The organism is Glutamicibacter uratoxydans, assembly GCF_006539925.1.
Taxonomy (GTDB): Bacteria; Actinomycetota; Actinomycetes; order Actinomycetales; family Micrococcaceae; genus Glutamicibacter; species Glutamicibacter uratoxydans.
The window spans coordinates 1-57671 of sequence record NZ_BJNY01000008.1 but is presented as its reverse complement, the minus strand read 5'-3'; the positions used below and the strand labels follow the sequence as shown (position 1 = coordinate 57671).

51 protein-coding genes, 4 tRNA genes and 1 riboswitch (1 of these 56 running past the window's edge) are annotated in these 57671 nt (G+C 57.9%); of the genes, 33 read left to right on the top strand and 22 right to left on the bottom strand.

Annotation, left to right across the window (positions count from 1 at the left end):
• From AUR04nite_RS07920 to AUR04nite_RS07905, 4 genes are all read left to right on the top strand, one after another.
• On the top strand, positions 1–900 hold the 3' portion of the coding sequence (locus AUR04nite_RS07920) for a polysialyltransferase family glycosyltransferase (RefSeq protein ID WP_141363714.1). It extends 444 nt beyond the left edge of the window; the window shows 900 of its 1344 coding nt (coding positions 445–1344); its start codon lies beyond the left edge, outside the window; its stop codon occupies positions 898–900.
• Positions 897–1952 (top strand): hypothetical protein, encoded by a 1056-nt coding sequence (locus AUR04nite_RS07915; RefSeq protein ID WP_246055443.1) that lies wholly within the window; start codon positions 897–899, stop codon positions 1950–1952. The genes AUR04nite_RS07920 and AUR04nite_RS07915 overlap by 4 nt, the downstream gene beginning before the upstream one ends.
• Before the next feature lie 7 nt (positions 1953–1959).
• Positions 1960–3189 carry a DUF6716 putative glycosyltransferase gene (locus AUR04nite_RS07910; RefSeq protein ID WP_141363712.1) on the top strand — a complete coding sequence of 410 codons (1230 nt, stop codon included), beginning with the start codon at positions 1960–1962 and terminating at the stop codon, positions 3187–3189.
• 296 nt (positions 3190–3485) lie between these two features.
• A complete protein-coding gene (locus AUR04nite_RS07905; protein WP_141363710.1) occupies positions 3486–4571 on the top strand; it encodes an inositol-3-phosphate synthase in 1086 nt (361 codons plus the stop codon).
• A 226-nt stretch (positions 4572–4797) separates the two neighbouring features.
• Here the strand turns inward: AUR04nite_RS07905 and AUR04nite_RS18415 are convergent, their stop codons facing one another.
• Together AUR04nite_RS18415 and AUR04nite_RS07900 are read right to left on the bottom strand one after the other, a co-directional pair.
• Positions 4798–4920 carry a hypothetical protein gene (locus AUR04nite_RS18415; RefSeq protein ID WP_281285115.1) on the bottom strand — a complete coding sequence of 41 codons (123 nt, stop codon included), beginning with the start codon at positions 4918–4920 and terminating at the stop codon, positions 4798–4800.
• Positions 4921–5506: 586 nt separating this feature from the next.
• Positions 5507–6955 (bottom strand): CCA tRNA nucleotidyltransferase, encoded by a 1449-nt coding sequence (locus AUR04nite_RS07900; protein ID WP_141363708.1) that lies wholly within the window; start codon positions 6953–6955, stop codon positions 5507–5509.
• A gap of 124 nt (positions 6956–7079) precedes the next feature.
• Between AUR04nite_RS07900 and AUR04nite_RS07895 the strand changes: the two genes are divergently transcribed.
• From AUR04nite_RS07895 to AUR04nite_RS07865, 8 genes are all read left to right on the top strand, one after another.
• Positions 7080–7619 (top strand): NUDIX domain-containing protein, encoded by a 540-nt coding sequence (locus tag AUR04nite_RS07895; RefSeq protein WP_141363706.1) that lies wholly within the window; start codon positions 7080–7082, stop codon positions 7617–7619.
• Complete coding sequence (murJ, locus tag AUR04nite_RS07890) at positions 7603–9387, top strand: murein biosynthesis integral membrane protein MurJ (protein ID WP_246055441.1); 1785 nt, start codon at positions 7603–7605, stop codon at positions 9385–9387. Before AUR04nite_RS07895 ends, murJ begins: the two co-directional genes overlap by 17 nt.
• Before the next feature lie 129 nt (positions 9388–9516).
• Positions 9517–11124, top strand: a complete 1608-nt coding sequence (locus AUR04nite_RS07885) for a hypothetical protein (protein WP_141363704.1) — start codon at positions 9517–9519, stop codon at positions 11122–11124.
• A gap of 100 nt (positions 11125–11224) precedes the next feature.
• Complete coding sequence (trxB, locus tag AUR04nite_RS07880) at positions 11225–12193, top strand: thioredoxin-disulfide reductase (protein ID WP_141363702.1); 969 nt, start codon at positions 11225–11227, stop codon at positions 12191–12193.
• A 23-nt stretch (positions 12194–12216) separates the two neighbouring features.
• Positions 12217–12540 (top strand): thioredoxin, encoded by a 324-nt coding sequence (gene trxA, locus AUR04nite_RS07875; RefSeq protein ID WP_141363700.1) that lies wholly within the window; start codon positions 12217–12219, stop codon positions 12538–12540.
• A 5055-nt stretch (positions 12541–17595) separates the two neighbouring features.
• Positions 17596–17967 carry a hypothetical protein gene (locus AUR04nite_RS18150; RefSeq protein ID WP_218024658.1) on the top strand — a complete coding sequence of 124 codons (372 nt, stop codon included), beginning with the start codon at positions 17596–17598 and terminating at the stop codon, positions 17965–17967.
• Positions 17968–18330: 363 nt separating this feature from the next.
• Positions 18331–18606: a hypothetical protein gene (locus tag AUR04nite_RS18140; protein ID WP_218024656.1), complete on the top strand. Its 276-nt coding sequence runs from the start codon at positions 18331–18333 to the stop codon at positions 18604–18606.
• A gap of 973 nt (positions 18607–19579) precedes the next feature.
• Positions 19580–20353 (top strand): ISAs1 family transposase, encoded by a 774-nt coding sequence (locus AUR04nite_RS07865; RefSeq protein ID WP_141363698.1) that lies wholly within the window; start codon positions 19580–19582, stop codon positions 20351–20353.
• Positions 20354–20701: 348 nt separating this feature from the next.
• On the opposite strand, the gene AUR04nite_RS07860 is transcribed toward AUR04nite_RS07865, so the two are convergent.
• From AUR04nite_RS07860 to AUR04nite_RS07820, 9 genes are all read right to left on the bottom strand, one after another.
• Complete coding sequence (locus AUR04nite_RS07860) at positions 20702–21883, bottom strand: ParB/RepB/Spo0J family partition protein (protein WP_141363696.1); 1182 nt, start codon at positions 21881–21883, stop codon at positions 20702–20704.
• Between the two features lie 190 nt (positions 21884–22073).
• Entirely contained in the window at positions 22074–23003 is a 930-nt protein-coding gene (locus AUR04nite_RS07855) for a ParA family protein (RefSeq protein ID WP_281285114.1), read from the bottom strand.
• Between the two features lie 177 nt (positions 23004–23180).
• Positions 23181–23822 carry a 16S rRNA (guanine(527)-N(7))-methyltransferase RsmG gene (gene rsmG, locus AUR04nite_RS07850; RefSeq protein ID WP_141363694.1) on the bottom strand — a complete coding sequence of 214 codons (642 nt, stop codon included), beginning with the start codon at positions 23820–23822 and terminating at the stop codon, positions 23181–23183.
• A gap of 44 nt (positions 23823–23866) precedes the next feature.
• Positions 23867–24394, bottom strand: a complete 528-nt coding sequence (locus AUR04nite_RS07845; protein WP_141363692.1) for a Jag family protein — start codon at positions 24392–24394, stop codon at positions 23867–23869.
• Positions 24395–24396: 2 nt separating this feature from the next.
• Positions 24397–25362 carry a membrane protein insertase YidC gene (gene yidC / locus AUR04nite_RS07840; protein WP_141363690.1) on the bottom strand — a complete coding sequence of 322 codons (966 nt, stop codon included), beginning with the start codon at positions 25360–25362 and terminating at the stop codon, positions 24397–24399.
• Positions 25362–25739: a membrane protein insertion efficiency factor YidD gene (yidD, locus tag AUR04nite_RS07835; RefSeq protein WP_141363688.1), complete on the bottom strand. Its 378-nt coding sequence runs from the start codon at positions 25737–25739 to the stop codon at positions 25362–25364. The genes yidC and yidD overlap by 1 nt, the downstream gene beginning before the upstream one ends.
• Entirely contained in the window at positions 25739–26089 is a 351-nt protein-coding gene (gene rnpA, locus AUR04nite_RS07830) for a ribonuclease P protein component (protein ID WP_141363687.1), read from the bottom strand. The genes yidD and rnpA overlap by 1 nt, the downstream gene beginning before the upstream one ends.
• A gap of 65 nt (positions 26090–26154) precedes the next feature.
• The gene (gene rpmH, locus AUR04nite_RS07825; RefSeq protein ID WP_082124037.1) at positions 26155–26292 is read right to left on the bottom strand and encodes a 50S ribosomal protein L34; all 138 of its coding nucleotides are present in this window, start codon (positions 26290–26292) and stop codon (positions 26155–26157) included.
• A gap of 282 nt (positions 26293–26574) precedes the next feature.
• Complete coding sequence (locus AUR04nite_RS07820; protein ID WP_141363685.1) at positions 26575–26781, bottom strand: hypothetical protein; 207 nt, start codon at positions 26779–26781, stop codon at positions 26575–26577.
• A 27-nt stretch (positions 26782–26808) separates the two neighbouring features.
• On the opposite strand from AUR04nite_RS07820, the gene dnaA reads away from it, so the two are divergent.
• From dnaA to AUR04nite_RS07765, 12 genes are all read left to right on the top strand, one after another.
• Positions 26809–28248, top strand: coding sequence for a chromosomal replication initiator protein DnaA (dnaA, locus tag AUR04nite_RS07815; protein ID WP_407646675.1), 1440 nt, complete (start codon positions 26809–26811; stop codon positions 28246–28248).
• Positions 28249–28749: 501 nt separating this feature from the next.
• The gene (dnaN, locus tag AUR04nite_RS07810) at positions 28750–29877 is read left to right on the top strand and encodes a DNA polymerase III subunit beta (protein ID WP_141363681.1); all 1128 of its coding nucleotides are present in this window, start codon (positions 28750–28752) and stop codon (positions 29875–29877) included.
• Positions 29878–29938: 61 nt separating this feature from the next.
• Positions 29939–31102: a DNA replication/repair protein RecF gene (gene recF / locus AUR04nite_RS07805; protein ID WP_141363679.1), complete on the top strand. Its 1164-nt coding sequence runs from the start codon at positions 29939–29941 to the stop codon at positions 31100–31102.
• Positions 31095–31652, top strand: coding sequence for a DUF721 domain-containing protein (locus tag AUR04nite_RS07800; protein WP_141363677.1), 558 nt, complete (start codon positions 31095–31097; stop codon positions 31650–31652). The genes recF and AUR04nite_RS07800 overlap by 8 nt, the downstream gene beginning before the upstream one ends.
• Before the next feature lie 345 nt (positions 31653–31997).
• On the top strand, positions 31998–34001 hold the full coding sequence (gyrB, locus tag AUR04nite_RS07795) for a DNA topoisomerase (ATP-hydrolyzing) subunit B (RefSeq protein ID WP_218024663.1): 2004 nt from the start codon (positions 31998–32000) through the stop codon (positions 33999–34001).
• A gap of 47 nt (positions 34002–34048) precedes the next feature.
• Positions 34049–36673, top strand: a complete 2625-nt coding sequence (gene gyrA, locus AUR04nite_RS07790; protein ID WP_141363673.1) for a DNA gyrase subunit A — start codon at positions 34049–34051, stop codon at positions 36671–36673.
• A complete protein-coding gene (locus AUR04nite_RS07785) occupies positions 36670–37257 on the top strand; it encodes a DUF3566 domain-containing protein (protein ID WP_141363671.1) in 588 nt (195 codons plus the stop codon). The genes gyrA and AUR04nite_RS07785 overlap by 4 nt, the downstream gene beginning before the upstream one ends.
• Positions 37258–37377: 120 nt before the next feature.
• Positions 37378–37451, top strand: a tRNA-Ile gene (locus AUR04nite_RS07780).
• 31 nt (positions 37452–37482) lie between these two features.
• Positions 37483–37602 carry a DLW-39 family protein gene (locus AUR04nite_RS18530; protein ID WP_218024655.1) on the top strand — a complete coding sequence of 40 codons (120 nt, stop codon included), beginning with the start codon at positions 37483–37485 and terminating at the stop codon, positions 37600–37602.
• Positions 37603–37609: 7 nt separating this feature from the next.
• Positions 37610–37682: transfer RNA gene (locus tag AUR04nite_RS07775), tRNA-Ala, on the top strand.
• Positions 37683–37772: 90 nt separating this feature from the next.
• Positions 37773–37845: transfer RNA gene (locus AUR04nite_RS07770), tRNA-Ala, on the top strand.
• A 102-nt stretch (positions 37846–37947) separates the two neighbouring features.
• Positions 37948–38277 carry a hypothetical protein gene (locus AUR04nite_RS07765; RefSeq protein WP_141363669.1) on the top strand — a complete coding sequence of 110 codons (330 nt, stop codon included), beginning with the start codon at positions 37948–37950 and terminating at the stop codon, positions 38275–38277.
• A 10-nt stretch (positions 38278–38287) separates the two neighbouring features.
• Here AUR04nite_RS07765 and AUR04nite_RS07760 read toward each other — a convergent pair whose 3' ends face one another.
• Positions 38288–39436 (bottom strand): glycosyltransferase family 4 protein, encoded by a 1149-nt coding sequence (locus tag AUR04nite_RS07760; RefSeq protein WP_141363667.1) that lies wholly within the window; start codon positions 39434–39436, stop codon positions 38288–38290.
• Between the two features lie 137 nt (positions 39437–39573).
• On the opposite strand from AUR04nite_RS07760, the gene AUR04nite_RS07755 reads away from it, so the two are divergent.
• The gene (locus tag AUR04nite_RS07755) at positions 39574–40542 is read left to right on the top strand and encodes a bile acid:sodium symporter family protein (protein ID WP_141363962.1); all 969 of its coding nucleotides are present in this window, start codon (positions 39574–39576) and stop codon (positions 40540–40542) included.
• A gap of 122 nt (positions 40543–40664) precedes the next feature.
• A complete protein-coding gene (locus AUR04nite_RS07750; RefSeq protein WP_141363665.1) occupies positions 40665–41537 on the top strand; it encodes a DMT family transporter in 873 nt (290 codons plus the stop codon).
• 2 nt (positions 41538–41539) lie between these two features.
• Here the strand turns inward: AUR04nite_RS07750 and AUR04nite_RS07745 are convergent, their stop codons facing one another.
• Positions 41540–41746: a hypothetical protein gene (locus AUR04nite_RS07745; protein ID WP_141363663.1), complete on the bottom strand. Its 207-nt coding sequence runs from the start codon at positions 41744–41746 to the stop codon at positions 41540–41542.
• Positions 41747–41917: 171 nt separating this feature from the next.
• Here AUR04nite_RS07745 and AUR04nite_RS07740 point away from each other — a divergent pair, with 171 nt between their 5' ends.
• Together AUR04nite_RS07740 and AUR04nite_RS07735 are read left to right on the top strand one after the other, a co-directional pair.
• Positions 41918–42463, top strand: a complete 546-nt coding sequence (locus AUR04nite_RS07740; protein WP_141363661.1) for a peptidylprolyl isomerase — start codon at positions 41918–41920, stop codon at positions 42461–42463.
• A gap of 250 nt (positions 42464–42713) precedes the next feature.
• The gene (locus tag AUR04nite_RS07735) at positions 42714–43433 is read left to right on the top strand and encodes a rhomboid family intramembrane serine protease (RefSeq protein WP_170184135.1); all 720 of its coding nucleotides are present in this window, start codon (positions 42714–42716) and stop codon (positions 43431–43433) included.
• Positions 43434–43913: 480 nt separating this feature from the next.
• Here the strand turns inward: AUR04nite_RS07735 and AUR04nite_RS07730 are convergent, their stop codons facing one another.
• Positions 43914–44531, bottom strand: a complete 618-nt coding sequence (locus tag AUR04nite_RS07730) for a LysE/ArgO family amino acid transporter (protein WP_141363657.1) — start codon at positions 44529–44531, stop codon at positions 43914–43916.
• 71 nt (positions 44532–44602) lie between these two features.
• Here AUR04nite_RS07730 and AUR04nite_RS07725 point away from each other — a divergent pair, with 71 nt between their 5' ends.
• A complete protein-coding gene (locus AUR04nite_RS07725; RefSeq protein WP_170184134.1) occupies positions 44603–45487 on the top strand; it encodes an ArgP/LysG family DNA-binding transcriptional regulator in 885 nt (294 codons plus the stop codon).
• 2 nt (positions 45488–45489) lie between these two features.
• A riboswitch (guanidine-III (ykkC-III) riboswitch) is annotated at positions 45490–45558 on the top strand.
• A gap of 14 nt (positions 45559–45572) precedes the next feature.
• Positions 45573–45890, top strand: a complete 318-nt coding sequence (locus AUR04nite_RS07720) for a DMT family transporter (protein ID WP_141363653.1) — start codon at positions 45573–45575, stop codon at positions 45888–45890.
• Here the strand turns inward: AUR04nite_RS07720 and AUR04nite_RS07715 are convergent, their stop codons facing one another.
• A complete protein-coding gene (locus AUR04nite_RS07715) occupies positions 45891–46145 on the bottom strand; it encodes a cell division protein CrgA (RefSeq protein WP_141363650.1) in 255 nt (84 codons plus the stop codon). It abuts the gene before it with no gap.
• A gap of 220 nt (positions 46146–46365) precedes the next feature.
• On the opposite strand from AUR04nite_RS07715, the gene AUR04nite_RS07710 reads away from it, so the two are divergent.
• Positions 46366–47145, top strand: a complete 780-nt coding sequence (locus tag AUR04nite_RS07710) for a class E sortase (RefSeq protein ID WP_141363648.1) — start codon at positions 46366–46368, stop codon at positions 47143–47145.
• Between the two features lie 176 nt (positions 47146–47321).
• Positions 47322–47966 carry an anthranilate synthase component II gene (locus AUR04nite_RS07705; RefSeq protein WP_141363646.1) on the top strand — a complete coding sequence of 215 codons (645 nt, stop codon included), beginning with the start codon at positions 47322–47324 and terminating at the stop codon, positions 47964–47966.
• A gap of 57 nt (positions 47967–48023) precedes the next feature.
• Here the strand turns inward: AUR04nite_RS07705 and pknB are convergent, their stop codons facing one another.
• From pknB to AUR04nite_RS07670, 7 genes are read right to left on the bottom strand one after another with little or no spacing between them, the layout of a single operon-like run.
• Positions 48024–49940, bottom strand: a complete 1917-nt coding sequence (pknB, locus tag AUR04nite_RS07700) for a Stk1 family PASTA domain-containing Ser/Thr kinase (RefSeq protein WP_141363644.1) — start codon at positions 49938–49940, stop codon at positions 48024–48026.
• Positions 49937–51742: a protein kinase domain-containing protein gene (locus AUR04nite_RS07695; protein ID WP_141363642.1), complete on the bottom strand. Its 1806-nt coding sequence runs from the start codon at positions 51740–51742 to the stop codon at positions 49937–49939. Before AUR04nite_RS07695 ends, pknB begins: the two co-directional genes overlap by 4 nt.
• Positions 51739–53205 (bottom strand): peptidoglycan D,D-transpeptidase FtsI family protein, encoded by a 1467-nt coding sequence (locus AUR04nite_RS07690; protein ID WP_141363640.1) that lies wholly within the window; start codon positions 53203–53205, stop codon positions 51739–51741. The genes AUR04nite_RS07695 and AUR04nite_RS07690 overlap by 4 nt, the downstream gene beginning before the upstream one ends.
• On the bottom strand, positions 53202–54599 hold the full coding sequence (locus AUR04nite_RS07685; RefSeq protein WP_141363638.1) for an FtsW/RodA/SpoVE family cell cycle protein: 1398 nt from the start codon (positions 54597–54599) through the stop codon (positions 53202–53204). The genes AUR04nite_RS07690 and AUR04nite_RS07685 overlap by 4 nt, the downstream gene beginning before the upstream one ends.
• A complete protein-coding gene (locus tag AUR04nite_RS07680; RefSeq protein ID WP_141363635.1) occupies positions 54596–55993 on the bottom strand; it encodes a PP2C family protein-serine/threonine phosphatase in 1398 nt (465 codons plus the stop codon). The genes AUR04nite_RS07685 and AUR04nite_RS07680 overlap by 4 nt, the downstream gene beginning before the upstream one ends.
• A gap of 3 nt (positions 55994–55996) precedes the next feature.
• Positions 55997–56476, bottom strand: a complete 480-nt coding sequence (locus tag AUR04nite_RS07675) for an FHA domain-containing protein FhaB/FipA (protein WP_141363633.1) — start codon at positions 56474–56476, stop codon at positions 55997–55999.
• Positions 56473–57303 carry an FhaA domain-containing protein gene (locus AUR04nite_RS07670; RefSeq protein WP_141363631.1) on the bottom strand — a complete coding sequence of 277 codons (831 nt, stop codon included), beginning with the start codon at positions 57301–57303 and terminating at the stop codon, positions 56473–56475. The genes AUR04nite_RS07675 and AUR04nite_RS07670 overlap by 4 nt, the downstream gene beginning before the upstream one ends.
• A 280-nt stretch (positions 57304–57583) precedes the next feature.
• Here AUR04nite_RS07670 and AUR04nite_RS07665 point away from each other — a divergent pair.
• Positions 57584–57667, top strand: a tRNA-Leu gene (locus tag AUR04nite_RS07665).
• Positions 57668–57671 lie beyond the last annotated feature (4 nt).

Below are 57671 nucleotides of genomic sequence, written 5' to 3'. Positions count from 1 at the left end.
CTGCGCCAGCGCATTACCCGAACCATCCACGTGGACCTGGTCCCCGGGCTCGAGCCGGCCCTGCTCGCCGAGCTGGATCCGCAGCGTGAGGTGCTGCCGGCCGCGGCGCTGGCGGCGGTCTTCGAGGAGCTGGCCGCGGATGCACAGCTTGACCTTCCAGCCGGCGCCGGGCTGGTGCTGGGCCAATACCTCGGCTCGCTGGGCCTGATCGACGCCGAGCAAGAGTTCGACCTCCATGTGCAGATGCTGCGCGAAGTGCAGCAGGCCGGGCTGGACACCGTGCTGTTCAAGGCCCACCCCTCTGCGAGCCCCACCGCGGCAACGGCGCTGGAGGACGCCGCGCGCCAGCTGGGCCTGGACTTCCAGCTGCTGCGCACCGACCACCTGGCGGAGACGGTCATCGCCCAGGCCCGCCCGCAGCTGGTCGTCTCCTGCTTCTCCACCGGCCTGGCCACGGCACGCTACATCCTGAACACCGAAGTTGCCGCCGTGGGCACGGCAATGATGCTGCAGACCCTGGCTCCCTATGAGAATTCAAACCGCATTCCGCTGAGCATCATCCACGCCCTGTTCGTGCAGCAGCTTCCGGCCCCAGCCGACCCGGCAGACCAGGGCCTGCTGGCCGAACTGCTCACGGCGGTGTCCTACTGCATGCAGGCTTCACAGCTGCCGGCGCTGCGCGAACCGGCCGCCGCGTTCCTCGCCCAGCACTACGCCAACTTCTCGATGCACTTCAAGCGCCGGCGGATCACCAAGCTCGAGCTGCCCCCGGCCTGGATCCACCTGCCGCAGCGCCGGTCGCTGCCTTCCAAGGTGCGCGGCGCCTCCCGCCAGGTGCTGCGCCGCGGTTCCAAGTCGCTTGATTCGCTGTCAAAATCCCTGAGCCGGCTGGCTCAATGACCACACCGACCCGCCAACTGCACACCTCGAGCTCCTCCATCATGAAACTCACAGGCCACAACACCCGAGAGGTGCCCCGCCCGCGCTTCGGCACCGCCCAGGTGTGGGTGGAATCGCCCCTGCAGCTGCTTTCTGCCGTGGAAACCCACGCCGCAGGACTGCTGGGCCACGATGTGCGGATCATCCCGCGGCAGGGCATGCCGCTGGAAGCCACCACGCAGGCGCTGCTCGCCAATGCGCCTGCAGGCGTGAGCTTTCTGCCGCCGGCCCGCAAGCCTCCCGCTCCCAAGAACTCGGCGGACCGCTTCGTCGTCGGCGACGCCTATTCGGGCAAGGTGCAGCGCGCCCTGCTGGCCGGGATCAAGGCCAAGGAAGTCATTATCATCGACGACGGGATGGCGACCCTGGCGTTGATCAAGCAGCTGACGGCAATGGACCCCACCGCCCTGGTCCGCGCCCGGGCCAAGAACTCGGCGGCGCGCACCGCCATGGGCTTGGCGATGTGGCACAGGCTGCGCCAGCTGGCCCGGGAATCCAGGCTGTTGATCGTCTCGGCGCTGCTTGTCGACGAGCCGACCCAGCAGCGCATGGAGGAAGTCGGCATCAAATTTGCGCAGCACAAGTTCGAATGGCTGGCCACGCAGCCTGTTGCCGAACGTTTCACTGAACCGACGCTGCTCATTGGCTCCGCGATGGTCGCTGACGGGCTGATCCATGAACAGCCGTACCTGGAGTGGATCGCCTCGATTGCCGAGGATGGGCCTGTTGCCTACTTCCCCCACCGGCGGGAGAATGGCCAGCTGCTGGAAAAGATCGGACGGATTGAGAACCTCGTTGCCATGCAGCACACCGTCCCCATTGAAATGCGTCTGCGCGCACTGCGCCCGGGACAGGAAATCCGGGCGCTGCCTTCGACTGTCATCCCTTCACTGCGCCTGCTGCTGGGCCACGATGCCAAGGCCCTCTATCCGCAGCCGGTTCCCGATTCCTGGTGGACCGATTCAACACCGCACGCCCTGCGCGAGCACCTGTCCAGCTCTTTGAAAGTATGAACCTTTCGTGAAACCTTCCATCCTCGCCATTGCCGACTCGGATTCATATCTGAAGCTGGCCACCACTTTTCTCGACCGCCTAGGTTCTTCGTGGCAGCGCCGCATTGCATTGGTGCGCACGCCGGTCATGCCGACCGAAGAACAGATCGCCGCCGCCTTTGACGGCACAAGCCTCGATCCGCAGCAGCTGCAGTTCATTACGCTGCATCAGCTGAACAGCACCGTGCAGGAAGACATCGTCTTTGCAGCCGCCACCGGTCCGGTCGTCGCGGAAGCCTACTCGCGGATTCTGCGGTCAGAACCGGCCGCGGCGCGGCGCACTGCCTTGATCTCCGCGCTTCCGGGCGTCGCCTTCCCTGCCACCGCCAAGGGGTGGAACTACCGCCGGGCAGGCGATGCGTTTATCTGCCATTCCCACGCAGAAGCAAGAGACTTCTCGTTCATGACCGAAGAACGTCCGGGCCACCAGCCAACCATCATGGTCAGCAAGCTTCCATTCCTGAATTCAGGCGGCTTTCCCCCGCAGCAAAGCGAAACTATTAAGCGCGTGGTCTTCGCGCCCCAGGCGAAAGTTCCTTTTCTGCGCCGCGAGCGCGAGGAAATCCTGTTGACGCTGGAACAGACTGCGCGGCTGAACCCAGGTGTCGAAGTTGTTGTGAAGCTGCGCGCCCGCGCCGGGGAACCGCAAACCCATCTTGAACAGTTCCCCTATGACGAGCTTGCCGAAAAACTCATGCAGGACGGCAAGCTGGGGCCCCAGTCGCACCTTCGCTTCGAAACCGGAAGCATGTCCGATGTCTTGAGCGAAGGCAGCGCGCTGGTGACAGTTTCTTCGACTGCCGCTTTGGAATCTATTGACCGCGGCCTGCCGACGATGATCCTTACGGATTTTGGCGTCAGCCCTGAAATGATTAATACCGTTTTCCAGTCCTCCGGCATGCTCGGAGAGCTTTCCAGTTTGTCCGCACTGCAATTCGGCGCCCCGTCCAAGGCTTGGCTGCGGGAGAACTACTTTCACCGCATGGACAACAGCTTCACCGACGCCCTGGCAAGCATGGCATCTCAGGCGCGGGAAGGTAGGCTTCAAACAGACCAAGATGTCCTCGACTTCATCAAGAACCAGCCGATGCGCCAGAAGCTTCGCACGGCTCTCCCGACGCCGATCGTTAAGGTCCTGCAAAAGATGCGTCGAACTTTTCAGAAAAGTCGTGGACGCAACGCCAACTCGTGGTCATGAGTAAAATAAGCTTTGCTCATGAAGCGCATTTAGACCCGAGTTAACATTTACCGACATGACTAAATCTAATTTTAGTGTTGTACAAAAACGCAAGATTTTTGGTCAGTACCAAAACCCCTCATAGTGCTGGTTATTGATTCTCCCTTATATTTATTCCAGCTATATCGGTGACAACCAGCACTTATGGGAATTTTTTCTCCCCTTGAGGACTTAAGATCGATAGTAGGGCGAATCTGTGTGTCATTAAGTGACATCAACGCTGCCCGCGGATTTATACATTTCAATAAGGAGTTCATGTGTCGGCGAACCCGATTCGCGTTGCCATCGTTGGCGTGGGCAACTGCGCCACTTCACTTATCCAAGGTGTCGAGTACTACCGAAATGCCGATGCAGGGTCCACCATTCCAGGCCTGATGCACGTAAAGTTCGGCGACTACCACGTCAACGATGTGCAGTTCGTAGCAGCCTTCGACGTTGATTCGAAGAAGGTGGGTTTGGATCTATCTGATGCAATTCTCGCCAGCGAGAACAACACCATTAAGATCACCGATGTTCCAACTACCGGTGTGACGGTCCAGCGCGGCCACACCCTCGACGGCTTGGGCAAGTACTACCGCCAGACCATTGAAGAGTCTGCAGCCGAGCCAGTCGATGTTGTCCAGGCTCTGAAGGACAACAAGGTCGACGTTATGGTTTGCTACCTGCCGGTTGGTTCAGAGCAGGCAGCCAAGTTCTATGCACAGTGTGCAATCGATGCCGGCGTAGCTTTTGTCAACGCTCTGCCCGTGTTCATTGCCGGCACCCCGGAGTGGGCCCAGAAGTTCACCGATGCCGGTGTACCAATCGTTGGCGACGACATCAAGAGCCAGATTGGCGCCACCATCACCCACCGCGTCATGGCAAAGCTGTTTGAAGACCGCGGTGTGGTTCTGGACCGCACCTACCAGCTGAACGTCGGCGGCAACATGGACTTCATGAACATGCTCGAGCGCGAGCGCCTGGAATCCAAGAAAATCTCCAAGACTCAGGCTGTCACTTCGAACACCTCTGCCGACCTGACCGAGAATGACGTCCACATCGGCCCATCGGACTACGTGTCATGGCTCGATGACCGCAAGTGGGCCTTCGTACGCCTCGAGGGCCGCAATTTCGGTGACGCCCCGGTCAATCTGGAGTACAAGCTGGAGGTTTGGGATTCGCCAAACTCGGCAGGTGTCATCATTGACGCTGTGCGTGCAGCCAAGATCGCGCTGGACCGCGGCATCGGCGGCCCGATCCTGTCGGCCTCGAGCTACTTCATGAAGTCGCCACCAGAGCAGTACGACGATGAGACCGCCCGCGAGAAGGTTGAAGCCTTCATCCGCGGCGACGTTGAGCGCTAAGGCCTGAACAACAGATCAGCCGGTGTAGAGATCCTCTACACCGGCTGTTTTGCATCAAATTGCCGAACTCAAAATCTTGTTTCGATTTTGAGTTCTCGGGGAGTTTGTTCCTGGATGCGGAAAGCCCGCCGGCTTGTAGGCCGGCGGGCCTCTGAGTATTAATTGGCGAGTTCATCGGTACTCCTTGGTTCGGTCGGATGGATAACGGTAATGGCGTTATCGCACCTTATCGAATGCGGAAGTACATTTCTGGCGGAACGTGGTTCTTCAGTTCACGCTGGCGCAGGTTGCGGCTGAACTCAGCGCTGTCCATGTACTGGCTTTTGCGCTTGTCCTGACGTTTGGTCATTTGTTTTCCCTCCCTTCAGTCAGCAGTTGAGCTACGGGAAGATCTTGGCGCGTTGTAGAGATTGCGCGTGCTTTGAGGCTCTCTGGTCCAGCGAAGATTAGTTCCGAGGTCCGTACAGCCCGTTGAGCAGTCGTGATGAAAAGTGGAGCAGACATGAAAAAAGTTCCTAGGATGGAGTCGAATACTGACTTGCACCCTCAGGAACTTTATTGGGAATAACCTACAAAAAGTTTAGGAATCCACGGTTCCGGAGGATGGGGAGACGAAATGATTGCCGCCGAGCGCAATAAAGTCATTGCCGGATCGCACAGCGCGATCGGTCCAATAAGTTCGATTCATAAACATCGTTTTCCCACCTCCTAAATCTGATCCGAGTCGATCGTGTTCCCACGAGACTCCATTTGAATAACTTTTCGATTCGCAAGTCTCATTGAGACTTCCCAATCACAGTTATTAGCATACATGGACTCTTGTCCGCATGCCAGCTATTTGCACAAATTGTTTAAGAAAATTTTCACCGTCAACAGCAAAGGCCCGATTTTCCGCAGAAAATCGGGCCCGTGGCTGCGACTCAGGTCAAAAAGCCCTATTCGGCCGCTGAGTCCTCAGATTCCGGTTGCTCAGCCCACCAGGAACGAAGGCGTTCGACAGCTACCTCTTCGCCGAGGACTCCCTCATCCAGGCGCAGGTTGAGCATGAACTTATAGGCCCTGCCGACAACCGGTCCAGGTTTGATGCCAAGAATCTGCATGATCTGTTCGCCGTTCAGGTCCGGGCGCACCGCGTCCAGTTCTTCCTGGGCGCTGATTTCTTCAATGCGCGCCTCGAGGTCGTCGTAGGCGAACGACAACCTATCTGCCTTTTTGCGGTTGCGGGTTGTCACGTCCGATCGCGTGAGCCGGTGCAGCCGCTGCAAGAGGTCTCCGGCATCGGTGACGTAGCGTCGCACTGCCGAATCGGTCCATCCGGCATCCCCGTAGCCATAGAACCGCATATGCAGTTCAACCAGCCGGGCCACAGCCTTGGTGGTGTCCTTGTCGAAGCGCAGCGCGCGCATGCGGGCCTTAACCAGCTTGGAACCGACCATGTCGTGGTGGCGGAACGATACTGCGCCGCTTGGCTCGAACTTCCTGGTGGCGGGCTTTCCGATGTCATGCATCAGCGCCGCAAATCGCAAGATGAAATCTGGTCCTGGAACCGGGCCTTCGGCGTCGGTCTCCAACGCCATGGCCTGCTCGAGCACGGTCAACGAGTGCTGGTAGACATCCTTATGGCGGTGGTGCTCGTCGATTTCCAGGCGCAGCGCGGATACTTCCGGGAGCACCTTGTCGGCAAGGCCGGTAGCCACCAGCAGGTCGATGCCGGCACGCGGGTCCGCGCCGTTGATCAGCTTCACCAACTCGTCGCGGACACGCTCAGCGGAGATGATCTCGATCCGATCGGTCATTTCGCTCATCGCCTGCCGGACCTCGGAGCTGACCTCGATTTTCAGCTGGGAGGCAAAGCGGGCGGCGCGCATCATGCGCAGCGGGTCATCGGAGAAGGAAACGTCCGGGGCGCCTGGCGTGCGGATCAGGCTGTCCTTCAGGGAGCTGACGCCGTCGAAAGGGTCGACCAGCTCGAGCTGAGGTAGGCGCAATGCCATGGCATTCATGGTGAAATCGCGGCGGAAGAGGTCGTCATGCAGATTGTCGCCGAATGCTACGACGGGCTTCCGAGAGTCCTTGTCATAGGCATCAGCCCGGTAAGTCGTGACTTCCAGCGTGTAATCGCCTTTTCTGAACGCGATAGTTCCAAAGTCCCGTCCCACGTCCCAGATGCTTTCCGCCCACCCGGTAATCACCTTGATGGTTTCTTCGGGCCTTGCGCTCGTGGTGAAGTCCAAATCCGGCGACACACGGCCGAGGTACAGATCTCGAACGGGCCCGCCCACCAGGGAAAGCTCGTGACCTGCCGCAACGAAACGGTCAGCGAGTTCAAAAATGACCGAAGGCAGGATCTGACGCAGCGCGTCGATTGAGGGAAGTGCATGCATAGTTACTTAAGCGTGCCAGAAAACTAGTGAGTTTGCTTCAAAAACAGGGTTCTTTGCCTGTCAGATCACTTACTTGCCCACGTCGATAAGGCGAAGCAGGGCAGTTTCTCGATAGAGTGGTTTCATGAACCGACCGATCCCGTCTGCCCCCAAGCGCACGCCGTTGACTGCGTCAATGGCCCGTGCGCAGGCAACTGGCGGTCATACAAGTCTGCCGACCGTCGAGGAAGTCTCCTCCGGAGGCATCGTCATCGACTTCGAAAAGCCTGATTTTCCGGTGGCAATCATCGCGCGCTACAACCGCGGCGGACGTCTTGAATGGTGCCTCCCCAAGGGGCATCCAGAGGGCGTAGAAACCAATGAGGAAGCGGCCATCCGCGAAATCGAGGAAGAAACCGGCATCGCCGGCAAGATTCTCGCCCCGTTGGGTTCGGTCGACTACTGGTTCACCGTGACCAATTACCGGGTGCACAAGACCGTGCACCATTTCCTACTGGAAGCCACTGGCGGCGTGCTGACGATCGAGAACGATCCCGATCACGAGGCCGTCGACGTTGCCTGGGTACCGCTCGATGCCCTGGGCAAGCGCCTGTCCTTCCCCAATGAGCGCCGGATCGCAGAACTGGCACGCGAGGTTCTAACGAAGTATGTCTCAGGTTCCTAATCCCTTTCAGGGCTCCGACCACCCGGTGACCGGAGCCCTAGAAATGATTCCCGAACCAGTCGCCGAACAGGCGGCTCTCAAAGAATCAGCCCCTGCCGGCGCACCCGTGGAAGGCTCGAGGTCCAAGGTCTATGCGCTGATGGCTTCGGGCACCCTGGTATCCCGCGTTCTCGGCTTCGTGCGCACCGCCCTGCTGGCAGTGGCCATCGGCTCGGTGACCTCGGTGGCGGATATCTTCGAGAAGGCGAACGTCATCCCGACGATCATCTTCATGCTGCTGGCCGGCGGCATCTTCAACGTGGTACTGATCCCGCAGCTGATCAAGGCATCCAAGGCCGCCGACCGCGGCGCGTCCTACACCTCGAAGCTGATCACGCTGACCATCGTCGTCATGGGCGCGCTGTCGCTGCTGCTGACCCTGTGCGCCAAGCCGATCATCACCGCGCTGACCAACAACTGGACCGAGCCGATGATCGCGCTGGGCACTGCCTTCGCCTACTGGTCGCTGCCGCAGATCTTTTTCTACGGCGTCTACGCGGTGCTGGGCCAGGTACTCAACGCCAATGGGCGCTTCGCCGCATTCATGTGGGCTCCGGCGGCGAACAACATCATCCAGCTGATTGTCATCGGCTCCTTCATCGCCGTCTTCGGCGCCTATTCCACCGGCGACCCGATGGACACCTGGAGCACGGCAAAGACCATCTGGCTGGCCGGCGGCGCCACCTTCGGCATCGTGATGCAGGCGGTAGTGCTGCTGTGGCCGCTGAAGAAGACCGGGCTGAAGCTGAAGCTCGACTTCTCCTGGCGCGGCATGGGCCTGCGCCACGTCGGCAAGCTGGCCGCCTGGACGCTGGCGGCCATGGTGATCGGCAACCTCTCCTCGCTGCTGTACTCCAAGATCGTCTCAGCCGCCACCGCGGCCCGCGCCACGCTGCCTGCCGACCAGGCCGCCTCGGTAGCCGGCGAATACGCGCTGAACACCTCGCAGCTGATCACCGTGCTGCCGCATTCGCTGTTCGCGCTGACCGTGGCCACGGTGCTCTTCAACGACTTCACGCGCGCCTTCCATGAAAACCGCCGGGAAGACGTGGGCGGGCTGCTGGCCCGGGGCATGCGCTCCACCGCCATCCCGATCGTCTTCTGTACCGTGGTGTTCATCGTGCTGGCGGGCCCGCTGGGCCGCCTGTTTGCGGGACATTCGGAGTACGCCGCCCAGGCGTCCGGGGCGCTGGGCCAGCTGCTGGTGCTCACCGCGCTGGGCCTGCCGTTCAAGTCGCTGCAGTTCTTCATGCTGCGCGTGTTCTTCGCCGAGGAGGACACCCGCACCCCGATGCTGATCCAGACCGCCACCGCCGCGCTGGGCCTGGTCCTGGCGTTCACGGCCGCCGCCGTGGTGGACCCGATGCACATCGCCGCGGCGATCGCCTTCATCTACGGACTGAGCAACGTGCTTGCCGCCATCGGCACCCACTACCTGGTCAAGCGCCGCTACGGCGACTACGGCATCGCAGGGGTCATCGACACCTATGTGCGCATCGGCTGGATGGCCGTCCTCTCGGCCGTTGCCGGGTGCCTGGTGCTGTGGCTGCTGGGCGGCTTCAACTTCGGCTTCGCCTATGATTCGCTGGCCACCGCGATCATCACCATCTGCGTGGTCGGCGGCGTGATGGCGGCGGCGTTCATCGGCCTGCTCTACAAGACCAAGGTGCCGGAACTGGACGGGTTCCTCGGCCCGATCCTGCGCCGCATTCCAGGCCTGAAACGCTAGCCCGCCGGCCGGCGAAGAACCATGGTGATTCAGCGCAAATAGCCACCAAAGCGCAAGCTTTGGAAGGTAACATGGCATGTGGCGGTCTGTCACTGCCACCGAACAGCAACCAACCATTTGGAGATGCACGTGTCGCAGCCAATCGATGTCGGCTCAGTTCTCAGCGGCCGCTACCAGGTCACCGAGACCGTCCTGTCTTCTGCGGAAGGCGATCTAGTCCTCTCCGGCATCGACCAGGTACTCAACCGCTCGGTCAGCATCATGGTGGCATCCGTCGCGAACTCCTCGCAGCTGGCAACCAGCGCCCGCGAAATCGCCATGGGCGAGCGCACCGCCAACGTCCAGGTGCTCGACCTGGGCATCACCGACTCCAACCAGACCTACCTGGTGGCCAATGTCGCGCGCTCCTCGGACATGCTGGACCTGGTCCTCGAGACCGACGACGCCCCCTATGTGGAGCCGTTCTTCACCGACACCCTGGGCACCGAGATCTTCGGCGAGTCCCGCCAGGCAGTCCCGCAGACCTACGAGGACGACGACGCCTACTACGAGAACCTGCGCTATGACGACGAGCCGGCCGAACAGGGCAAGCTCGGCTCCGCACTGGCAGGCGGCTTCGCCGGCCTGAAGAACCGCTTCGGCAAGAAGAACCAGCAGCCCGCGGAAGAGGCCTACGAGGACGCCGACGAGCAGTATGCAGAGGCCGACTACGACGACGGCGCCTACCTCAACGAACAGACTGCCCCCAATGCCCAGGTCGCCGCTACCGCAGCTACTCCCGTGGCCCCTGCACAGCCTGAATCCAAGCCAAAGGTCACCCGCCTGGACGATGATGCGGAGCCTAGCATCACTGCCACCGCCGCGCTGGCCGCCGCAGCCCAGTCCAAGGGCCAGCAGCAGGCTAAGCCGCAGCAGTCCAAGCCCGCAGCGCAGCAGCCTGCTCCAGCCAAGCCACAGGCCAAGAAAAAGGCAGCCGGTGCGGCCGGTGCTGGCGTCGCGGCCGCCGCGAAGCCGTCGACCTTCCCTGCAGCCGCCAAGACTGCCTCCACGCAGCCGGCTCCGGTCGATGACGAGGAAAACACCTCCAAGGGCACGCGCCTTCTAGTAGGCGCCGTTCTGGTGATCGTTTTGGTCATCGGCGTGGTCTTCGCCTTCAACTTCCTCGGCGGTGCCAAGGACAACACGGCAAGCCCAAATTCGACTGCACCTGCCGCATCCTCGCCGGCCGACAACTCCAAGACCCCTGAGAAGTCTTCAGAGCCGTCGCTGCCAGCACCGGAAATTTCGGATATTTCACGCCTCGTTCCAGGCAACCAGGCGCTGAATGCGGAGACCGACAACACCCTGTCGAAGATGATCGACGGCAACGCATCAAGCACCTACCGCACCTACACGTTCACGACTCCGAACTTCGGCAAGCTGGCGTCCAACATGGTCTTCATCCTCGAGCTCAAGGATGATGCGGCCATCAAGGAAGTCAATTTGGACGGCCTGAACGCCATTGGCGGCGCCTATGAGATCCTCATTGGCGATTCCAATGACCTCGGCGATGCGAAGTCCGTTGCGAAGGGCTCCTTCTCCGGACCTTCGGTTTCCGTCAACGTCAAGGACGGCGACAAGGACTACATGGAAGGCAAATATGTCTTCCTGAACGTCACCGAACTGCCGCGCCGCACCTCGGGGTCCAACGATTCCCGTCCGTACGGTCTGCAGATCGGCGAATTCTCCGCCAAGTAACACACGCGGAATTTTTTACTAAAGCAAGGCGTTGAGGTGGATAGTGAGGGTAGACCTTGCTATCCACCTCGCATTATAAGAACGAAAGGGTTCTATCCCCGTGACTTCAGTACAGAATGACGTTATCCGCGACGTAATCGTTGTCGGTTCCGGCCCTGCCGGTTACACCGCTGCGATCTACACCGCGCGCGCCAACCTGAATCCACTAGTCATCGCCGGTTCCGTGACCGCTGGTGGCGAACTGATGAACACCACCGACGTGGAGAACTTCCCAGGCTTCCCAGAGGGCATCATGGGCCCGGACCTGATGGACAACATGCAGAAGCAGGCCGAGCGCTTCGGCGCCGAGATCCTCTTCGACGACGTCACCGAGATGAACCTCGACGGAGATATTAAGACTGTTTCCCTGGCCGACGGCACGGTGTTCCGAGCCCGTTCGATCATCGTTTCCACCGGCTCCGCGTACCGCGAGCTGGGTCTGGAAGATGAGAAGCGCCTCTCCGGCCATGGCGTCTCGTGGTGTGCAACCTGCGACGGCTTCTTCTTCCGCGAGCAGACCATCGCCGTCATCGGCGGCGGCGACTCCGCCATGGAAGAAGCACTCTTCCTGACCAAGTTCGCTTCCAAGGTATACGTCATCGTCCGCCGCAACGAGCTGCGTGCGTCCAAGATCATGGGCGACCGCGCGCTGGCCCACGAAAAGATCGAGTTCGTGTGGGATTCCGAGGTTGTCGGAATCAACGGCGACGAGAAGGTCAACGGACTGGTCGTCAAGAACCGCATCTCAGCAGAAGAAACCACCTTGGACGTCACCGGCGTCTTTGTAGCCATCGGCAACGATCCACGAGTCGATCTGGTCAAGGACCAGCTCGAGCTCACCGCAGAGGGCACCATCGCTGTGGACGGCCGTTCTTCCAAGACTTCGCTGCCTGGAGTGTTCGCTGCCGGCGACGTAATCGACTCGACCTACCGCCAGGCGATCACTGCGGCTGCTTCCGGTTGTGCCGCTGCCCAGGATGTCGAGCACTTCCTAGCTAATGTAAAAACACCGGCCGAGGCCGCAAAGTAATTTTGAGAAAGGGGTTGTCTCCTATGAGCAACGCAAAGGCAGTAACTGAAGCAACCTTCCAGGCTGAGGTTCTGGAATCCGACAAGCCAGTCATCGTTGATTTCTGGGCTGAATGGTGCGGCCCATGCCGCCAGCTCGGCCCAATCCTTGACCAGATTGCCGAAGAGCACGCTGACAAGATCAACGTTGTTAAGCTGAACATCGATGAGAACCAGGCACTGTCCGTGAAGTACGGCATTACCTCGATTCCAGCAATGTTCGTCTTCAAGAACGGCGAGCATGTGGCGTCTTCCCTCGGGGCTAAGCCAAAGGCTGTCATTGAGAAGGAATTTGCAGAGTACCTGTAAGTCGTTCTCTGACATCATTGCCTAAATGGTGCGGCAGGTTCATTACCTGTCGCACCATTTTTGCATTTACGTCCTAGTTTCGACCCTGACAAGGACCCAGGTTTGCCCGTAGCTCCGTCTGAGATGCTGTAGGTAAAAACTAATCAATACACCATCTTTTTACTTTGTTTTTACGATATCTAAACTTCTGCCCTGTCTAAACCTCCTAAATGCACTGGACTAGCGTCCAGTTTCCCATCGGCTGCGTTAATGATGGAAAGATACACGGCATTGACGAACTAGGTCTCCCATCGATGCAGGGTCTGAACCATTTCCGGGTCCGCGAAGCGCGAGCTCCTACTCTCCGATGCCATCTAGGTCTTTGCTTCGTTACAGAGCCGTCCCGTTGTCGGCTTAGGAATGTTGCTTCCTGGTAGCTAGTTGGGAAAGATATCTTCTCCTTGTCTGCCTTCCACTCGATAGACTCAACAGGTGCATTGATCGGTCGGAGGCTTATCTTAGGATGCGCTTTCTAGTTCATTGCCTCGCGGTCATGTTCAAAAGCAGAGAAGCAATTTCTTCCTTGCTGGTATCTCGTCATCGACGGCCGTTTCTGGTTCTCGTATAGTTGGCCCAGTGGCCAGCAAACCAGGCTCGTTTTCATTCAACAGCCCTATGCTGAGCCTTCCTGTGGAGTCTTCCAGCTAAGCCTGCCTGTGAGTACACGACACTTTTTGGAACCAGTAATTATCCACGTTCAAAGCAACCAATAGAATTTGGCAGTCGACTGTCGGCTCTGAACAAAACCCGGACCTAACGGCTCCGGTGTATTCCGGCCGCAAAGCAGTCTGTGAGCGTCAGATAATCCGTGAAGCGTTGACCCGCTACTCGGGGTGCAAGGAAATGATAGAACCTGTCCGGTCCACTGCCGCACTATTGCGCAAGATGTACTGGGCAGACCCGGTGACGCTGATGATCAGCCTCCGGCGCGAAGTTGGAACATCCGCTTCGCTTTGATGCTTCGTACCATTGGAAATAACTGTCCTTTCAGCGTTCAAGCTTTGAACAGTGGGAGGACTTTATACAAGGTGCACCTGTTCGAGAATAACGGTGTGTCCGATCTGCGGGTCTCGACGGGTCAAACTTCCGTCCGAATATTGTTGCGATTTACGTAGGGATTTTCCGTTGAGACAGACTGTGCAGTATCTGCGGGCAGTTTGTCATACGTTACTCGGAGACTTGCTCATCTGATGGCCTTTCAAGTCCAAGCACCATCAGGCGTCGTCTCGCATCGGATGAAAACCTTTTAGTGATGAAGAAGCTGGACGCGTAAGATGTGCGGTGCGAAGCTAGCTTCCCATGCCCTCGTCAGTTGCTTTCAGAGCACAGTTACGCATTGGCACTGTTCGTTTCTAACGATGGAGAAAGTCATAGCGCCCTCGCTCCAGCTACTATCACACAGCTGGGATAGCTTCGCAGGAACTGCCGACTAATCGATCTCCAGCTACCCCTGTACTCAGCATGGTGTACTTAGCGGATAGACCGCCCTTCGCCCATAACGTGCCTCATTTAGGGATGAGCTGTCATTGAGATGACGCGACCTTGAACTATGTAGGGCCGCGCTCTCAAGTGCAAATAGGAATGATCAATTTGCGTCAGGTTCAATGTTGGGCCAAAATGCTTTCACGAATGGAGTGCCTATAGCAGCTCAAGGGTTTAGCTAGCCGTTCGCAGGCTGGCATTCCATGGTTTAGATCCGCCTCGCATGTTTCCCGTTCATCTCGCTTGATATCTTCAGCTCTTGGGGTTGATTGCAAGCCTTAGAGACCAGTCACGGATTCCGAATAAGGCGCCACTCTGCTCACGGATTTACGTTGCAGCTATAGTCTGCAGATTTCCGCGTTCGCGGCCTGCTTGGAACTCCACGGGAGCATTTCGAAGCCTCCAGTTGGCGATCTGAATCAGTTCTTCGTTAACGGCAATATCGTTTTGATACAGGACTCAGCCAAAGCTGGGAGCAGTGCTGAAGCAGCCTTGTACCTGGTTGAATGGCACTGTCTGGGCTGGGACGCATCGAGAGTGTGCACAAGGCCTGGATAGCGTGTGTGGAATTTCCATGGGAAGGTGGCGCGCTTCGGTGCAGGATCCCCAATATTTTTGCCCACGCAGGACTCCAACTGATCCCCGCATAATTCTTGCGGCACTGCGAACTCTATTGCGACTCCCCTGGCTACGAACTGTTGGCATTGAAAGACTCCGTTTCACGTGAAACATTTCCGAGGGTGAGCGAAGATGGTGATTCGCGATCGATTCATTTCTTGCTTCTGTTTCACGTGAAACATGAACAAGAAACCCACTCGGCTCATTCATTGGTTCATGGTGTTGGGATCTATTCACTTTAGGCAGCGGAACCAGTTCCGAGACTTAGACCTGAACGGTAAGCCAATAAGACCTTTTACTCAGAATTAGCGTGCACTCGACCAGCTGAGACTCTACGCTGCAGCTTTCATGCCAGTTCCACTGCTACGCTTAGCAGCTCCCGTCCCGAGAGTTTGGAATGACAATCTAGGGCAACACTAGAAGTGATCCTACCGACCGCTAAAGCACATCTGACTTCGCACATCCAACGAAAGCAGAATGGCCTCAGTATGAATCTGATTGCGGAAGGTATGCTGTTGGGGTTTCGAGAAAGTGTCATCATGCCGCTCCTTTAATGCGCCGAAAAGTGGTTCGAAAAATCAACGTCCAGCGGCAAGGACAACGGCTATTGCTTAGTAAAAAGTTCATGCTGCAGTCAGTGACCGGGCCTGAAGGACCAGGAATCCAACTCCAAAGCGACGGCGGTCCATCTCATAGACCTCGTGAGTAAATTCTTCGACAACGACATGTTGCTTGGCGTGTCGAGTGAATACCTTCAGCCCAAGACTCTAAGACCAGCTCATGCTCGAAAATTGCGGCTAACCCGTCCTGTTTCAGGCTAATGACGGTTCAGAACACTACATCGGCCTATTCGATGAGAGCAACAATCTCCAGCAACATCATTCCTCTCCCCCGAGGTTCAATCAAGCCTCTACCAGAATCTGCTGCACCCAAAATTACTGTTCTACAGAAGCCGACCAATCTCCATATCGAAAGGCAAGGCTAGAGTCCGCTATATCTGAAGTTCCCAAGATAATAAGTCCGCATAGCATCAGCTGGCCAAATCAAGATTTACCGCCTTAGATGCCGTCGGCCGGAACTTGCTCCACCTGTTCACGCTTCGGTGCATCAGGCCAGGCAACTCTTAAAGCGGGGATCGAGAGCAGATGCAAGAGAAACCAACTTGCCAGACACCAACCTGTCATAGGTCCTCGACACTATTGTTCAAAGCCACTCTCTATTCATAATCGGCACGGGCAATCCAGATAAAGCAACCGCCATTCAAGAGTGAGGCATTGCTTATATCAAATTGGCTCTGCACTGAATCGGTCTTTCATTCCAGATATCGCTGTTTGATTCAAGACGAAGAGGCCCTGGCTGAATCTCATCGGCCCCAGAATCTTGCTGAAGTTGTCGGCTCAACTTTATTAGAATCCCTCATACCGGAAAAAGTATGCTCGGATCGTCTACAGGAACTAGGACATCGATACGGGGACGCAGATGTAGATTCACGTCTTGTTGTCCGCGATTCATATTGACCCAATGCGGTGATACACCAAAAGTGCACCTCAGCTGGAATCAACAAGCCACCACTGGTCCTCCTATAAATAGCTCCATGCGCGGACAATCGAGCGTCAGCGATATCGAGACTGATAGCTCTCGATTTCGAACGACTCGTAGTACCAGCCAGCATGTTTCCCACAGCAAACTGGGCATTATTCGCGATTTCACTGATTTCGCACATGATGATCGAGACGAGGATCCCCGTCTGCCAACTTTCACCAGTGGCCATGGGCGTTCTTGACTGGCGCTCTCAACCGCTGAGACTCTGCTCCCCCGGCACGACTGCTCTTCGGTCGTTAGACGGGCTCCTGCGGACTCTGGTGCCCATGTGGATTCAATCGTCCCTAGGAGGGAGTCGACGTTATTCAATGCATTGGTTGTCAGCGGAACTCGTCCAGGAAAGCACGTACAGAATCTAAAATCCATGAGTATTGGCCCCTTTGAGAACGACCGATACTCCGGTTCAAAACTAACGGCTTCCAACAACGCTATTCTCAGACAAGAGCCACCCTGTAGAAACTCTTCCACCGTGCAACTGTATCTGTCGTAGACGGAGCCGTTGTGAATGTACGAAGGATTATTGCTGTCGAAGCGGATACTACGACTTAGAGCTAAAAACTTATCAGGACGCGTCATCGTCTCCAGCCAAGACTTCTCCCGCAATAGCGTCACCGAAATTAGCAACGCAGCCGATACCGCCGAGCTCGGCTAGGACAAATTCAGGAACCTCAACGAAGCAAAGGTCTAGCAACTACGTTTCCAAGAACGCATGTGAACACGAAAGCCTCTTCAATCCCCAGGCTGGGCCATGGGTGTATAAAAACTGAGCAAAGCCACCGGAGCAGCGTTCATGGGCCATGACCGGTGGTGCAAGTCTTATCAACGATAGTGTCTTTGGACGGAACAACTTCCAAAATCGAACATGTGAGCTTCTTTGCTCGGAGCTGCCAGCGAAACTGCTGATATCGGGTGGCGGCTCTGTAAGAGACTATTGGGTGGCGCTGAAGCACAATAACGGGTGGCTCCGAACAGAAATATTGGTGGCTCTCAAAGAGTCAATTGTTCAGCTTCTTCTGTTCAAGGACACTCCCCTCGCTGACTCATAAAGATCTCCAGCACGGATACTCCGTTGCGTCATAAGAAAACCTCCAGCACAACAGCTCTTGCTTCTCAGGATCTTCGGGTATCTGCCCAGCACCCTGGGACTTGCAATGAGCGCACGCCAAGAAGTCACCACCAAGCTCGCCAAGCACTACCACCGGACGGACAAGTCCGGGAAGTCACAGATCCTGGACGTGCTGACCTGCTGGCACTGCTACTAGGCCCGCGCTGCCCTGCGCCAGGCACTCCAGCCTCCCACGCCCCGCATCGCGCGTGCCGGACGGAAGCCCCATCTCCCCTGCTGACCTGCAAGCAGCGCTGACCCTGTGCTGGGCGGTGCTACGCGGGCCGACCTCCAAACTACTGGCGGCTTCCATGACCTACCACGTGCCCAAGCTACGCAGTGAGAAAGCTTTGGACGTGACCGACGAGCAGGCGGCGCTCTTGGTACGAATAAGTGCTTCAACCTTCGACCGCAGACGGGCCAACGAACGGAAGAGGATGGCCCTTCGAGGCAGTTCACATACCAAGCGCGGTTCCCTACTCAAGTCCCGGATCCCGGTGCGTACCTGGGCTGAATGGGATGACGCGGTTCTCAGCTTCGTAGAGATCGATCTGATCGGCCACGAAGGAGGCCATAGCTAAGGCGAGTTCTGCTCCACCTTGACCGTCACCGATATCAGCACCGGTCGGACAGTGAACGGTTCGGTGCGCAACCAAGCCCAGAAGCACGTGTACGCCGCGTTGATGCATGTTATGGAAATCTTTGTCGTTCCCGATCATCGGCATTGACTCGGATAACGGCAGTGAGTTCATCAGCCAGGAGCTGCTGCGCTTCTGCCAACAGCAGTAGATCACGTTTGCGTGTTCGAGGGCAGGGAACAAGTACGATGGCGCGCACGTGGAGCAGAAGAACTGGTCAAGGGTCCGAGAGCTGGTGGGCTACCAGCGGTATGACGGTCCCGAGGGGTGGAGTTGCTCGACTAGATTTGGGTGCTGGATCGGATCTTGACTAACTTTCTTCTGCCACAGCAGAAGTTGGTTTCCAAGATTCGCCACGGGGCGAAGGTGACCAAGGTCGATGATCGACATGCCACGCCGTATCAGCGTGCGGTGGCGCATCCGGCGGTGCGGAAGATGCTGGTAATCCGGATGAATGCGGCGTCCAAGAAGATCCGGGGCATGGCCTTGTCCCAGCAGATCTTCGGGTTGACCGGACGGCTCGAGGAGCTAGCGGTTGTGAAGTCCGGGCCCTCAGCTCGGCTGGTGAAGACGGCAATGTAATGAACCATCTATTTCGCGGAGGTTTTCATCTGAAGGAACGTATCAGTGTTCCCGGAGGTAATGAAATGACACAACAGGCTCCCCTCTCCCAATTAAGGCACTGAAGATTTCAACCTGGCAGACTGCTTCCTCTGCAGCTTCGAAGATGTAGAAGACTTCATCGGTGAGCATGATTTCCAACAGTTCGTCGGTTGCCGAAGCTGATGCTACGACGTCTTTTCTTTCCTGAACTGAGCGTAGTGCCTATGTAGGTAGTCATGGCTGACACCAACTTGAAACTCTTGCACGATGAATGCATCGGTCAAGCCAACGCCACCTGTGCTGTATTGCACCGCTCCCAGTTCTGCAAGTCTGTCAACGCTACGCGACCTTGTATGGAGCAATCTCCAGAGTCCGGTACCAGCAGAGGTATCAACATGCGAATCGACTGGGCAGATACCGCCAAGCAGCTTCAGGTCCGCAGGCCGTCTCCAATGCCCCGACGATAATGCGATCGTGGTAAATACCCCTTGGCCACATTGACACTTGGAACATCACCTCGATACTTCAGGAATGGGTCGCCAACATCGGCATGCAGTGCCTCGCGAACTATTTTCGGATATCCAACCTTGAGCGTTTAGCCCTTCTTGAAACGAACCGGATCCTCCGAAGCAGCTTTCTCAACCGATGAGCGACCATTTCTACATCCTCTTCTTGAAGTCCCGTGCGAACTATGCACGTAGGTCAACGAACTGAAATTCATGAAGAACAGTACCGTGATGTAGGCGGAGAACTTCTGCGCCGGGTAGATCAAACATGTCGGTGCCGCCCGTCGCGACACTGCGGATTTCTTCGAAACCGGTCCAAGTTCATCTCGCACCGGACTAGAGGGATAGCTACCAAGGCGTCTGCAAAGTCGTGAACCACAAACAACGCCACAACATCTGAGACGAGACTCCGAGCCCCTCGTAACGTGCAGGAACTCCTGTAAAGCATGCAAATAACCAAACCCACATGCCACCAACCTCGCCAGCCTGTTCCTACGCCTAGACAGCAATACTTTCGAGTTTCTCTATTCCAGTTGGCCCAAACACTGTCCACCGGTAAGGCGACTGCCATGGACGGCAAAGAGATTCAGGGAACGAAGAACGGCAGACAGAACCGTGTGCATTTGCCGGCTTTGGTCGATCAGCACACCGGCGCAGTCTGTGCTCAAATGCCAGTGGGGGCGAAAACGAATCAGATTACCCAGTTCTCTGCTCCCCTGGTCCATTTTCTGGATCTCAAAGGCAAGGTCACCACTGCTGACGCGTTGCATACGCAGACGCCTCACGCCCGCTATCTGCGGGCCCGCGGAGCACACTATGTGTTCACGGTGAAAGGCAGTCATCCCAAGCTACAGGACGAGCTACAGCAGATCCCTCGCGATCAAGTGCCGGTGGGAAGTCGGAATGTGGAAATGAAAAACGGGCGTCGGACGATTCGAACGATTCGAACTATCAAATGCGTGACACTGACGACTGGGTTCCGCTTCCCTCACGCTGCACAGGCCAGACAGATCACCCGTAAATCCCGGGTGGTAAAGGCAACGAGATGGCGTACGGAGAGAGTGCACGCGTTGACGTCGTTGCTGACTCATCTAGCTAGCCCTGCGGATATAGGCGCGCTGATCCGTGGCCATCGGGTCATCGAGCATGGGCTGCATTGGCGACGGGACGTGACATGGAATGAAGATAAGTCCCAAGTGCGTCAAGGCTATGTACCGTAGGTGATGACGATATTGCGGAGGATCGCCATTACCTTGTTGAAACAGCGTGATTATCGGAAACTGGCAAAGGCTACTCAGAACCTTCGGAGTCATTCGGAGACGGTGTTAGCGATGATTGATTTGAGCCTTGCTCTCTGGCTTTGCAGACGCCATGGCCATAACTCCGACAGTTAAGAACGTTCCGCATGGCCTCTTTTTTGGTTACTTGGACACCGATTTAATATCGCTCGCATCGTTCTAAGGGTTTACAGCCAGTTCCTGTTTCACGTGAAACACTACCTACTACTCCCCCGAAGACGCAGAACGGCGCATTCTCCGGAGAGAATGCGCCGTTCTGAGAGGCCTAGCTTAGGACTTAAGATTTGGATCGATCACTTCCATGATGCGATTTAAGTCGTCTACCGAAGCGAATTCGATACTAACTTTGCCTTTTCGGCTGCCCAACTGAATCTTCACATTAGTATCCAAACGGTCTGCCAACGATGTTGCCAAGAAATCCAGACGATCATTTCTTTGGGTTTCTCGTGGCTTCTTACTCTTTGGCTTAGGCTTATCGCCACTCAACGCTACAGCTTCCTCAGTAGCGCGCACAGACAGTCCTTCATTAATGATTCGCTGCGCCAGCTGTTCCATCGCTTCATGATTAGATAGCCCCAGCAATGCACGTGCATGGCCCGCAGAAAGCACACCCGCCGCGACACGTCGCTGAACCAGAGGCGGAAGTTTCATAAGACGGATCGTATTGGAAATCTGTGATCGTGAGCGCCCAATGCGTTCTGACAATACTTCCTGTGTGCAATTGAATTCTTCAAGGAGCTGCGAATATGCCGCGGCTTCTTCAAGTGGGTTCAGCTGCGAGCGATGCAAGTTCTCGAGCAACGCATCGCGAAGAAGATCGGTATCTTGGGTGTCGCGGATGATGGCCGGAATAGTCGTGAGACCGGCCGCTTGGGTTGCACGCCAGCGACGTTCACCCATGACCAATTCGTAAGAAGCGTCGTTCTGCTCTCGCGATGGGCGCACAACGATAGGCTGCAGCAATCCAATCTCTCGGATGGAATGGATGAGCTCATCCATATGATCCTGGTCGAAATTGGTACGTGGCTGCTTACGGTTAGGGTGAATCAGCTTAACGTCAAGTTCAGCAAACTGAGCGCCTGGAACGTCAACAAGCCCCTCCCCTGAATCCGAAACTACGTTCTGTGCCTTCGGAGATTCCTCAGGTTCAGCAGTCTTCGGCTTCGATGGTGCCAGAGTATTTGGCAGACCAGGCATGGTTGCTCTTGGCTTCTTAGACGCTTTAGAGGCAGGCGTAGAGGGTGCAGCGGTTCGCGATGATGCCGATTTACGTCCCGGTTCGAAGAACATATCCACCGGGCGTGCAGGTTTCGACTTTGGCTGCGCAGCTTCTCTGTCCGCGGCTGGTGTTTCACGTGAAACATCCTGCTTTTCATCCGCCGCAGGTGCGGCAGGCGTGCTTGAGATTAACGCCCCAAGGCCTCGACCCAAGCCACGTTTTTTATCTGCCATACCGAAATGCACGCCCTTTCAAGAAATTCACAACCCATGACTAGTCTACTGTTCTTAAGAGCTGCGAGTGGGACGTATCCCGCCTGATTGCCAGGGTGTCCCAAAGCATCAATGCAAATGAACCAAGATCATGTTAATAAACAACTAATAAATATTGCTATCTTGTACTTAGTTGCTGAAATCTCTCGTGTTAGGACTTTGCCCCACGGTCCGCTATCTCATAGGCAGCTTCACTGTATGAAAGCGCACCGGTGGAGTTCGGGTCATAGGTAATTACGGTCTGCTGGTAGCTCGGAGCTTCGGAAACTCGCACCGATCGTGGGATCACTGCGCCTAGAACCTGTTCAGGGAAATGCTCACGCACTTCATTGGCCACTTGCGCTGCCAGATTAGTGCGACCGTCATACATAGTGAGCAAGATCGTTGAAACAGTCAACTTTGAATTCAGGTGCTTCTGAATCATCTCAATGTTCTTCAGCAGCTGGCTCAAACCCTCGAGTGCGTAGTATTCGCACTGGATGGGAATTAGAACTTCACGCGCGGCAACAAATGCATTGACCGTCAACAGTCCCAGGCTTGGTGGGCAGTCGATGAAAACGTAATCCAGCCGAGGCTGCCCAGCCCGCTGTCGAGCTCGGGCGTAGTCGTCTAGGGCCCGCTGCAGTCTTTGTTCACGCGCAACAAGCGAGACCAATTCAATTTCGGCACCAGCCAAATGAATGGTAGCTGGAGCTACCTGCAGGCTTGGAAGCTCTGGACAGGTGGCTACAACTTCAGCCAAAGGCACATCGTTGATCAGCACGTCATAAATGCTGTCCACTTCGGCATGGTGCTCAATACCCAAGGCCGTTGAAGCGTTGCCCTGTGGATCGATATCTATCACCAAGACATTAAGGCCGCCCTTGGCTAATGCGGCAGCTAAATTCACAGTGGTGGTAGTTTTACCAACGCCACCCTTTTGATTGGAAATCGTGAAATAGCGAGTCTTTTCCGGCTTAGGAACTTTGCGAGAATCCAATGCTTCGCGACGACGGTGCTCGCTTGCCAGCTGGCTTGCCAGAGGCGAAGAAGAGTCGTTGAAGTCAAAAGCACTACTTGCCGATTCTTTGGCCTTAGACAAAGGTGAAACTCCTCCTCATGGATTGATGATGGCACTATTCCAGTTCATCATCGATGAATGTTTCACGTGAAACATTCAAAACAAGCTTTGGTGTTTGCATAAATAATTGAGGTTACAAACCTGATGAAACCTCAGTCTTACGCAATCCACATCCCTTAAAAGCCTATCGCGTATGGGCTAGGCAACCTTAATACGAACCACCGTAGTAGGTTCCTTCAAGATATCTTCACCGACAACGATTACTTCGGTTTCCTTGCCGCCAAGCTTACGAATGGCCTTGGAGGCCTTTTCGATTTCTTCAGCCGCCGAACGTCCCTTGATGGCGATCAGTTCGCCATCGCCATGTAGAAGCGGCATTGTGAGCCCTGCAAGGTTAGTCAAAGCTGATACAGCTCGAGCAGTTACATAGCGCGCGTTCACCACATCGACCATCTGTTCTGCACGCCCACGCATCACGGTTACGTTGTCCAGCCCGAGGTCGTCGATGACTTCACTGAGCCAGATGCAGCGGCGCTCCAGCGGCTCAATGAGGGTCAGCTTGAGGTCTGGTCGGGCAATGGCCAGGCAAAGCCCAGGGAGGCCAGCTCCAGAGCCTACGTCGGCTACTTCAGCGTCCTTTTCCATCACCGACTCGATCACGGCACAGTTCAAGACGTGGCGCGACCATAAACGTGGAACCTCACGCGGACCAAGCAGCCCACGCTCGATGCCCGAGGTTGCCAAATGCTCTACATAGCGCATGGCAAGATCCAGCCGGTCGCCGAAAATCTTCTCGGCGGCAAGCTGCTCTTCTGCTGTGAGGCTCAGATCCTCGGTCATTGCATGGGTCCTTTGGTTCTTGTGCAGGTTCGTTGGGTGGAAGCTTAGCTGTCCAGCGTCGATACGACGATATGGCGGCGAGTGGATTCGCCTTCGGACTCCGAATGGAGTCCTGCATCTGCAATGACGTCGTGGACGAGCTTGCGCTCGTAGGCGCTCATCGGCTCCAGGTGCACAGGCTCGCCGCTCTGCTTAGCCCCTTCGATCGCATCCTGGGCAATCTTGGTCAGCTGCTCAGCGCGGTCTGCGCGGTAGCCGGCGATGTCCAGGATCAAGCGTGAACGCTCGCCAGTGGCGTTCAGTACTGCCAGGCGGGTGAGTTCCTGCAACGCATCAAGCACCTCGCCGTCCTTGCCTACGAGGTTCTCCAGATCGACGTCGTCCTCATCGGTCACGATGGAAATGTAGGTGCGTCCGCCTCGGATTTCGATGTCGATGTCGCCATCGAGATCGGCGATGTCCAAGAGCTCTTCAAGGTAGTCTGCAGCGACGTCGCCCTCATCGAGAACTTCTTCGTTCCCTTCGACCTGGGCTTCGAGCTCTTCTACACCAATGTTTTCAGTTGCAGTCATGGCTAGTTCTTCTTCCGGCGGTTCTTACGCTGTGGCTGCTGGCGCTGGCCCTTTGGCTGCTCAACGACAGTCTCTTCTACATCAGAGTTCTTTTTCTGGCCTACAGGAGGCAAGCCCTTGGCTGCGCGGCGGGCATTCAGCTCACGCTCGGCTTCCGAACCAGGGGTCGGGTTGTTGTGAATGACCCAGTACTGCTGGCCCAGGGTCCACAGGTTGGTAGCGGTCCAGTAGATCAGCACACCGATTGGGAAGTTGATGCCGCCGATGCCGAAGACCAGCGGAAGGATGTACATCATCATCTTCTGCTGCTGCATGAATGGACCCTGCAGGGCCTCGGCGCTCATGTTCTTGGTCATCAGCTGGCGCTGGGTGAAGAACTGCGAAGCGATCATTGCCAGGATCATGACGACTGCAACGATGATGACGGCAATGTTTGGGCTGCCGGAGTTGAAGGTGCCCAAGAAGGTGTCTGAAAGCGGAGCGCCGAAGATTGTTGCAGAGTCGAAGCTGCGGATGTTCTCAACAGACAATGCACCGACCGACTGGCCGATCTCGCTGGCGTGCGAAGCGTTGTTCAGCACGCGGAACAGCGCGAAGAAGAACGGCATCTGGATCAGCAGCGGGAGGCAGGAAGACAGCGGGTTGGTCTTGTGCTTCTTAAACAGCGCCTGCTGTTCCTGAACCATTGCCTGGCGCGAGAGCTGGTCAGTCTTGCCCTTGTACTTGGCCTGCAGCTTGCGCAGATCAGGCTGAAGGGCCTGCATGGCACGCTGAGACTTGATCTGCTTGACGAAGACCGGGATCAGCAGGGTACGGATCAACAGCACCAGGAAGATGATCGACAGGGTCCAGGTAACGCCGGAATTTGGATCCATGCCAATGAACGAAAACAGTTCGTGGAAAGCCCACAGAACCCATGACACCGCATACGTAAACGGCGTCAATATGGTGTCTAGAAAGTTGTTCATTAGAGGTCGCGCTCCTTGCGGCCGCTATCCGCGGCGTCTTCATCGTCGGGAATCACAGGATGATTCAGAACTATGATCCTCGGCAGTTTACCTTCTGGCCAAATCCTCGGCCCTTCGGGGACCTGGTCGACGCCTCCGTGGGACCACGGATTGCACCGAAGGATTCTCCATATAGTCAGTCCGGAGCCTTTAATGACACCGTGCTGGGTAACTGCTTCGAGCCCATAGGCAGAACAGCTGGGGAAGTATCGACAAACATCGCCGTAGATCGGCGAAATGATTTTACGGTAAAGCTTAATTAGCCCAATAAGGATGTTGCGTGGAATATCGAGGATGAACCACAGGACACCGGTGCGGGGCTTTGAGTCCTTGCGCATCAGCGGGCCTCGGATTTGCGCACGGCTGAAGCAAAGGCCGAAGTCACTTGGGAACGCAGTTCGTCCCATGAAAGTTCGGCGGCTCCAGGTAAAGCGCGCACGACAATGTCCAAGTTTCCGTCATCGCGTCGAAGCTCATGAGCAATCTCGCGCATCCGGCGCTTGGCAAGGTTCCTTTTAACGGCAATACCTACAGCCTTGGACACAATAAATCCAAACCTGTCCCCCACCTGATCGTTTGCGCGAGGGCGTGCATATAGCACGACGTTCCGGCGTCCGCTTCGGACACCGGAACGTACAGTGGCTGTAAGGTCCTGCGCTAAGCGCAGTCGCTGATTCTTTGGCAACATAAGATTTCTTCTTGACTCTTAGACGAGCCCAGAATAACTATGCTGCCAAGAGCTGTGTCGCAAATTTATGCGGACAGCTCGCTGCGGCCCTTGCTGCGGCGTGCCGACAGGATGGCACGGCCTGCGCGGGTACGCATACGAAGACGGAAACCGTGCTTCTTGGCACGACGACGGTTGTTTGGCTGAAAAGTCCGCTTGCTCACGGTGATACTCCAAGACGTTCAGTGATACGCCTTACCCGTTACTAGCTAGCTGGATAACAACAGGCTGACGCACATTTACTTTGAAAAACGCATGCTTCTGCGGGCTCTTCTAAAACTGAGCAGGTCGCAAAACGCACACATAGGACTGAATAACAATAGGAAAATCTGCGCAGTAGGTCAAATTGGCGCGCGCATGACACACCCTACCGGCGCTGCAGTACCGGGCCTGTGAATAATCTACCTCAAAGTTGTGGATTACTCTCGACGCCAAAGAAAGAAAATTCACAAAATCGGGTGAAAACGCTTGTCATGTACCGCTTGAATTGGCCTGATTTCAAGGGAAAACCAGTTTTCCACACCCGAAACGCTCGGTTTTTCCACCATGCTGTGCATAACCATGTGGATGGTGGATAGAATCAATGGTGGCACTTGAGCAAAATTGGCATTTTCAACACCCGTCCCACGGGCATTAAGTGACCAAGATTGCATTAATCGATGGAAAGAGGGGCGCCCTTAGTGAGCAGCGACGAGACCAATAGCATTGGCAGCTCCTGGCGTCAGGTCATCCGCAAGATCGAAGACGACGACCGGGTCAAGGCTCGCCATCGTGCCTTCGTATCCTTGGCTAAGCCCCAGGGTCTTATTGGGACTACGCTGCTGGTCGCCGTGCCCAATGACCTCACCCGTGACATGTTGCAGACCCAGTTGCGTGAGCCGCTGGACGATGCATTGCGTGAAGTGTTCCAGGACGATATCCGCTGCGCAGTAAGTGTCGATCTGTCCTTGTCCGAAGAGCTCGAAAACAGCGAATCTGATTCTCCTGCCCCGACGCAAGCAGCTGCTCCGGCCGTTTCCGACGCGCCTGGCCCACGTCCTCAGCCGGCGCCACAGCCTACTCCTCCATCGAATTCTCAGGAATTCGGACGGCTGAATCCCAAGTACATCTTCGATACCTTCGTGATCGGTTCGTCCAACCGTTTCGCCCATGCAGCGGCAGTTGCCGTCGCCGAAGCACCGGCCAAGGCATACAACCCGCTGTTTATTTATGGGGACTCGGGTTTGGGCAAGACTCACTTGTTGCACGCCATTGGGCATTATGCCCGCCATCTCTACAAGGGCATCCGCGTTCGATACGTGAATTCAGAAGAGTTCACCAACGATTTCATCAATTCGATCCGCGACGACGAAGGTGCGAGCTTTAAGCAGACGTACCGCAACGTCGACATTCTGCTCATTGACGACATCCAGTTTTTGGCAAACAAGGATGCGACCCAAGAAGAGTTCTTCCATACGTTCAACGCGCTGCATAATCACAACAAGCAGGTAGTCATTACCTCGGACCTGCCGCCAAAGCAGCTTCAAGGCTTTGAGGACCGCATGCGTTCCCGCTTTGAGTGGGGACTGTTGACCGACATCCAGCCGCCGGAGCTGGAAACTCGCATTGCAATTCTGCGTAAAAAGGCCGATGCCGAAAACCTCTCGGCACCGGGTGATGTCATGGAGTACATTGCTTCGCGCATCTCCACGAATATTCGCGAGCTCGAAGGCGCGCTGATTCGAGTCACCGCATTCGCCTCCCTGAATAACCAGCAAGTCGATCTCGCTCTAGCTGAAACTGTTCTCAAGGACCTGATCAGTGAAGATGGCGCCCAAGAAATCACGCCGTCAACCATCATCAAGCAGACGGCTGAGTACTTCGGTCTGACCATCGAAGAGCTCAACAGCAAGTCACGTACGAGGACGTTGGTAACTGCGCGTCAGATCGCTATGTACTTGCTGCGTGAACTCACCGAAATGTCCTTGCCGAAGATCGGCGCTGAGCTTGGCGGTCGAGACCACACCACCGTCATTCATGCTGACCGAAAAATCCGTGAGCTCATGGCAGAACGCCGAGCAATTTTCAACCAGGTTACCGAGCTGACCAACCGCATCAAGCAAAGCCAGCGCGAGCTCTAAAAGCTAATTGCCACAGGTGTGGATAAATATGTGGACTATCTGGTGACATGCTGCGGATAAGTGCTACTGCGCATGTGGACGTTAAAAAGCGTGACACTGAGTATCAACAGCTTCGTGGAACTCAGTGTCACTCCCAGTCACAGATTGTTCGCATGCACAATTGGCCCCGGATCTGGGAAGTAAGTGCTTTTCCACAGTATCCACAAGGGTTATTAACACTTCCCCTTTAAACTCTTATCCATCCAAATAACGAGTCCACCTCCCTCTGATCACCCAAAAACTGTGCAGAACTAAAAATCCAGAGCCCTCAAAGACTGCCGCTACAGAAATTTTTTGTTGCCTCGTACACAGTTGGAACAGTTCCAAGAGCAGAGAACTTTTAGACGTGGCAAGATTGTCTGCAGAGAACATGCAACTACCTCCTCTATGCTTAAGAACTTGGCGAGGACAACCTTCTTGGCCTGACTTAAGACTTATTAGGTTCCGAAAGGCGGATTTTTCGTGAAGTTCAGCGTTGAAAAGGATGTTTTGGCAGATGCCGTATCTTGGACGGCACGGTCGCTAGCTCAGCGTCCACCATCGCCTGTATTAGCTGGCATTTTGATCACCTCGCATGAAGGCCTAGTACGCCTCGAGGGATTCGACTACGAAATTTCTTCTCATATTGAGATCCCCGCGGATATCTCCGAACAGGGTTCGATCTTGGTCTCAGGCAAACTTCTTGCAGAAATCACCCGTTCATTGCCTAATTCGATGGTAAGCATTGAAACTGAGGGTTCTAAGATCACGTTGACCTGTGGTCGTTCCCGTTTCCATCTGGCAACCATGCCGGTGGATGAGTATCCAACGCTTCCTGCATTGCCAGAGGTTGCAGGTGTCATCGATGGACAGGCCTTCGCGTCAGCTGTTTCCCAGGTCATTGTCGCTGCATCGAAGGATGACACCCTTCCAGTACTGACTGGCATCAAGGTAGAAATCGAAAACGATTTGATTACATTCTTGGCTACTGACCGCTACCGGTTGGCTATGCGCGAACTGAACTGGACTCCTAACCAGCCAGAAATTTCTACCTCGTTCCTGATCAAGGCCAAGACCCTCAGCGAAGTGGCCAAGACCTTATCTGGCGCGGGAGAGCTGAAGCTTGCCATCAGCGCCAACGGCGAAATGGTTGGCTTTGAAAGCGCCAACCGTCGAACCACCTCGCTGCTGATCAATGGCGAGTATCCAAAGATTCGCTCGTTGTTCCCTAGCGACACCCCAATTCATGCAACTGTCCGCACCAGCGAGTTGATTGAAGCAGTCCGCCGCGTTTCGGTGGTCGCAGAACGAAACACCCCTGTGCGCATGGCTTTCATTGACGGACAGCTGACATTGGACGCCGGTACTGGTGAAGATGCCCAGGCCGAAGAAGCAATTGTCGCTGCACTTCGCGGCGAAGACATCACCGTTGCGTTCAACCCGACTTTCCTCTCGGAAGGCCTGAACTCCTTCAACACGGATTTTGTGCGCTTCTCCTTCACCAGCGCCCCGAAGCCTGCAATGCTTACGGGCCAGGAAAAGCTTGATGAAGACGACCAGGACCAGTATCGCTATCTGGTGATGCCTGTTCGTCTGCCAAATTCGAACTAGTTAATCGCATTCGGGGCAGGAAAACGATCATTCCTGCCCCGCATTCTTCGTCAGGACCACGGTGTATATCTCTCAGCTTTCCCTCACGAGCTTCCGCTCGTACATGCAGGCTGACGTACATCTGGCTCCTGGAGTCAACGTTCTCGTCGGCCCCAATGGCGTGGGCAAAACGAACATCGTTGAATCCATCGGCTATTTGGCAAATCTTTCCTCCCACCGAGTCAGCAGCGATGCACCGTTGTTGAATTTCGGCTCAGAACGAGCCTTGATCCGCGCAACTTTGCACCGCGGCAGCCAACAGATGCAGCTCGAGGTGGAGATTACCAGCGGGAAGCACAATCGTGCCCGCATCAACCGGGCCAACCCGGTGCGGGCACGAGAAATCCTTGGTTTAGTGCGCACAGTTCTTTTTGCTCCGGAAGATCTCGCACTCATCAAGGGCGACCCATCTAATAGGCGCCGTTTTCTCGATGAACTCCTAGTTGCGCTGCGCCCAATCGAGGCCGGCACCAAGAACGACTATGAACGAATCGTGAAGCAGCGCAATGCGCTGTTGAAATCCATTCGCGGCAAATCGAAGCTGAACGCTTCTCAAGAAAATACCCTCAAGGCCTGGGATCTGCAGCTGGCAGCTTGCGGTGCACGCTTAATCCGCGGCCGCTTGAATGTGCTGGCATTGCTCCGCCCCTATATGCAGGCAGCCTATGCAGACCTTGCCGACGGGGCAAAAGCCGCCAACGCGGTCTACCGTTCTTCGCTCGAGGGGGAATGGGATGAAAACAGCCTCCCGGTTCAAAATCTGGAAAATCTAGGCCAAGAAGAGATCCAGGATTTGCTGCTCGACGCGATCGAGGCAAACCGAGCTCGAGAGCTTGACCGCGGAGTTTCGCTCTTCGGCCCTCACCGCGACGACGTAGTGCTCACCCTGGGCCAGGCTCCTGCCAAGGGCTATGCGTCGCATGGCGAAACGTGGTCGTTCGCGTTGGCGTTGCGCTTGGCCGCCTACAGGGTTTTCGGCGACGACGATCCGCGCACTGGCTCCGGGCCGATTTTGATTCTCGACGACGTGTTTGCTGAGCTGGATGCGACAAGACGCAACCGGCTGGCTCATATTGTCGCCGGCGCGGAGCAAGTCCTGGTTACCGCTGCGGTCATGGATGATGTTCCCGATGCGTTGAAGGGGCATTTCTTCCAGGTCTCCCCTGGGCAGGTTGTCGATGCCTAGCCAACAGTTCGACGATGAGCACCGCATGGATCCGGAAATCGACGCCGCTAAGGCGTTGCTCAACCGCATGCGCAAGCTTGCTGAAGAACGCGGCGATTCACGGCTCGACGCTGCGCGCATGGCCAAGGTGCGCAAGCGCCAGGCGGCAAGAAATGCCTTTGCTGCGGGCAAAGCCGCCCCGGAGGAAGGCGCAGCTCGAGACCCGAGGTCCATCGGGGACGTTGTCGCGCGCATGTCTAAGGCTCGAGGGTGGAACACCCAAGTAGCAGTGGGGTCGGTGCTCGGACGGTGGGATGAGCTGGTCGGGGAGCGGATTTCCCAGCACTGCAAGCCTGAATCATTTGAAAACACCGTAGTGATCGTGCGCTGTGATTCCACCTCCTGGGCCACCCAGCTGAAACTGATGACTCATCAGCTGCTCAAGAAGTTCGATGCCGAGCTGGGACCCGGAATCGTTACGGTGATCCGCGTGCTTGGACCGAATGCGCCGTCGTGGCGTCATGGCAGCCGATCAGTGGCAGGCCGCGGGCCTCGAGACACCTACGGCTAGAAATTGCTGGTACGGCATATGGCGCTCTAACGCCCCCTCAAGCTGGATCCCCCCTCAGCAGATCACCCAAACTCGCTCAGATGGCGCTTTCTGTGGCTTCTGCGGCTGATTTAGGCCACAGAATCCCCGATATTTTTGCTCTAGGCGGTAGAATTAGAGGCAGTGAATTGTCTGCGCCGCGGTGCATGCCGCGATGGGATGATTCAGACCAAGATCGTCATGCGCCTCCCGTCAAGGAAGCGCCTCTGGTTATCGCGCGCCAAATTCGAGGAGTTCGTAGCACCCGTGTCTACCGAAAACGCTTCACCGCAGGAGCCGGACAACATCCCAGAACCTGCAGAATCGATGACTTCCAAAGTCGAGCACACATACGGCGCCCAGGATATTACCGTTCTCGAGGGACTCGAAGCGGTACGCAAACGCCCGGGCATGTACATCGGTTCCACAGGCCCCCGCGGCCTGCACCACCTGGTATATGAAGTCGTTGACAACTCTGTCGATGAGGCGCTAGCAGGCTACTGCGACACCATTACCGTCACGCTGCAGGCGGACGGCGGCGTGCGCTGCGAGGACAACGGCCGCGGCATCCCGGTGGATATCCACCCCACCGAAGGCAAGCCGACCGTCGAGGTCGTGATGACCATCCTGCACGCCGGCGGCAAATTCGGCGGCGGCGGCTACGCTGTCTCCGGCGGCCTGCACGGCGTGGGCATTTCCGTGGTCAACGCGCTGTCCTCCAAGGTGGAAACCGTGGTGCGCCGCCAGGGCCATGCCTGGCGCATCGGCTACTCCAACGGCGGCCACACCACTTCCCCGCTGGCCAAGGGCGAAGCCACCGAAGAAACCGGCACCACCCAGACCTTCTACCCGGACCCGGAGATCTTCGAGACCACCGAGTTCGACTTCGAGACCCTGCGCGCCCGCTTCCAGCAGATGGCCTTCCTGAACAAGGGCCTGCGCATCATCCTGGTCGACGAGCGCATCCAGGAAGTCGAAGAGCCTGAGGCAGAGGTCGACGAAGAAGTCGAGAAGCAGGTAGTCAAGCCCCGCCGCGTGGACTACCTCTACAAGGACGGCCTGCTGGACTATGTCAAGCACCTGAACGCCGCCAAGAAGGTCGAGCTGGTCCACGAGGAAGTCATCGCCTTTGAGGCGGAAGACTCCAAGCGCGGCATCAGCCTCGAGATCGCGATGCAGTGGACCACCGCCTACGCGGAATCCGTGCACACCTACGCGAACACCATCAACACCCACGAGGGCGGTACCCACGAAGAGGGCTTCCGCGCCGCACTGACCGGTCTGCTCAACCGCTATGCGCGGGATAACAAGATCCTGCGCGAGAAGGACGACAACCTCACCGGCGACGACGTGCGCGAAGGCCTGACCGCGGTGATCTCCGTGAAGCTCGCCGAACCGCAGTTCGAAGGCCAGACCAAGACCAAGCTGGGCAACTCCATCGCCCGCGGCTTCGTCCAGGGCGTGGTCAACGAGGAGCTCGGTGACTGGTTCGAACGCAACCCGAACACCGCCCGCGACATCATCCGCAAGGCCCAGCTGGCTTCCCAGGCCCGCATGGCCGCGCGCAAGGCCCGCGACAACGCCCGCCGCAAGTCCCCGATGGAATCCTTCGGCATGCCCGGTAAGCTTTCGGACTGCTCCTCGAAGAACCCGAGCGAGTGCGAGGTGTTCATCGTGGAGGGCGACTCCGCGGGCGGCTCCGCCAAGCGCGGCCGCAACCCGCACACCCAGGCCATCCTGCCGCTGCGCGGCAAGATCCTGAACGTGGAGCGCGCCCGCCTGGACCGCGCACTGGGCAACGCCGAAGTGCAGTCGATGATCACCGCCTTCGGCACCGGCATCGGCGAAGAGTTCGACATTTCCAAGCTGCGCTATCACAAGATCGTGCTGATGGCGGATGCCGACGTGGACGGCCAGCACATCACCACGCTGCTGCTGACCCTGATCTTCCGCTTCATGCGCCCGCTGATCGAACAGGGCTACGTCTTCCTGGCCGCTCCCCCGCTGTACCGCATCAAGTGGTCCAACGCCCCGCATGACTATGTCTTCTCCGACAAGGAGCGCGACCAGGCATTGGTGGAAGGCGCCGCCGCAAACAAGCGCATCCCGAAGGAAAACGGCATCCAGCGCTACAAGGGCCTGGGCGAGATGGACTACTCGGAGCTGTGGGACACCACCATGGATCCCGAGCGCCGCACCCTGCGCCAGGTCACCATGGACGACGCCGCCGCCGCGGACGAGGTCTTCTCCGTGCTGATGGGCGAAGACGTCGAATCCCGCCGCAACTTCATCCAGCAGAATGCCAAGGACGTCCGCTTCCTGGACATCTAGGCGAGGCTGCCACGGATCATAGAAACTTTTGAGCTAGAGGGAAGAAATTGAGCGACGAGCAGACCCCTGAAAACGAGCCGCTAGACGGCGAGGTCGTGGAGAACCACGAGCACGGACGCATCGACCAGATCGACCTGCAGACCGAAATGCAGCGTTCCTACCTTGACTACGCCATGGCGGTCATCGTGGGCCGTGCGCTGCCGGATGTGCGCGACGGCCTGAAGCCCGTGCACCGCCGCGTGATCTACGCGATGTACGACGGCGGCTACCGCCCGGAGCGCGCCTACAACAAGTGCGCCCGCGTGGTCGGCGAGGTCATGGGCCAGTACCACCCGCACGGCGACACCGCCATCTACGATGCGCTGGTCCGCCTGATCCAGGACTGGGTCATGCGCTACCCGCTGGCCCTGGGACAGGGAAACTTCGGCTCGCCCGGCAACGACGGCGCCGCCGCCCAGCGTTACACCGAAACCAAGATGGCCCAATTGGCCATGGAGATGGTCCGCGACATCAACGAGGACACCGTTGATTTCCAGGACAACTACGACGGCAAGAACCAGGAGCCGACGGTTCTGCCGGCCCGCTTCCCGAACCTGTTGGTCAACGGCTCCTCCGGCATCGCCGTGGGCATGGCCACCAACATCCCGCCGCATAACCTGCGCGAAGTGGCCGACGGCGTGCAGTGGTACCTGCAGAACCCCGAAGCCACCCGCGAAGAGCTGCTCGCCGCGCTGATGCTGCGCGTGAAGGGACCTGACTTCCCCACCGGCGCCATGATCCTGGGCACCAAGGGCATCGCCGACGCCTACCGCACCGGCCGCGGCTCGATCACCATGCGCGCAGTGGTCAACGTGGAGGAGATCCAGGGCCGCACCTGCCTGGTGGTCACCGAGCTGCCGTACATGGCCAACCCGGACAACCTCGCGGTGAAGATCGCCGAGCTGGTGCGCGACGGCAAGATCGCAGGCATCGCTGACATGCGCGACGAGACCTCGGGCCGCACCGGCCAGCGCCTGGTCATTGTGCTCAAGCGCGACGCCGTGGCCAAGGTGGTGCTGAACAACCTCTACAAGCACACCGAGCTGCAGTCCAACTTCTCCGCGAACATGCTCGCGATCGTCGACGGGGTGCCGCGCACCCTGCCGTTGGACGGGTTCATCCGCCACTGGGTCACCCACCAGATCGAAGTGATCGTCCGCCGCACCGCCTACCGCCTGAAGAAGGCGGAGGCCGAGGCCCACATCTTGAACGGCCTGCTCAAGGCGCTGGATGCGCTGGACGAGGTCATCGCGCTGATCCGCGCCTCGCAGACGGTGGAGATCGCCCGCGAGGGGCTCAAGGACCTGCTGGACATCGACGACGAGCAGGCCCAGGCCATCCTGGACATGCAACTGCGCCGTCTGGCGGCCCTCGAGCGCCAGAAGATCCTTGACCAGCACGCCAAGCTGATGGCGCTGATCGCCGAATACAAGTCCATCCTGGAATCCCCTGCCCGCCAGCGCGAGATCGTCTCCGAGGAACTGGCGGAGATCGTGGACAAGCACGGCGACGAGCGCCGCACCAAGATCCTGATGGGCTACGACGGCGACATGAGCGTCGAGGACCTGATCCCCGAAGAGGAAATGGTCGTCACCATCACCCGCGGCGGCTACGTCAAGCGCACCCGCATCGACAACTACCGCTCGCAGGCCCGCGGCGGCAAGGGCATCAAGGGCGCGTCGCTGCGCGGCGATGACGTGGTGGAGCACTTCTTCGTCACCTCCACGCACAACTGGCTGCTGTTCTTCACCAACCACGGCCGCGTCTACCGCACCAAGTGCTACGAGCTGGCAGAGGCCGGCCGCGACGCCAAGGGCCAGCACGTGGCCAACGTGATGGCCTTCCAGCCCGAGGAGCACATCGCCCAGGTGCTTGACCTGCGCACCTACCAGGACGCGCAGTACCTGATGCTGGCCACCCGCAACGGCCTGGTCAAGAAAACCCGCCTGGAAGACTACGACACCAACCGCACCGCCGGGGTGATCGCAATCAACCTGCGCGAGGGCGACGAACTGGTCTCCGCACAGCTGGTCAGCGAATCGGATGATGTGATGCTGGTCTCGCGCAAGGGCCAGTCGGTGCGCTTCACCGCCACCGATACGGCACTGCGCCCGATGGGCCGCGCCACTTCCGGTGTGACAGGCATGAAGTTCCGCGACGGCGACGAGCTGCTGGCCGCCGACGTGGTCCGCGAGGACTCCTACGTCTTCACCGTCACCGACGAGGGCTTCGCCAAGCGCACCACGGTGGACGAATACCGCGTGCAATCCCGCGGCGGCTTGGGCATCAAGGTGGCCAAGCTCAACGAGGAACGCGGCGAACTGGTCGGCGCCATGATCGTGGATGAACACGACGAGGTGCTGGTCGTCATGGGTTCGGGCAAGGTCGTCCGCTCCGCGGTTTCGCAGGTTCCATCCAAGGGCCGCGACACCATGGGCGTGATTTTTGCGAAGCCTGACAAGAAGGACCACATTATTGCGGTGGCTAAGAATACTGAAACCGAGCTTGAAGAGAACTCGGAGGAAGATGCCGTAGCCTTAGATCCAGAAAATATCACCAACGAGTCATCAGCTGCGCCGGAAACCGCTTCCGAGCCCAGCGAGGATGACACCACTAACGGAGGTAACGCATGAGCACGCCCTCGACGCCCCGCCCCAGTGGCAGTGCCCCGAAGAGCGCAGCGCCGCGGCCTACCCAGGTAAAGCGTCCGACGGCCGCCGGTACCGGTAGCCGTCCAGCCCCGGGGCAGCGCCCCGCCCCCGGATCACGCCCAACTGGCGCCCGGCCAACCACCACCGCACAACAGCGCCCTGCCAACGGGCAGGAGCGGTTGGTGCGTCCAGCACCCAAGGCGAAGGTCCGCAAGGCCCGCCTGTTGGTGTCCAAGGTTGAACCGTTCTCTGTCTTGAAGATTGCATTCCTGCTCTCAGTGGCCTTCGGTGTGATCACCGTGGTGGCTGCGGTAGGCATCTGGGCAGTCCTGGATCTGAGTGGCACCTTCGATTCCTTCAATCAGCTGATGCGCGACGCCATCGGCGCTGAGGACAACTTCGACCTCCGGGATTCCATCTCCCTGGGCCAGGTAGCGTCCTACGCGACGATTATCGCCGTGGTCAACGTGGTTGTGATTTCGGTTGTTTCGATGCTTGGAGCGGTGCTCTACAACATCGGTGCGTCGCTGGTCGGCGGCGCCGGAGTGACCCTCACCGACGACTAGCAACACCCAAGTCGAGCCCGGGATTCATGATGTGACGCATGACACCCGGGCTCGATTTGTATCTTTGCAAAAACCCCGGTAAAGTTTTATTTCGTTCCGAAGGGAACAAAACAAAAGCAAGGGCGTATAGCTCAGGCGGTTAGAGCGCTTCGCTGATAACGAAGAGGTCCCAAGTTCAAGTCTTGGTACGCCCACCGAATCCTTGCTGGAGAGAAAGAGGAAGTAATGAAAAAGTTCCTGGTTCTCGCAACGGTTGCCACTGCTGCGGTAGTGTTGATCAAGAAGGTAAAGGCTTCTTCGGAAACTAAGGAAACCTGGCATCAGGTAGCCGATAAAGTTTCCTAAAGCTTTTGGGGCCTTAGCTCAGTTGGTAGAGCGTCTGCTTTGCAAGCAGAATGTCAGGAGTTCGATTCTCCTAGGCTCCACAGATAAGATCTGCGGAAAGCGAAAGCTTTCCGCTTTCTTGTTCAAGACCGCCAGCCGGTCGGAAGTGGAATTCTTCCAAAACTAAATACGGGGCCTTAGCTCAGTTGGTAGAGCGTCTGCTTTGCAAGCAGAATGTCAGGAGTTCGATTCTCCTAGGCTCCACAGAAAAAGACGGGAAGCGAAAGCTTCCCGTCTTCTGTTTTCCCCGCATGATTCTGCGCAGGCGCATAATGAAATCAGCAGCATATCCAAGGGGTGGAAACAATGCCGGAAACTCAAGAATCCATGCAACAGGCCGATAGGATCGAGAACGCGGTCAAGAAGGTTGTCGCCCTGGGGCCCGATTTTTTGCACGGAGACATGAGCGCGCAGGCCATGACGGATGCCATGATTGCTGCAGTGCACAGCTATCAAGCTGAAGAAGAGGCTGACGGACGTGATGGCGCGCCTCTAGGAGCCAGGTCCTTCAAGCTGATGCCAGTTCTCCAAGAACTCATCACCTGTGGCGGCGGATATCAGGCAAACCGCTGCGACGCGGACTGTGTAGCGAACACCATCCGCCAGCTAGTCGATGAGTTTCCGCTTGGCGCATAGCGTTCCGTGCTTAAGCCGACCTCGAGGCGACCAGCGAACGCACAAAATCGTAGTGTTCCAATAATTCATCGCCGATCCTCTGCCACGAACGATCCCGCACGCTTTCCAATGCAGCGGCGGCGAAAGCCGAACGCTTCGCCTCGTCATAGACAAGATCGCTGACGCGGTAGGCCAGTTCATGCAAGGCTTTTGGCTCATACAGCCAGCCGGTGCGGGAGGAATCGACAAGATCCAAAGGGCCTCCTCGGCCAACTGCCACGACAGGCACGGCACAGGCCATGGCTTCCTGAATGGTCTGGCAGAAAGTCTCCGACTCCCCCGGGTGGACGAAGACATCGAGGGAAGCCATGACCTCGGCAAGCCGGGCACCGGAAAGGAAACCGGTAAAGTGGGCGTCCGGCAAGGCGGCTTTCAGCTCCTGAGCCATTGGCCCCGAGCCGACAACCACTAGACGGGTGCCTGGAAGGCTGGAGAGCACTTTGAGGTCCTCTACCTGCTTATCCGCAGACAACCGCCCCACATAGCCAATGAGGCGCTCTGAATTGGGTCCAATGGCTTTCCTGAACGCTTCATTTCTGCGGTGCGGAGCAAATTGCGCCGTATCCACTCCCCTGCGGAATATCTTCAGCCGTTCAATTCCCAGGGATTCGAGCTGTTGATATGAGAAGCTGCTGGGCACCAGCGTCAGGTCAGCAGCATTGTGAATAGATCTGACATGATCCCACAGGCGTTCAGCAAGCCAAGGGAACTTGTATCTGGCGGCGTAGGCGGGCACTTCCGTTTGATATACAGCCACAGTAGGCAGGCCAAGCTCCTGCGCAGCCCGCATCGCTTTGCTGCCCAAGAGGAACGGGCTAGCTAGATGGACGACATCAACTTGCTCGTTGACAAGAATCTTGCGAATTCGGTGCACTGAAGCAGTCGAGAGGCGCACCTCGGGATACATCGCCAATGGAACCGAAGGCACGGTGACCACTTTGAAACCTTGATATCGACGAGGAACTGCTCTGCCGCTGAGCTCATTGACCAATGAGCCAGCTGGCGCGATTACTACAGCCTCTTCCCCGCGCAGCCGCAGATGCTCCAGGGTGCGCAGAATTGAATTGGTGACTCCGTTGACGTGCGGAAGGAATGATTCAGCAAAAATGGCAACTTTCACACTTTCACCATCGACCCCTCAGATGTCATCCGCGTGAACTGGATTTGCTGAGTTCGTGAACAGATGACCACCTGGGCCCATACATGAAGTTGAATCACATCAACGATTATTGGAAAGATTAACCGGTGAACAATGAGATGCCACCACCAGTCCAGGTTGAGAAGCAACAGCTCGAACAGCGTGACTCGCAAATTGCGGTTCTGCTTTTCCCCGTCCTGATTCTGCTTGGCGGGATTATTGGGGTGCTCTTTCCACAGGCCTTCACAGGGCTGTCGTCATGGATCAATCCCCTGCTCATGGTGATCATGTTCTGCATGGGCCTGACTTTGACGCTGCCAGACTTTGGCCTTGTTTTTAAGAACCCGCTTCCAGTGATCGGCGGAGTTATTGCTCAGTTCGCCATCATGCCGGGGTTGGGCTGGGTCGTTGCAGAGCTTTTGGACCTAGACCCTGCGCTGGCCGCCGGAGTCATCCTCGTAGGCTGTGCTCCAGGTGGAACAGCTTCAAATGTCGTCTCGTATCTTGCGCGTGGAAACGTTGCACTCTCAGTAGCAATGACATCCATCTCTACTCTTCTGGCACCACTGTTTACTCCGATGCTCGCCCTGTGGCTGGCGGGCCAGTATATGCCCGTCAACGCGGCGGCTATGGCTGGCAGCGTCATCCAGATCGTCCTCATTCCGGTGGTGCTTGGCTTGGTGCTCAGAATGCTGCTGAACCGAGTGGTGGTTAAGGTACTTGGCGCACTGCCTTGGCTATCTGTCACTGCAATTACTGTGGTTGTGACCATCATTGTCGCTGGCAGCGCAGGAACGATACTTTCAGCCGGCCTGTTGGTGCTGGTGGCAGTGGTTCTTCATAACGGTTTGGGGTTGGCGCTCGGATACGCGGTCGGCAAATTACTGCGTCTTCCAGAAACTTCCTGCCGCACCATTGCTATTGAAGTGGGGATGCAGAACTCAGGCCTGGCAGGCGGCCTGGCGAAGCAATACTTCTCCCCTGAAGCGGCATTGCCAGGGGCTGTATTCTCGGTTTGGCATAACTTGTCTGGTGCGATGATCGCAGCCTACTTTAGGCGTCAAGATCGAAAGAAAAGAGACCGCTAAACAGGATGCAACCTGTATATATTCTTTTTCCTTCATATAAAATATTATGAAGTGTCATCAGTGCGAGAATAAGCGGAGGGGGCCGATTTAGAGCAGGGCTGACAGACCGGTAGCCTTAGTTGGTGACATTTTTGCTTGCTATCGCTGGAATTCTTGGGGTCTCCGCGTCAGGTCCAATCATTGCAGCGTTTCCTGGCGTTCCGGTTTTATCGATGGCGTTGTGGCGCAATGGCGCGGCTGCTGCGGTCTTAGCGGTACCCACGATTCAGAAGAACAAGCGGGCATTCCTAGATATCACCACCCGGGAATGGTTTTATACCGGTGTCGCGGGTACTGCCTTGGCACTGCACTTCGTCTGCTTCATGTACTCAATGCGCATGACCAGCGTCGCGGCCGGCACTGCCCTAGTGTGCATCCAAGGCGTTTGGATCGTACTTTTTCAAGCGATCCGCAAAGTCAGCTACCGCATGCCGGTTTTCTTCGGCATGGCTATTGCCATACTCGGGGTTCTGCTGATCACCGGGTTAGATTTAGGCCAAGGCCGGGAAGCGATCATCGGCGACCTTTTGGCGCTGGCAGGTGGCGTTCTCGCTGCAATCTATACGCTTGCCGGAGCGGCGGCACGGCGGACGATGAACACTGGCACCTATGCGACAAGCTGCTACACCATTACCGCTGCCATTCTTCTAGTGCTTTGTTTGCTCGTAGGACAGCCTATTTGGGGATTCGATGCGACCGGATGGTTCGGAATCATCCTGCTCACTGTCTGCGCGCAGCTGCTCGGCCATACAGCCATGAACCATTTGCTTGATGCGCTTGGACCGCTGACGGTTTCAACGCTGATCCTGCTTGAAATTCCAGGTGCGGCCTTATTAGCTGCAGTATTTCTTGGGCAGGTCGTACCGGCGGCGACCTACTTGGGCCTTGCCGTGATCCTGGTGGGACTCGTGCTCATCGTGCGCGGACAAGTCCCACCGAAAACCGTGGCTACGTAGTCTTACTGTTCATCAGAGAGTATTTTGCGAACTTCTTCTACCGAGACTTCACGTTCTTCGACAGGGAGGTGCGCTTCAGGATTGGGTGCCTCGTTTTCCCACGGATCCTCAATGGGCTTGGATGCTTTCCAAACAGCGACCAAGATGGCAATGATGCCGCCAATAAGGCCTACGGCTAGGAGCTTCTTAGCTCCGCTCTTCTTGCTCATGGACTCTCCTTCGCAGTGATCTAGGTTTTCCTCGGACAGTTCAAGCCTAGGAGCGGGGCACGTCAAGAGCCAGTGTTTGACGGGGCGACACCAGAACTTTCATGAGATTTTCACTGACCGCGTAGGTTCTTGTTTAGCGCGGTAGGCGGTGCTCATGGAAGAATGAAGAGCATGACCGCAAACGCAACGCATAAAGCCACGATTCACACCTCTTTGGGCGACATCGTTGTCGATCTGTTCGGCAACCACGCACCAAAGACTGTCAGCAACTTCGTTGGCCTGTCGACCGGTGAGCAGGAGTGGGTTCACCCAGAGACCGGTGACAAGAAGACCAACACCCCGCTGTACAGCGGCACCGTCTTCCACCGCATCATCGCCGACTTCATGATCCAGGGTGGCGACCCACTGGGCCAGGGCTTCGGCGGTCCAGGCTACCAGTTCGACGACGAGATCCACCCAGAACTGAACTTCAACGAGCCATACAAGCTGGCCATGGCCAACGCTGGCATCCGCATGGGCCGCGGCACCAACGGCTCGCAGTTCTTCATCACCACCGTTCCAACCACTTGGCTGCAGGGCAAGCACACCATCTTCGGTGAAGTTCTGGATGCAGACTCGCGCAAGGTTGTTGATGCTTTGAACGCTGTCGCCACCGACGGTCGTGACAAGCCATTGGAAGACGTAGTTATCAACTCGATCGATATCGAGACCCTGTAACTTCTCCGTCGTACGACTCGAAGGCCCTGGTGATTCCCCTGTGGAGTTGGCAGGGCCTTTGCTGCTTAAAAACCTAGTTCCCAGTCAATGAATCAACGCAAGGTATACCTCGATGTCTTACGGGCAAGTGAATCCCCAAGGTCAGCCCCAGCCAACGTGCTTTCGTCACCCGCAGACCATCTCGTATGTGTCGTGCAACCGGTGCGGTAGGCCGATTTGCCCGCAGTGCCAGGTTTCTGCTCCGGTAGGAGTGCAATGCGTTGAATGCGTACAGCAGGCAAACAAGAACATCCCCACGCAAAAGACCCAGTATGGCGGCCGCCTGCGTTTTGGGCTGCCGCTGATGACCTCGATCTTCATTGGGATCAATATCGTCGTCTACCTGCTGCAGCTGATCATTCCCGGATTCACCAATCAGCTCGTCTTGGTTCCAGGACTTGCCGCCTACCAGCCGTGGCGTTTGGTGACCAGCGCTTTCGCCCATTCACCAAGCTCAATCTTCCATATCTTGATGAATATGTATGGCGTGTACATCTTCGGCGTCATGCTTGAGCCTCGGTTGGGCCGACTGAGATTTGCCTGGCTCTATCTACTAAGCGCTGTCGGCGGATCACTGGGCGTCATGCTGCTCAGTCCGGCGAATACAGCGACTCTGGGCGCCTCAGGGGCACTAGCCGGCTTGTTCCTTGCCACGATCATTTTCCTTCGCGGCAATAAGCCTGCGGTCCAGCAGCTGGGTATTGTTCTTGCGTTGAACGTGGCATTGGGATTCCTTGTTTCAGGGATCTCTTGGCAGGCCCACTTGTGCGGTGCTGTTGCTGGCATTTTGGCCGCTGTGTGCATCGTTGCCATTCCTCGAAGTAATCCACAGCGCACGGTCATTCAGTTGTCCCTGCTGGGGGTCCTGAGCGTTGTGATTGCATTGGCAACCTATTTGGCGGTTGCAGCGGCGAAATGGACCATCGGGTAGTTCGAAAACAGGCAACGGGGATATCCACATTAGTTATCCACACTGTTAATAACTTACACCCGTGTAACTCTGCGCAGCGTCAACGCGAAGACGCCTTTAGTTTCACAAAATTTCACTACATATGCCCATTGGGAGATGGATACTCACAAACTTCTCCCCAGTTGTGGATAACTTTTAAACACCCCCTGTAGACAGTGGGGTTGCGAACCGAAAACCTGTTAATAACTCTCCGTTCGAATCTTTAAACGAAGGTGAATCTTTGGGCCAAAAGAGCCTGTGGTCAACTCTCCACAGGTGAAATCCACAGTGTTAATAACTGTTTTGCACACGGTACTTTTTGCGTTATATCGATCTGATTAGGCCTTTTGCTTGAATCAGCGTCCTATTTCAATACTTGTCCCCACTTGTGGATAAAGTTGTGAACAAGTGTTGGTTTTTGGTAATCCACAGCCTCTGTGGATATGTGTGGATAACGACTGGTTAGTTGGTGAAAACCGGGGCAATGAGCAGTGTCGCAAAGATCAGCATCAATACGCAGATGGCGGCATCGAGGATTCTCCACGAGTGGGGATTGGCAAAGAATCTGGACAGGAATCGAGCGGCAAATCCTAGAGCCGTGAACCACGTAAGGCTTGCCGCCATGGCACCGAGAGCAAAGGCGAAAGCGCCATCGCCCTGAGCGGCTCCAATAGAGCCGAGAAGCAAGACGGTGTCGATATACACATGGGGATTGAGCCAGGTGAGCATCAGGGCGGTGATTGTCACTGAGAATGCGGAAGTCTGGACCTTGCTGGAGGATGAATCAAGACTGCTGGGTGCGATGGCGCGGCGCAGGGCAAAGAATGCGTAGCAAACTAGAAAAATCGTCCCGCCGACCCTGGCCACCGTGAGTATCCACGGCGCACGCTCAACAATAAACCCGACACCCGAAACGCCAGCGGCAATTAGGATGATGTCGGAAATTGTGCAGAGAAGCACTGTCAACAGAACGTGCTCTTTGCGGATGCCCTGGCGCAGGACAAAGGCATTCTGCGCGCCGATGGCTACGATGAGCGACAGTCCTGTGGAAAAGCCAAGCAGTAGTGAAGGTTGAAGCATGAAAATACGATACGAATCTCGAGTAATCTGTGTCGAACTTAATTATCTGAAGCTGCATTAGGATTCCTAATGTGAATCTTGATGTAGAGCACTTACAGACACTGCTAGCGGTCGTTGATGCCGGAAGTTTTGATGATGCATCGATCGACATGGGGATTACCGCATCTGCGGTGAGCCAGCGCATTAAGGCCCTGGAAAACAGGGTGGGGGCTGTGCTGTTGGTTCGAAGTAGGCCCGTGGTGCCGACGGAACAAGGAACTCGGATTCTTCGGTATGCACGGCAAATGACCGCCTTGAGCGCCGAATTTTCCCATGAGCTGTCGCGATCGGGTACACAGCGGCTGTCGATCGGTGTGAATGCGGATTCCTTGGCAACATGGTTTGCTCCAGTTTTGGCCCAGCTCGCACAATGGTCAGAAATTTCCCTTGAAATACTGCGCACCGATGAAAATATATCGCTGGATCTGCTGCGCAGTGGCCGAGCCAGTGCAGTAGTCACCAACAGTGCGGTTCCCGCGCAAGGGTGCACCGCCAAGAAACTGGGTAGCATGCGCTATTACGCTGTGGCCGCCCCGAATATTGTTGAGGAGTACTTTCGCGGCAGTACTGCCCAGAATTTCATCGATGCCCCAATGGTGCTCTTCGATCGAGAAGATCCACTGCAGCATCACATGCTTGAGCAATTGGGATTGGAAACTGCAAAACTCAATGGACGCGTTTGCATGATCCCCGATTCATGGCAGTTCGTGCATGCCATCCAGTCGGGCATTGGCTGGGGTATGGTTCCAGAGCAACAGCTGAAAGGCAGCAACGGCCTGGTTAAACTCAACGAGCGCTGGCATATTGACGTTCCGCTGTTCCTCCAGCGGTGGTCGCTGCAATCGAAGCTGCTGCAACGGCTGGAATCGACTTTGGTCACAGCGGCACGCGAGAGCGGGCTGGATTTGCTAGCCTAGAGGCCGAGCGGATATCAGATCCGCGCCCGGACGAGGGAGCCGTACCCGGAACAGACGACAAGACGGCCAGAAGAGGAATCTGGCTATGTCTTGGCTTGTCTTGATAATTTCCGGCATGTTTGAAGCAGTATGGGCCATTGCACTAGGCCGTAGCGAAGGGCTGTCGCGACTGGTCCCCACGGTGATTTTTTTCAGCGCCCTGTTGGTTTCCATGGGAGGCTTGGCCTTTGCCATGAAAGAAATCCCCACCGGAACCGCATACGCAGTCTGGGTGGGGATCGGCGCTTCCCTAGCGGTGGTCTATTCGATGGCCACCGGACAAGAACCTTTCACCATCATGAAAATGGTCTTTATTCTTGGCCTCATAGGATGCGTTATTGGCTTGAAAGCCGTCAGCCACTAACTATTTCCAGCCCGTGGTCATGAAGAATCCAACCATCGCAATGCCGAAGCCGATGACGATGTTCCAGCCGCCGATGTTCGGGATCGGGAAGAGCGTCTGCGAGATGTAGTAAGTCATAATCCACACCAAGCCCAAAAGCATCAACCCGAACATGACGGGTTTGTACCAAACCGGCAGTTCCTTATCAATGGAGTGGGCTGACTGGCTCTGCTGGGACTTTGGCTTGTTCTTGCGTCGTGGCTTTGACTCCGGCACTCGAATGCTCCCTTAGCTTCTTCCGCATACTGTAGTAAATGTGGGAGACGCCGAGGTCTTCCCGTAGGCTTGTGGCAAGAATAGCCTCGAGGTAATTCGAGTATTCCTGTACAACACCTTCAATACTAACTGCAATGGTATGGGCTCACAGTGTTATCCAGTCGTGTGCGCAAGCCATTGCTGGATATTTGCAAGTCCTTGCCATAGGAGCATGATCTTCGTGAACCGTGCCGCTACAGCTACGGGCCGACGAGCGGTCCGCCGCCGCCAGTCTGCAGGAAGCAGGGTTGTCGGCTTTTTCGGCGAGCTGCTGATTACCCTTGGCATTGTCCTGATGCTCTATGTCGCTTGGGAACTATGGTGGACGAACATCGATTCAGCCAACGCCCAAAACGAGGTAACCAGCAATCTGGTCCAGGAACTTGGCGATGTCGTCATTCCCGAAGCAGATCATCCACAGGCTGAAGAGGAAAAGGACTACGGTCCGGCGCCAATCACAAAGATCGGCCCGGGGGAGACCTTTGGCATTATGTATTTCCCCAGCTGGGGCAGTTCAGGCATCTACCACCCGGTGACTGAAGGAGTCGAGGATGCGGTCATCGACAACCTTGGCATCGGCCACTACCCAACCACGCAGCAGCCCGGAGAAAAAGGCAACTTTGCCGTTGCCGCACATCGGCAGACCCACGGCCAGGTCTTCTGGGACATCGACAAGCTGCACGAGGGTGACAAGATCTACCTGCAGACCAAAAAGGGGTATTACACCTACACCTGGTATGACACGGAGATCGTCGAACCCTCTAACGGGGAAGTCCTGCTACCTGTGCCTCACCAATGGGGCATGAAGCCCACCGAATCAATATTGACGATGACTACCTGCCACCCGAAATACACCACCAGGCAGCGAATGATCGCCTACTCGAAACTCACCGATTGGCGTCCGCTGGATGCCGGACCGCCGTCCGAAATCCGCGATCTCGTCGCCAAGGCCACCAGCTAGGGGAGCAGCATGTACTCTTGGATATTCCGCAATCTTCCGGGCCCTTTGTGGCTTCGTATTATCGAAGCATTGATTCTCATTGCCGCCGTCGTGCTATTACTAATGATGTATGCATTTCCGTGGCTGAATCAGTACATCAGCCCGTTCACCGACTCAACGATTGGCCAAAGCACGCAGTGAGCACCATCAAGATCCTCGTGATCGACAACTATGACAGCTTCGTCTATACCCTGGTGGGCTACCTGCAGGAGCTCGGCGCGGAGACCACCGTGTACCGCAACGACGACCTGAGCTTCGACGAGGTATCGCGGCTGGCCGCTGGCTATGACGGCGTCTTGGTTTCCCCGGGTCCCGGTGACCCAGCAGGAGCCGGCGTGAGCATCGACCTGATCAAGTGGTGCGGCGAGCAGTCAAAGCCGATGCTGGGGGTCTGCCTTGGCCACCAGGCGCTCGCCGAGGCCTATGGCGGTACCGTCACCCATGCCGAAGAGCTGATGCACGGAAAGACGTCGCTGGTGAACCACCAGGAACACCCGATTTTTGCACAGGTGGCCAACCCGTTTACCGCTACCCGCTACCACTCGCTGGCGGCCGTGCGCGAAACGATTCCCGAAGAGCTCGAGATCATCGCAGCCACCGAGGGCGGCGTCATCATGGGCCTTGCACACCGCAGCGCCCCGCTGTGGGGACTGCAGTACCACCCCGAGTCCGTGCTGACCCAGCAGGGCTACCAGATGCTCGGCAACTGGCTTGAGTTTGTGGGCCTTGAAGGCGCAGCGCAGCAGGCGGCAAAGCTCAGCCCGCTGTTCAGCGGCGAATAGGCGGCAGACGAACAACGCGCCCGGAGATTCCGGGCGCGTTGTGCATTTAATGAGGGCTTAGTTGTCCTTGGGCTTGTCGGTAGGCATGGTCTTGTTCCTGCCGTTGCCCGAGTTCTCCTTCTTGCCCTTGTTCGAGGAGTCTTCCGTCGGACCCGGAGCTGCCGGGTTCTCGATTGAATTCGAGGATTCGTCGGTGGGGGACGGCGTCGGGGTAGGCGTTGGCGACGGTGTAGGCTCCGGCAGCGGAACCGCTACCGAAATCTTCACCAGGCTGCCCTGGGCGACGTCGGTGCCGGCGGCGGGGTCCTGTTCAAAGAGCGTTCCAGGCTCCTGCGCTCCGGTCTCAACGTCCACGAACTGCACCTGGAGCTTGACGTCCTCGGCTTCCAGCAGCTTGCTGGCCTCGTCCTTGCTCATGTTAACCACCTCGGGGACCGTAACCTGTCCGGTGGAGAGGATCAGATCGACCTTGGTGCCTGCCTTGACCTTGGAGCCGAGCTCCGGGGTGGTGCCGATGACCCAGTCGGTCGGCACGGTGGCAGAGTTCTCCCGGCTGACTTCGCCGACTTCCAGGCCAGCTGCCCGCAGGGCATCACGCGCGGCCGCCTCGGACTGGTTGGCAATGTCCTTGGGGATGGTGCGCTGCTCGGAACCCTTGGAGATGTAGAGGTCGATCGTGGACTCTTGGCGGATCTTCGTCCCGGCGGCGGGGTCGGTGCGGGTGACCTTCCCCTCGTCGACGTCATCGCTGAATTCCTGCTGGACGTTGGCCCGGAAGGAGGCCTCAAGCAGGATGGCCTTGGCGTCGTCTTCCGACTTGCCTGCCACCTGCGGAACTTCGACCGGCGCGTTGCGCGCCTGCTCGGCCTTGTAGGAGTTGAAGACGACAAATCCTGCGATGCCGACGGCCACCAGTGCGATGATGCTCAGCAGCACGATCAGCGCGCGGTTCGACTTGCGGCGAGGGGGTTCGGGCACCTCGTCGTGGGAGGCGAACACCGGGTTCTCGTCGGTCATCGGTGCGGCGGCCGCATAGACGGTTTCGGTGGAATCGTGGCTGCCGTAGATCGGCATGGTGTAGGTGGGCACCGAGTGCTGGACGTATTCAATGCCCTGTGCGGCGTCTTCCAAGGCGTCGGCAAAGGCTCCGGCGGACTGGAAGCGCTCGTCGCGGTCCTTGGCCAGCGCCTTGAGCACGACCGCATCGTAGATAGTGTCTACCTGGCTATTGGCCTCGCTGGGCGGCACGGGGTCTTCGCCCACGTGCTGGTAGGCCACGGAGACGGGGGAGTCGCCGGTGAACGGCGGCTTGTGCGTCAGCAGCTCGTAGAACAGGCAGCCGGCGGAGTAGATGTCCGAACGGTAGTCCACCTGCTCGCCGCGGGCCTGCTCGGGGGAGAAGTACTGCGCCGTGCCGACCACCGCGGCGGTCTGGGTCATGGTGGCGGAGTTGTCCAGCGCCTGGGCGATGCCGAAGTCCATCAGCTTCACGTGGCCCGCGTCGGTGACCATGACATTGGCCGGCTTGATGTCGCGGTGGACCACGTTCTTGCTGTGCGAGTGGTCCAGCGCGTCGCAGACCCCGCGCATCAGCTCAACGGCGCGCTGCTGGTCCACGTCGCCGTCCGCAACCACCTGCTTGAGGGTGCGGCCGGTGACGTATTCCATCACCATGAACGGCAGCTGCTCGCTGTTGGCATCGGCGGCCGGCAGTTCGCCGGTGTCGAAGACTGCAACGATATTCGGGTGGCTCAGCCCCGCGACGGCCTTGGCCTCGCGGCGGAAGCGGTTCACGACCATGGGGTTGTTGGCGGTGTCGGGGCGCAGCACCTTCACCGCGACATTGCGCGCAAGAATCTGGTCGACGGCAAGGTACACGTCGGCCATGCCGCCGCGCCCGATCAGCGAATGGACCTCATAGCGCCCGTTGATCAGCCGCGGAAGGCCCGGCGGGAGTTGTTCTAGCTCGCTCATTGGTCTTCACTTGGTGCTTGCTTCTCCGAGGCGCCGGTGGGGCTGGAGGTAGGAGTCTCGGTCGGAGTGGCGCTAGGAGCCTCGGAAGGCTCCGGGCCCTTTGAAACCGTCAGCGAAACAGTGGTTCCCGGGGCAACCTCGGTATTCGCGTCCACGCTCTGCTGCAGCACGGTGCCGGCAACTGAATTGTCATAGACTTCGGTGCCCTTGACCGCCGCCAAACCGGAGTTCTGCAGCAGGGACTGGGCGGCGGTGAAGCTGCTGCCGACTACCGATGGAACCTTGACGGTCTGGGCCGCCATGGCATAGACCACCTTGATGGTTGATCCCTTTTCCACGCTGCCGGTCGGGTTCACCGAAATAACCTCATTGGGGCTGGCCTTCGATGTTTCCTCTGCGGTCGCGTCAACTGTCAATCCCAGGGATTCCAGCTTGGCGGTCACTGTATCGATATTCTGGCCCACCAGGGTGTTGCTGACCCGCACGTACTCGGTGGTCGGCGACTCCGATGGCGTTTCGCTCTCAGACTGGGTCGGAGTTTCGGATGGCGTCTCGCTCTCAGACTCGGTCGGCTCCGCGCTGGAGGTATCCTCGGTGACTTGAGTGTTCTCGGTCTGCGTTGGGGTTTCGTTCCCGGTACGGTTCAGCATGGGAACCAGCCAGAAGCCCAGGGCGATGAGCGCCGCGACGACGATCACTGCAACCAGCGGGATCACCCAGGGGCTGCGCTTGCGCTCGGGTTCGTACTCCTGCACATCCTCATGGTCGAAGCCCTGGTCCTGGGCGTCGGCGCTGGAGGCGCTGAACTCCTCGCGGCTGTTCGCCGGGGCCACCACGGTCGGCATGGCATTGGTCATGGCTGGCGCGGAATCCGCCTGCCCGATGGCCGGGGTCGCATCGTCGTCGAGGTTCATCGCCTGGGTGGCGGCGTCGACGATTCCCGTGGCGAGCATGCCCGGCACCGCGAGGGTTGCGGTGTTGGTGTCTCCGGCGCGCAGCGCGTCGGCCGCCTGGGCCAGAGCGGTGGCGTTTTCCGGGCGGTCGGAGGGGTTCTTGGCGAGCATCGACATGATCAGCTGGCGCACCGGGGCCGGCACCGATTCGGGCAGCGGCGGCGGGGCGTCGTTGACCTGTGCCAAGGCGATGGCGATCTGCGACTCGCCGGTGAACGGGCGGCGGCCGGCAAGGCACTCGTAGCCGATGACTCCCAGCGCGTAGATATCCGAGCTGCCGGTGGCGTTCTGTCCGGTGGCCTGCTCGGGGGCCAGGTACTGGGCGGTGCCCATGACCTGTCCGGTGGCGGTCAGCGGCACCTGGTCGGCCAGGCGGGCGATGCCGAAATCGGTGATCTTCACGGTGCCCGAAGGCATCACGAGGATGTTTCCGGGCTTCACGTCGCGGTGCACCAGGCCGTGCTCGTGGGCGGCGGCCAGGGCGCGGGCGGTCTGCGAGATCAGCGACAGGGTGCGGTCGATGTCCAGCTTGCGCTCACGCTCGATGATGGTCGACAGCGGCGGGCCGGGAACCAGTTCCATGACCAGGTAGGCCGAGCCCTCTTCCTCGCCGTAGTCGAAGACGCCGGCGATGCCGGGATGGTTCAGCAGCGCCGTGTGGCGCGCCTCGACGCGGAAGCGGGTGAGGAACGATTCGTTGTTCGTATATTCCTCTTTGAGAATCTTGATCGCGACAAGGCGTCCAAGAACCTGATCTCGCGCCTTCCAGACCTCGCCCATGCCGCCGATTGCAATGCGATCGGTCAGCTTGTAACGACCGCCCAAGGTGGTGCCGGTTACTGGCCTCACTTGTTGAACACCGCCTCTACCATCTTCTTCATGATTGCCCCGGCCGTGTTGTGGCCGGTGTTGTAGTCTACTTGCTCAAGGGTGACAGTGATTGCCACCTGCGGATCGTCGGCCGGTGCAAAACCGGTGATCCAGGAATTGACGATCGGAGTTCCGTCGTCCAGGTTTCTCACCTGCGCGGTGCCGGTCTTGGCGCGGAGGTCCACTCCCGGAACCCGGGCGTTCATCGCAGTGCCCGACTGAACCGGGCCCTTCATGAGCTCCTTCAGGTCCTTCGCGATCTCCGGCGAGGTGGCCGTCGAGAACTTCTCCGGCTTGGGCTGCTCGATGACGCGCAGGTCAGGGGCGATGACCTTCTCCACCATGTTCGGCTTCATGATCACGCCGTCGTTCGCGATGGCCATGGCGGTCATGTTCATCTGCAGCGGGGTGACCTTGTTGTTGAACTGGCCGATGGCCATCTGGGCCAGCTGGTCGGCGGTCACATCATTGGTGGGGAAGACGCTCGGGGTCACCGACTGCGGAATTTCCAGTTGCTGGCCAAAGCCGAAGCGCTCGGTGACGTCGGCAAAGCCTTCGTTGCCGATGGCCTGGCTCATCTCCACAAACGGGGTGTTGCAGCTCTGCGCAAAGATGAACGCCAAATCCGCTTCGGAACGGCGGCCGCAAATGCCCTGGCCGAAGTTCGAGAGCTGGGTGTTGGTGCCCGGCAGGGTGGCCTTCATCGGGTTCTTGATCGGCGTGGTCATATTGAACTTGCCGGATTCGAGGGCCGCCACGGTGCTGATGATCTTGAAGGAGGAGCCCGGGGCCACCAGGTTGCCGATGGCCGGGTTGACGTACTGGCTCAGCCCGTCGATCTCGCTGATCTTCTTGGCGTTCTTGGCAGCCTGCGTGGTGGAGTGCACCGCCAGCAGGTTCGTGTCATAGGTCGGGGTGGAGACCATGGCGCGGATCTTGCCGGTCTTCGGCTCGCTGACAATCACCGTGGCCCGCATGGACTTGTCGGGGATCGCGTCGTAGGCGGCCTGCTGCAGCTTGCCGTCGATGGTCAGCTGGACCGAGGCGCCTTCTGCCTGCTTGCCGGTGAACATGGCTGCCAGCCGGTCGTAGAGCAGGTCCGAACTGGTGCCGGTCAGCCAGTCATTGAGCTTGGACTCCAGCTGGGTGGTGCCGTTGGCCAGGGAGTAGTAGCCGGTCAGGTGCGCGTAGAGCTCCGGATCGGTGTACTTGCGCTGGTAGTTGAACTGCCCGTCGTCGGTTTCCACCGACTCCGCAATCGGCTTGCCGTCCACCAGGATCGCACCGCGCGGCAGGTCGAACTCGCGGAACAATTGGCGCTTGTTCAGCGCGTTGTCGTTCAGCGTTTCAGCATTGAAGAACTGGATGTAGCTCAGCCCGCCGAGGCAGATGATGAACAGCACCGTCAGGGCTACCCATACTCGCTTAATTGCGTGGTTCAATGCTTGATCACCGCCAGTCGTTCTTTGAGGGTGCTGGACTTGGGTGTGGCAATTTCATCGGTGGGTCCTACCGCGCCGGCCATGGGGCGGCGCGCATTGTGAGAAATGAGCAGGAGCAGGGCGATGATGATCCAGTTGGCCAGCAGCGAGGAGCCGCCGGCCGCCATGAACGGGGTGGCCAGGCCGGTCAGCGGGATGAGCCTGGTGACGCCGCCGATGATGACCACGCACTGCAGGCCCAGGGTGAAGGCCAAGCCGCTGGCCAGCAGCTTGCCGAAGGTGTCGCGCGAACCCAGCGCGGCGCGCAGGCCGCGGGAGACCAGCAGCAGGAACAGCAGCACGATGGCGGTGACGCCGATCAGGCCGATCTCCTCGCCGAAGGAGGCGATGATCATGTCCGAGTTGGCCAGCGGCACGCGGTAGGGCGAGCCTCCGCCCAAGCCGGTGCCGAACAGGCCGCCGTCGGCCATGCCGAACAGGCCCTCGACGATCTGGGCGCTGCCGCCGCGGGCCTGGTAGATCTCCGGGTCGAAGGCGTTGAGCCAGACGTTCACGCGGCGCTGCACGTGGTCCATGGTGGTGTAGGCGAAGATGCCGCCGGCGGCGACCATGGACAAGCCGATGAGCACCCAGGAGATGCGCGAGGTGGCCACGTAGATCATCAGGATGAACAGGCCGAAGAATAGGATCGCCGAGCCGAGGTCGCGCTGGATCACCAGCACGCCGATGGAGAGTAGCCAGGCGATGACCATGGGTGCCATGTCGCGCATGCGCGGCAGCTGCAGCGGGCCGAACTTCCGTCCGGCCATCAGGATCAGGTCGCGGTTCGAGGACAGATATCCGGCAAAGAAGATCGACAGCGTGATCTTTGCCAGCTCGCCAGGCTGCAGCGAGAATCCTGCGATGCGGATCCAGATGCGCGCGCCGTTGATGGTCACGCCGAGCTTGGGGATCAGCGGCAGCAGCAGCAGAACGATCGACACCAGCAGCGCGATATAGGTGAACTTGCGCAGGATCCGGTGGTCCTTGACCGCCCAGAGCACGATGCCCGCCACCACCACCGCGATGGCGGTCCACATCAGCTGCCGGGCAGACTGCGAGGTGCCCTTGGCGATGTCGATCCGGTGGATCATCGCCAGGCCGAGGGAGTTCAGCGCTACCGTAATCGGAAGTATTACCGGATCAGCATATTTGGCGAAAATCCGCAGAAGCACGTGGATTATCAGCGCCAAGAAGGTCATGATGCTCATCTGGATGATGAAGTTCTTGTTGTCGCTGACCTCGCTGGCGCTGCCCACGAGGAAGAATGCGGAGCCGCCTACGCATAAGGCGAGCAGCAACAGCAGCAGCTCGAGATTGCGCCGCGGCACCGGTGCGGTTTGCACATCGGTCATTGCATGATCTCCTGACAGTACGCTGGCAGCTGGGCTTGGGGCTTGTTGGACTTCGTGCTTCCCGGTACCTGGACCGGGCAGTTCTGCTTGGCGGTCACCAGCAGCTCTTGGATGATTGCCTGGGCATGTTCACGGCTGCTTGCTGAAATTGTCGATTCAACGCGCTGGCGCGAATACTCCGGCAGGGCTTCGAGGGGGACCGAGCTGACGGTGTCGATCTCGGAGAGGGATATCGGGCCGAGCTCCTGGGGCACGCCCTGGTAGATGGCGACCTTTCCGTCAACGGTGCCTACGAAGTACTGGGTCTGGGTCCACATGTAGCCCCAGGCGCCGAAGATGACCACCAGCAGGGTTGCCAGGGTCAGCAGGATCGGCATCAGCCAGCGGCGCCGCGGCATCGACTGGTCGATCGGGTCCAGCACTTCGCTGACTTCCGACGAGCGGTGGGTGAGCAGCACGGCGGCCCGTCGTTCGCCGGTGTGCTGGGTGACTACCGGGATCTGGCCGGTCTGCGTGGCCAGCTGCGCGGCGCCGACCAGCAGGTGGGGGCGCTGGGAGATTTCGTGGCGCAGCAGCGAAGCGCTGGCTTCCACGTCGCCTTCCGCAGCGATGGTCAGCTGGCCGGTGTCCGGCGCAGGCTCCGCCTCGGAATGCTCGCTTTCGGCCAGCGGGCCGACTTCGACCACCTCGAACATCACCACGGTGACGTTATCCGGCGCGCCGTTCTGCAGGGTCACTGCGACCAGGTCGTTGACCGCCTGGTCCATGTCTTCGGTGTCGCGGATGATCTGCTCGATGACCGGCACCGGCACGGCGTCGGTCAGGCCGTCGGAGCACAGCATCCATCGTTCGCCGGGGGAGGCTTCAAGCTGTTGGACGTCCAGTTCCGGCGAAGCGTCGGAGTCTCCCAGGACGCGCAGCAGCACGTTCTTGTGCGGGTGGACTTCTGCTTCTTTCTTGCTGATGCGGCCTTCGTCGACAAGGCGCTGCACAAAGGTGTGGTCCTTGCTGATTTGTTCGAAGACGCCATTTTTCAGCCGGTAGGCGCGCGAGTCGCCAATGTGCGCCATGTGCAGGGTGCTGCCCGAAAGCAGCAGCGAGGTAACGGTGGTGCCCATGCCCGAAAGCTTGGGGTTTGCACTGACCAGCTCGTTGAGCACCAGGTTGGCGGCCTGGATTTCATCAGGCAGCGCATTTTGGGGATCCGGGGTGACTTCGCGGTCCAGGTGGACCAGGTCCAGGACGGTGGACGCCGAGGCGACGTCGCCGCCCACATGGCCGCCCATGCCGTCGGCGAGCACCGCGAGGTGGGCGCCCACGTAGGCCGAGTCGTCGTTCTTCTTGCGGATTCGTCCGACGTCGGACTTGGCCGCAAATTTAAGCTTCAAAGCCATAGGCTAGGCCTTCAATTCCAGGACAGTCTTCCCGATGCGGATGCGTTGTCCGGGTTCCACCGCTTGAGCGCGGGAAAGCTGGCTGTCGCCAACGAACGTTCCGTTGGTTGAGCCGAGGTCTTCAATGAACCAGCGCGAGCCCTGTGGGAAAAGGCGGGCGTGGCGTCCTGATGCGTAGTCGTCTTCAAGGACGATGGTCGCATCTTGGGCGCGGCCGAAGAGCAGCGGCTGCCCTTGGAGCTGGATGATGCGTCCCGCCAGCGGGCCTTCGAGGATCTGCAGCGAAGTGGCGGCCTTGCGGGCGGCCGGCTCCGGCTCGGCAAGTTCGGGGTTCTTCTTCAATGCCCGAGCGCTCGGCTTGCCGGTGCGGGCGCGTGAACCAATGGCCAAATCGCGGCGCATGGATCCGACGACGCTGAGCACGAGCAGCCAGATGAGGACCAGGAAGCCTAATCGGAAGAGGCTTAGAACGAGGTCATTCATGCACGTTCTCCGTTGTTCGGGGTAATCAGGCGGAAGACAATTTTTGTCTGACCGATATTGATGATTGAACCGTCAAATATACGGGTTTCTGAGGTGATCTTCTTCCCGTCCACATAGGTGCCGTTGGTGGAACCTAGATCCGAGACTACATAAGTGGATTCACCGCGGGTCTCGACGCGCAGGTGCTGCCGGGAAACTCCGGAATCGTCAACCGGGATGTCGGTGCTTGCCGAGCGGCCCAGAACGATGGAGTGGTGGTGCAACGCGTAGCGCTGTCCATCGACTTCAAGAATCGCCTGCTTTGGAATGGCGGGGGCCGAGGGCTGGGGCTTTTCATAAGCGGTGGGGCGCGGCTGGGCGGTGGTCTTCGGCGCTGAGGACTCCGGCATCGGCTGGGCTCCCGAAGGGCGTGCCGCCGGCTCGCGAACCGGCGCCGAAGCTGCTGGCTTCGACGCGGCGTCCTTGATGGAGCCGTTGATCTCCATTTCGCCGATCCTGAAATTCGGGTCGGCAACAAAATGGATCATGATGTCGGATTGAACCGAATAACCCTGGGTGGTTGCGTGATCGGCGGTCACTCTTGCCAGTTCATTGACTACGGCGGATCCCCAGCCCTTGGCCGTCTCAAAGTCGGCCTCGCTCAAGGAGACGACGAAATCGTTGGGCGCCAGGCTGCGTCCTTCGCTGATGGGCAGAATGCCGCGGTCCATCTCATTGCGCAGAGCGGTGGTGAGCTCTACCGGTTTGATGGCGCTGGTGCTTTTGCCACGAAAGAAGCTAGTGACGACCTTCTCCAAGCCACGTTCGACCTTGTCGAGAAAGCCCATTACTCGTGCTCCTTCCTATGTTGCCGGATAACCATGTAGTCCTTTGCCCGGTGACCTGGAATGGCCTGCGCACAGAACTTCATAGTTGATCTTACTGTTTTCAGCTGGACAATTGCCGGAAATTGACTGTCTAACAGTTGTTATCGGGAGGTTCGAAAGCGGGGCGCAAAAAGAACTTAATGTGTCGCTGACCACAAAGTACCGTTTCGATTAGGTGATCGCCAAAAGTGTGTGTAAGCTATTTCTTGTTGCACGGAAGTGGGAACGAAAAAATGAATATGCGCGAGTGGCGGAATTGGTAGACGCGCTGGCTTCAGGTGCCAGTGATCGCAAGGTCGTGGGGGTTCAAGTCCCCCCTCGCGCACAAA

Coding starts and splice junctions, on each gene's coding strand:
- AUR04nite_RS07730 (WP_141363657.1), bottom strand. CDS start 44,531: ATGCTTCAACCTTCACTACTGCTTGGCTTTTCCACAGGACTGTCGCTC.
- AUR04nite_RS07845 (WP_141363692.1), bottom strand. CDS start 24,394: ATGACTGCAACTGAAAACATTGGTGTAGAAGAGCTCGAAGCCCAGGTC.
- AUR04nite_RS07765 (WP_141363669.1), top strand. CDS start 37,948: ATGCCGGAAACTCAAGAATCCATGCAACAGGCCGATAGGATCGAGAAC.
- AUR04nite_RS07670 (WP_141363631.1), bottom strand. CDS start 57,303: ATGGGCTTTCTCGACAAGGTCGAACGTGGCTTGGAGAAGGTCGTCACT.
- AUR04nite_RS07675 (WP_141363633.1), bottom strand. CDS start 56,476: ATGAATGACCTCGTTCTAAGCCTCTTCCGATTAGGCTTCCTGGTCCTC.
- AUR04nite_RS07680 (WP_141363635.1), bottom strand. CDS start 55,993: ATGGCTTTGAAGCTTAAATTTGCGGCCAAGTCCGACGTCGGACGAATC.
- AUR04nite_RS07685 (WP_141363638.1), bottom strand. CDS start 54,599: ATGACCGATGTGCAAACCGCACCGGTGCCGCGGCGCAATCTCGAGCTG.
- AUR04nite_RS07865 (WP_141363698.1), top strand. CDS start 19,580: ATGCAAATAACCAAACCCACATGCCACCAACCTCGCCAGCCTGTTCCT.
- gyrB (WP_218024663.1), top strand. CDS start 31,998: ATGACTTCCAAAGTCGAGCACACATACGGCGCCCAGGATATTACCGTT.
- yidD (WP_141363688.1), bottom strand. CDS start 25,739: ATGCGCAAGGACTCAAAGCCCCGCACCGGTGTCCTGTGGTTCATCCTC.
- AUR04nite_RS07895 (WP_141363706.1), top strand. CDS start 7,080: ATGAACCGACCGATCCCGTCTGCCCCCAAGCGCACGCCGTTGACTGCG.
- AUR04nite_RS07860 (WP_141363696.1), bottom strand. CDS start 21,883: ATGGCAGATAAAAAACGTGGCTTGGGTCGAGGCCTTGGGGCGTTAATC.
- AUR04nite_RS07800 (WP_141363677.1), top strand. CDS start 31,095: ATGCCTAGCCAACAGTTCGACGATGAGCACCGCATGGATCCGGAAATC.
- AUR04nite_RS07745 (WP_141363663.1), bottom strand. CDS start 41,746: ATGAGCAAGAAGAGCGGAGCTAAGAAGCTCCTAGCCGTAGGCCTTATT.
- AUR04nite_RS07720 (WP_141363653.1), top strand. CDS start 45,573: ATGTCTTGGCTTGTCTTGATAATTTCCGGCATGTTTGAAGCAGTATGG.
- AUR04nite_RS18415 (WP_281285115.1), bottom strand. CDS start 4,920: ATGACCAAACGTCAGGACAAGCGCAAAAGCCAGTACATGGACAGCGCT.
- AUR04nite_RS07915 (WP_246055443.1), top strand. CDS start 897: ATGACCACACCGACCCGCCAACTGCACACCTCGAGCTCCTCCATCATG.
- yidC (WP_141363690.1), bottom strand. CDS start 25,362: ATGAACAACTTTCTAGACACCATATTGACGCCGTTTACGTATGCGGTG.
- murJ (WP_246055441.1), top strand. CDS start 7,603: ATGTCTCAGGTTCCTAATCCCTTTCAGGGCTCCGACCACCCGGTGACC.
- rsmG (WP_141363694.1), bottom strand. CDS start 23,822: ATGACCGAGGATCTGAGCCTCACAGCAGAAGAGCAGCTTGCCGCCGAG.
- AUR04nite_RS07820 (WP_141363685.1), bottom strand. CDS start 26,781: ATGCAATCTTGGTCACTTAATGCCCGTGGGACGGGTGTTGAAAATGCC.
- AUR04nite_RS07785 (WP_141363671.1), top strand. CDS start 36,670: ATGAGCACGCCCTCGACGCCCCGCCCCAGTGGCAGTGCCCCGAAGAGC.
- trxA (WP_141363700.1), top strand. CDS start 12,217: ATGAGCAACGCAAAGGCAGTAACTGAAGCAACCTTCCAGGCTGAGGTT.
- AUR04nite_RS07740 (WP_141363661.1), top strand. CDS start 41,918: ATGACCGCAAACGCAACGCATAAAGCCACGATTCACACCTCTTTGGGC.
- AUR04nite_RS18530 (WP_218024655.1), top strand. CDS start 37,483: ATGAAAAAGTTCCTGGTTCTCGCAACGGTTGCCACTGCTGCGGTAGTG.
- pknB (WP_141363644.1), bottom strand. CDS start 49,940: ATGAGCGAGCTAGAACAACTCCCGCCGGGCCTTCCGCGGCTGATCAAC.
- rnpA (WP_141363687.1), bottom strand. CDS start 26,089: ATGTTGCCAAAGAATCAGCGACTGCGCTTAGCGCAGGACCTTACAGCC.
- AUR04nite_RS07755 (WP_141363962.1), top strand. CDS start 39,574: ATGCCACCACCAGTCCAGGTTGAGAAGCAACAGCTCGAACAGCGTGAC.
- AUR04nite_RS07900 (WP_141363708.1), bottom strand. CDS start 6,955: ATGCATGCACTTCCCTCAATCGACGCGCTGCGTCAGATCCTGCCTTCG.